The organism is Tolypothrix sp. PCC 7601 (assembly GCF_025677855.1).
Classification (GTDB): domain Bacteria; phylum Cyanobacteriota; class Cyanobacteriia; order Cyanobacteriales; family Nostocaceae; genus Aulosira; species Aulosira diplosiphon.
The window spans coordinates 115,343-173,013 of the sequence record NZ_CP064882.1 but is presented as its reverse complement, the minus strand read 5'-3'; the positions used below and the strand labels follow the sequence as shown (position 1 = coordinate 173,013).

Here is a 57,671-nt window from a genome sequence, read left to right as displayed (position 1 = left end):
CTCGCGATTCTGTAACTTGAGCTAAAGCCTGTTGTAAGCTAAGTTGAAATTGATGGCGATAAAACTGTAAAAAATTCGGTTTGTTCGTCGTTTTCTTCTAAACTATTATTAGTTTCAGTCGCCGGGATTTCTTCTATCAAAGAATTATACTTGCTTCCATACACAGCGTCTAGAGAACTTGTCTGTACAGAACCACCCCGAACATAAATTCGGTACTCGCGCAATTGAGCAGCCAGCTTTTGCAGTTTCTGACTCAAAACTTCAATCTCAAAAATTTGACCTGTATGCTTTTGAATATCTTGGGCAATATCTTGTAATTGTTGAGTATCAGGTGCAATACATTTACTCCTGAGACCTTTTCTCCGTTGTTGCAGTCTTTGCAAGCGGTAGATAGTATGATAGCTTTCTAAAATAGATTGCGCTTCTTTAATTGCTGCGTCGCTAAAACCACCCTGGCTAAAAATATGAAAATCTTTGAAAATGCGTTCTAATTGTTTAGGTTGAGTATCATTTAAAATCGCCCAATTACTAATTAAATAAACACCACATTCTAATAAAACTTTATTCAATTCAGGCTGTTGCTTTAATTTCATTATCGCCCAAGTAGTCAGACTACTTTGCTGCGGATCAAAACTCTGGAGAATTTTTTTGCGAGAAGCATTGATATACACGGGCTGTTGATAATTTACCATCATCATCTAGGACATAAGGGAACAAATCGCTAGCAGTAAAATTATGCTTTTGACCAAATTTCCTTTCTAATTGCAGACATCCTTGCTCAAGAATCCAAGATAGAAAACACAGCAAACAACGTTCTGCTAGTAAAGCAGTCTCGCCAGAACTATGGCGATATAAATCTAGCAATTTACCCTGGATGTCTGCATCTGGTGTCAAACGCTCAAATACTTGTGAGTAAAACGACTTCGCCGCAGGTATCTGTTGAATTCTCCGGTTCCCTCCCGCATCAATCCTCACCAATTGCCAATATCTTGAAGCCTCGCTCATAAGTATTTGTATTTATTGGTCATTGTTAATTGTCACATTGCCGATGCTTTTCAACGCAAGTCCAACCATTTTTTGAGATTCCATACTGAGTCCCTAATTTAACAGTTATTGGGAAAGGCAGAGGGCAGGAGGCAGAAGGCAGAAGGCAGAAGGGAATTTTGCTTCCTGCCACGGCAGTTGCTCCTAACCCTGCGTACCTGTCCCCTCTGCCAGCAACCTTAGGGAACGAGGGTTTAAGACTTCCAACAGGAGGGGTGTTACTCCGACTCCGATCTGAATAAAACCTTCTGCCCTCTGCCTTCTGCCTTTTTAAACTTGAGCTTTCATTTTTTTAGTACTTCTGAGAAAATCGACCTTATGCAATTTTGCGCCAACCTCTGCTGCTGAGAAATTGCATATCCTCCAAATCATCAGAAATACACATATCTGGCAAAATTAATTCCCAGTTCGCACTTATGAGACGTTTAATTTCCAGTCTGATTTTGGCAGGTTGTTTTTTTTCAGTGCTACCAGCTTTTCTCTGCTTCCTCAGCAACACCGTGAGTTCGCGCAGGCACAAACAGCAGATGAATTGTTTTATACATTTTACGGACAAAAAATTCCTTTGAATTTGCGCCGTGATACGGTGGCTGTGAGCTTTAAACCCAAGAATACACGCTCTCGCTCTATCCAACCTTTATACTTACAGTTGCAACAAGATTTACGACGTGGTGGCGGTAATACTCGTAGCATTGGTAGTAATCATCGCTCTGATGTAGATGTTAAACCTTTGGGAGAAAACATCGCTCTAGTTAACCTACCTTCTGGCACTCGTGCTTCCTTAAATACAGTTCAACAGCAGATTCAAAAACAGCCTTACGTGCAAGAAATATTACCTATCTTATCCCGTAAATCACAGTCAGCATCTCCAGAAACAAAATCTGAGCCAGTTATTGTACTACCCAACGAGATTGTCATTAGTTTTGAGGGCGAGATGTCCGAGAGCCAAAGGCAAATTATCCTACTGCGCCACAATTTAGAAGTACTTCGTCCCTTGAGATTTAGTAAAAACCGCTACTTAGTACGTTCTAAGTCAGTATCTGGGACTGAAATTTTACATGTGGCTAATCAACTAACTCAAGTACCAGGAGTGCAATCAGCAACACCGAATTTTATTCAAGCGACTTCCGATCATATGTCGCAATTGCTGGCAACAGCAGCCAATTTACCAGAAACTCCTCACGCCGCCGAACGCTTACAACAGCAGTTGGCACAGTTACCCCAACCAAAAGATACTCCGATTTCTTCCAACTTACTACCTTTGCAATGGCATTTAAATAGTACTCCTCGCCGGGGTCAGCTGTTAGCTCGGACTGATATTCGCGCTACGGAAGCCTGGCGCAACAGCAATGGCGGACGTGGGGTTGTCGTGGCGGTAATTGATAGCTTGATTCAATGGGATCATCCCGACTTGGTGAAGAAGACATACAAATCTGGCGATCGCTCTGATAAATTACCTGGTGAGGAATATGGCTGGGACTTTTCTAGCCCAGGTGAAGGTGACGCTGATACACGCTTGAGTTCCCAAGAAATGTCACAGATTCAAGCAGAATTTCAAGACACTTTTAAATTACCATCTGACCAATTATTAAAGAAATATCAACAACTGTCGGGCATCTTAAAACAGCGTTACCCTAAAGCTTCAGACAGTGAAATTGCTCATCGCATTCGCAATCTGATTCGTGCTGAAATTGGGAGTGAGTTTCACGGTACTTGGGCTGCGGGTGTGATTGCTGCTAATTCGGAAGATAAAGCAGGTATTCTGGGAGTTGCGCCTCATACCCAAATCCTGCCAATTAGGGTTTTTGGCTTACGTGGTGCGATTAATATGGCAAGTTTATCCGAAGCTATTGGTTATGCTGCCAGTAGAAATGTTGATGTGATCAATATGAGTTTGGGTGGTTTGCTTCCTGATGAGGGATTAACCGAGCAAATTTTTGATGTGTTGGATGCTCATCGTCATTTAGTAATAGTTGCTTCTGCTGGTAATGAAAATTTAGATGGGGTCGGATTCCCGGCTGGTATTCCTGGGGTTGTATCAGTAGGTGCTACAAATATGACGGGAAATCGCACCTTCTACAGCAGTTATGGGGGCGGATTAGATTTAGTCGCACCCGGCGGCGAAATCCAAAATAGTCTCAGTGGTGGAATTTTAACGACAGGTGGTACTTGGTTGGATGGTTTTTGGCAGGGAATGTCTGTACCAGATTACGCTTGGGGTTTAGCGTTAGACCCCTTAGGTAAGTATGTCCAGGTACAGGGGACTTCTTTTTCGGCTCCCATTGTTTCAGGAGTAGTGGCCCTGATGAAGGGAGAAGACCCAAAACGGCGTTTGAGCCGCCATGAAATTGTCTCAATTCTCAATCAGACTGCTACCTATGATGGACTCAATCTTTCTAAAGCGGATGCTAATCGCTATAGGTTGCAGAAGGAAGTGGGTTTTGGAACTGTTGTAGATGCTCCGGTTTCGCGACCTTCTGGTATTTTCCCTAAGGCGAAACCTGTTTCCGCCCAAGAGTATTTCTTCGGTCGTGGTTTAGTTAATGCTGATGCTGCGGTGCAGGCTGTGAAGAACAGGTAGAGGTAAGGGCGCTTATACTTGCGCCCCTATGAGATCAACAATCTCAATACCCACACATCATCTACTTGTTGCGATCGCCCATCTTCCTTAAAGGAAATGCTTGTTCTGACTTTGACCGTTATCTTTTTGGCGGAGCGATCGCTATTTCTGCCAAGAATATTAACCCAACGGTTCTCAATACTTGTCGGTTAAGGGCAAAAGGGGCAAGATAAAACCTTTAACCCAAACCCAGTCACCTTTTCCCCAAACCAAATTCCGAGTTAAAAATCCTTAACCGAGAAGTATTGGGGGGGTATGCAACTTGGCGAATAACTGAAAATTCGGAAGCTGCTATTCTTCCTATAAGTACGTCAGAATGCAACACTGTTGGCTGAAGTTGGAAAAACAGTCTGTGTGATTGGCTGATATTCCAAGCAGCTATGAACGTTCCATTTAAAGTTTCTGTAAACTTGCATACCCCCATACCGCCGAGAACTATATTGATTTGTAGCAAAAATCAGTATAAATCCTAATGACAAAGCATAAAAAACTTCCTGCGCTGGCTTCTCGCGCTGTTGCTTTATTTTTCGGACTGCTTTTATTATCCGAGTCAACAGCCGCTAGTTTGGGGAGTCATCAGGTAAAAATTGCCCAGCAACCAGCGTCTACGCCATCAGTTCCCTTGAATGCAGAACAACAAAAGTTATACCAACAGGGTGTAAAGCTGTTTCAAGAAGCACAGGAATTACAGAAGAAGGGAACTAAAGAAGGATATCAACAGGCAATAAATAAATATCAACAAGCGTTGAAAATAGTTGAAGAGATAGGGTTAAAAGCAGATCAAGCTTTAATAAACCAGTCTATTGGTTTTATTTACTTTACGCTTTCAGACAATTTCAATGCACTCAATTATTTAAGTAAATCTTTAGGGATTTGGCAAGAACTAAAGCAACCTATACGTCAAGGTGAATTACTCTCTATGATTGGGGATGTTTATGCCAGCACAGGTAATCCCAAAAAAGCAATTGAATATTTGAATCAAGCGAAGTCAATTTTTCTATCGAATAAGAAATTTGAAAATTTAGCTACAACTTTTTACTCAACAGCAGGTGCATATATAAGATTAGGAGATATGAAAAAAGCCATTGATTCTTTAAATGAAGGGCTAAAAATTTATCGTGATATATTAAAAGACCTGTCACAAGAAGCTAACACCCTTAATCACATTGCCTCGATGTATTCTCTTATAGGTGAAACGAAGCAAGCTTTAAAAGCTTATAATGAAGCTTTGGAAATTCAGCGTAAAAATAATGACTTATCTGCTCAAGCGATTACTTTGAGTCAAATTGCTCCTATTTATGCTAAGTTAGGGGAACGCCAAAAAGTTATTTCTTATATTAAAGAAATATCTAAATTACAACAAGAAATTAAAATAGGGTTTACTGATCAGGGCATTATTTATCGAAACATTGCCAATAGTTATTTTTTGCTTGGAGATTACCAAGATGCACTGAGTTTTTATACACAATCAAAAGATGCTTTTGAACAAGCAGGCAATTCTATTCTGAAATCACAAGTCATAGGATTAATTGTCAGTATTTATAAAAATTTCTTAGGTGATAATCAAAAAGCACTTGAATATATTGGTCAAGCGATTAAATTTCAGGAGGAAAATGGTTTTAAGGGAGACGAAGCTTCAAGCCTTAACCAACAAGCTGATATCTATGCTTTACAAGGAGACTATCAAAAAGCATTAGATTCTTACAATAAAGCCTTAGAAATTGAGCGTATAATAACAGATACCAATTCGCAAGCTCGAACTCTTGCCAACATAGCAAGACTATATAGTTTACTAGGTGACTACAATTCAAGTATCAATGCTTATAATCAGTCACTTGATATATACAAAAAATTACAACACATACCTAACCAAGCTGGGATTCTTCTTAATATTGGTAATCTTGAATTTGTATATGGTAATTTTGAACAAGCTTTGATAGCTTATGACCAGGCATTATCATTACATCGAAAGCAGCAAGATTATATATCAGAAGTTCTTGCACTTTGGGGTATAGCAAAAACCTACCGTGACAAGAATGATTACATTAAAGCTTTTGAGGCAGTTAAACATGCATTAGCATTATCACAAAAGCATAACTATTCATTTCTAGAAATAGCTTCCAATGGAATGATTGGTAGTATATACCTTACAAAAAGTGATTATAAAAATGCTTTAGATACATATAAAAAAACTTTAGTAAGCTTTCGTAAAATTGGCTCACTAAATAAAGAAGCTGAAACATTAAACTCAATAAGTATTGTTTATGAGTTTCAAACAGAACATCAACAAGCCATAAATACACTCAATGAAGAAATAAAATTACGACGAACTTTAAAAGATGATACGGGTGAAGCTCAAGCACTTTACCTAATCGCCATCAATCAACGCAAACTAGGAAATCTCAACGCCGCACTTCCCAACATCGAAGCAGCAATTAAAATCATCGAAAATATCCGCAGCAACGTCAAAAACTCAGATTTGCGTACTTCCTACTTCGCCACAGTCCAAAGTTACTATAAATTCAAAATCGACCTATTGATGGAACTGCACAAACAAGACCCATCAAAAGGATACAATGCCCAAGCACTGGAAACAAGCGATCGCTCTCGCGCTAGAGGATTGGTAGAACTGTTAACCGAAGCCCGCGCCAATATCCGCAAAGGTGCAAACCCCGAACTCTTAGCCGAAGAACGCCGTATACAAGCTTTAATTGATGGTAAGGAGAAAGTCAGGTTTGAAATAGTTAACAGCGATAAAATTAAAAACCCCATTTTTAAAGCCAACGCCGAAAAGTTACAAACAGAAATTGATCAACTCCTCAGCCAACAAAAGCAACTAGAAACCGAAATTCGTCAAACTAGCTCAAAATACGCTAACCTCAAGTATCCCCAACCCCTGAATTTACCGCAAATTCAGCAACAACTTGATAAAGATACGCTGTTATTACAATATTCCTTAGGTTCCGAACGCAGTTTTCTGTGGGTGGTTTCTCCCAATTCTCTCGACACTTACGAACTTCCCAAAAAAGCCGAGATAGACAAAAGCGCTATCAATTTATTTTGCCTGATTAGCCGAAATAGTTCTAAACCGCCTTCTCTTACCCATCAAGACAATCCCTGTAAAAACATCAAAAATCAACGCATTGATGTCGCTGCAAAGGAACTGAGTCAACTGATTCTCTCACCCGCGAAAGATAAATTAGCTACAAAACGCTTAGTCATTGTTGCTGATGGTGCATTGCAATATATTCCCTTTGCGGCGTTAGCTGATGTCAATTCTCAACCGAATTCTACACCACAGGAAGAGAAAGAAAAACCCAAAGATGTTGTTTGTTCTACTGCCGGTGGTATTCGTGTTTGTTCGCCAGTACAGCCGCAGAGTTTGAATTACCAGCCTTTATTAGTTAACCACGAAATTGTTAGCTTACCTTCTGCAAGTGCGATCGCAATTCAACGCCAAGAACTCGCCACACGTCCACCCGCACCCAAAGCCTTAGCTATCCTCGCAGACCCAGTATACAACGCTACTGATACGCGAGTTACGAACGCCCAAAATAAACAACTCCAAAAGCAAGATTACCTCAACCTAGAGCTAGAACAGTCTGCCCTCAAGCGTTCTGCTGATATTCTCAATCGCCAAGGTTGGACGCGACTTTCAGGTACACGCACAGAAGCAGAGACAATTTTTAACCTAGTACCGAAATCTCAAGGCGTGCAACTCTTAGATTTTGCCGCAAATTACACCCAAGCTACTAGCAGTAATCTCAATCAATTCCGGATTTTACACTTTGCTACCCACGGCTTTGTGAATGATGCTAACCCAGAGTTATCAGGTCTTGTGCTGTCTCTGGTAAACGAACAAGGTAAAGACATTCGTGGATATCTGCGGTTAGCAGATTTATTTAACCTCGATTATCCAGCTGATTTAATTGTTTTCAGCGCTTGCGAAACCGGATTAGGTAAAGAAATTCAAGGCGAAGGCTTGGTAGGCTTGACAAGAGGATTAATGTATGCAGGGGCAGAAAGATTAGTTGTGTCCTTATGGCAAGTTGATGACAAAGGGACATCTGAGTTTATGCAAGAATTTTATCAGCAAATGTGGCAGCAAAATAAATCGCCAAATCAGGCGTTACGGGCGGCGCAGTTAAAAATGTGGCAACAGGAGAAATGGCGTAATCCCAATTACTGGGCGGCTTTCACCTTTTTGGGCGAATGGAGATAATTGGTCATTGGACGAAACCCAACACCTCAAAACTTGTGGATGTTGGGTTTCAGGTTCTCAAACTGCGATCGCTTTCTCATTTCCCAGATTGGAGAGCGATTTTTTTCGGGGGAGATGGGACTGGCAATGCGGTAAGATGACCCAATGAGCGATTCTGACCAACTTGTTATCTACCAGCTTCATATTTTTATCTTGGGCATCAGCCCCATGATTTGGCGTAGAGTCAAAATCCGCAGCGACAGCACAATCGCCGATTTACACTACATCATCCAGATAGCAATGGGATGGACAGATTCCCACTTACATCGTTTCATAATCAGTGTTTGTCAATATTCACAGCATAGGTGTTGGAAACACTGTGGCGATCGCACTGTGAAAACTCAAGCCAACAAAAACACTTTAACAATTATTGGATTTCCAAACATTCATATCATTTAACGCTTGTGGAAAATTTTCCTTAAGCGTGTAATGTATACGAAAATATCTTGCCAAAACGTTTATCCAAAAAATTATTGATAACTGGCGCTGAAACTCAATCGTCAATATTTTTGGGTGTAAAGATTGTGAGCTAGGCTGGAAGTCTTGGAAAATCGAGGTTAATGTCACCTTCCCAATGTGAAAGTCGTGGGTTCGAGTCCCATCAGTTGCTTCTCTTATTTAGCTTTATTGAAGAGATTTGGGCTTGTTCTCATAGTAAAGCAATTCATACATTCTTCCATGTATTCGCGCTATATTCAATCTGTACACCAAGCAATTGTCAAGTCAGGTGTGAAATTTATCCCGAATAATTGGTCACACAAAATTTCAACCACCTTTAACCCGTAAAGGTAATCGAGGACGGGTTAAACGACGAGTTGGTAATAACTTGTTATTGCGTTTTCAAAATTACAAACGGGATGTTTTACGGTTTCTCACAGAACCGGATGTTCCATTTACTAATAACCAAGCTGAACGTGACTTGCGAAGATGAAATGTAAGCAGAAAATTTCGGGTGGTTTTCGCTCATTCGATTTTGCGGTTTCATTCGCCAACATCCGTTCTTTTCTTTCCACTGCATCTAAGCGTGGTCTTAATCTCTTGGAAGTGATTACTGACGCATTACAAGGCAATCTCTCTGTTTTCTTTTCTTCCAATCCCACTACCTAAGCAGTTACGATTTGGTGGTTTTCTCCCTCATAGAGACGCACTCGCGTTCAATTAGTGGCGGGTCTGAATCCCCCACTAATTGATTCTGGCTTCTGGATTCTTCTTCAAATTCAGTTTGGTTTATAACGTCCACACAAGTATTTTCGCTTGGCAAGCGTTCCGTTCGGTTTACTCTGCCATTACCCAAATATCCCATTTATTATAAAAATCTCCACGCTGTTCCAACGTAAAGCCACCGAGCAACAATCCCAACCATACTTCTACTAAAGGCATTTTCAAAGCACGTTGCAGCTGAGGAAGCGAAATTTCATCTTGAATATTTCCAAGGTAATAAGCGATCGCACTTTGCCACTTCTGGACATCTTCATCACCCGCCAGCTTGTGAACATCTTCTACAGTCCTGACTTCCTCCAACATTTCTAAAACTTTCTCTTTCTCCACAGGTGCTACCACTGAATCACCTTGAGAACTAGTATTTGAAAACTGATGCGGGCCATGTGGTCTGAAAGTCTGCGGTATTGGAGATTCAATCAAATCATCCAAATCCAGTTGCATTGTCGTTCGCACCAACCCAGCAAAGATATCAGTGCTGACAATCGGCCCGTCTGGACTATTGCGCTCGCGCACATCTTGCAACAGCATTACCGCACGAGATTTAAGAATATCTGCAATTTGATTAAACGCAACAGCAGCAGTTTCTAACTGTGCTTCCACAGATAAATCTTGGAGTTCTGTATCCAAACAATCCCACACCGGAGCAAGTGAAGAGTTTGGTGGAGCAACTGATATCTCATCCAGCACATCCCAAATCGTTAATTGTCGATATGCAGTCATCTTTACGACTCCGGATGTAGCGGACAGGGGCGCACTGGACAGTGATCTGGACTAATCTCAAACATATCCTTATATTGATACAGCGAGACACCATATTCTTTGGCAAAAGCCTGCAACACCTTATCTGTATAAGCTCGTATCTTGCCAGCCGTTAGCCCAAAACAGTGAATTGATTCCAAGCGACAAATCGGTTGTTGCCCCAACCACAGTTCAGCACCCAATGAATGTAATGGCTTATCTCCCGGTTCCTTGTATAAGTACAGCACAGCAAAATACGTTGCTGGTGGTTCGACCGCTATCGAATCAATCCCCGAATTATCTTTAGTTCGGCTGCGGTAAAATGAGCGGCGATTATGGCAGACCTTTGGATTCCAGCATCCATCCCCTTGGGTTCCATGTAACACCTTTGCTTTAGCAGTTGGTAACTTGGCACATAACTGACATTTAGGATTTAACGGTTTGGGCATCTCCTACTCCACTTCCTCTTCGCCGATAGCTCGATAGTAAGCAGAGATTGCGGCTTCTTGTTCACTACGAAGCGTATACCGTCGAAATGCTTTCTCGCTAGTATGTCCTGTGAGTTTCCGGGCATGAGTCGGGTCTACACCTAGTAACAACAAATCAGTAGCATAAGTATGACGGAATTGATGAGGATGCAAGTCTTCAATGCTTGCTAATTCCCCAATTTTCTCCACAGCAAAGTAAATACCGTGATAAGAAAGGCGTTCTCCAAGATATGATGGATGGTGCGAAATCATCAGTGGACTGAGGCTAGTTAAAACTTCCCCCTGCGCCTCTCGCCATTGCAAATACTCTACCAGTACCTCTCTACTTTCTTTTCTTAAAGGTACCAAGCGAGGTTGGGCGGTCTTTGTGTCAGGTAAAAACAGCAACTTACCATCAAATGACCCGACATTTAAATTCACCACTTCCCCAGCGCGGAGTCCATGACTGAGAATATGAACCAGTGCAGTATCCCGAACCTTTGTTTCGCCTAAATATTCCAAAGCTGACCACACTGATTCCATCTGTTCTGCTGTTAAACTTTGAGCAGGTGGCAGAGGTACTTTTTCCAACTTTACCCCCTGTGTGGGATTTGTAGTCATCATCTCTGGGTAGGTGAGACTCAACCACTTGAAGAAACTCTTGATAGCTGCCAATCCAGCATTAATACTGCTTTTGGAAAGTGGTTTACCTGCGTCTGTAAACACTTCTTCCATCAAATACTGTTTATACAGCCCTATGTGACGCGATCGCATCTCATGATAGTGCAACTGCGTCCATCCCAAAAACCTTTTGAGTTCGCGTTCATATAGCTTGCGGCTGTTGGGCGCAAGATTGTTACTGCGTAAAAATTCCAATACTTTCACCCACCTAATATCAGTTGGTGGGGTTTTTAAAGTAGTCCTTTTACTACCTCCTGCCTCTCTATTAACTCTGGCATCTTCAATCGGAATTAATTTAATCGGTGGTAAAGATTCTGCGCTCTCTATCATTTTTTATTCAATTAATTAAAAGAATAGTGTTAGTTGTTAACTCTGAATAATGTTGTAACTTGACTGAAAATAATGCTCTCTATAAATTAGCTTTACTCAATGCTCTATTGCAACAACAATTAATTAAATCTCAATTTACTACTCAATCAAGTATGCAATCAATACTTACGGATATTGTTGTTGGCTCATTAATACTTGCCTTTGCAGCACACGATTGGGAATATTGAACTGAAGTAATTTTGCAGTAGCTTTTCCAATCTGAGTTCTTCCCTCAATTCTCGCTTTATCAAAATAGAAATGTTCATCCCAAGTTTGACGACGTGGGTTAAATAATGGGACAATTTCTCCTGTAGCTACATCGATAGTAGCGAAATCAGAACCTTTATGACGATTGCATGATAGGCATGAAAGCGCTAAATTTTCAGCCGCAGTTTCTCCTCCATGTTTCACAGCAATAATATGATCTACTTCATGAGTATAAATTGAATAATCCTGATGAATTAAACAATATTCACAGCGTCCTGAAGCTCTACTTATGACCAGCTTCCTAAGTTCTGTAGAAATTGAATTAGATGTCATCTTATTTGATTACTTTTCCCTAGCTCGCGCCTTGAGTAAAATCATCAGATGTTCTAATTGCTCGTAAACATCTAATTCTGCTATTTCTATTGGAGTGAGTGAACCAGAACGGTTCTTTTCTAATAATACTTGCAGCCGCATTTGTGCATGGGGCGAAACTTTAAACTCAACAATTTCTTCTGGCGTTGGACGCTTAATTAAGAAATCCAGCACTTCCAGATAAACTTTGGCAATTTCTACAGTTCCTATATTAACTTTTGACTGCTCAGTTGTTTGTTTGGGATCGCTATCCAACAATCGCCAAAGCAATTCAGGTAAACGACTTTGCAAAGGTTCTAAACGCCTGACTAGTTCATCTGGTATTTCAATGGTGAGTTTTGCCACGCTGGAAACCATAATGTGAGATGTTTGCTCACATTATGGTTTAGATTACGTTGTAATACAAGACTACAACACAAAATAAGTAACTCTTATCTTTTGTACGACAAAAACTCCGATTAATACTTGATTTTTTTGATGTATGTGACTGTAACCATAAGTTTTGTGACTGTAACCATAAGTTTGCCGGAGCGGCAGGTTTATGGTTTCAAACCCCGGAGCAGGTAAGGATGGAAAATTAGTTCTCATTTATGGGTGGCAGGAAATCAGAGGGCGTATTGGCAGCCAAATCATCGACATCATCAAACCACATACACTGCCAGACAAGCTTGTTGCTTTGATGAGAGTGCATAGGAGTAATCAAAAGCTGTCGCCAAAAATCAACGCTGTGAGTTTGTTCATTGGCTAGTTGGTTGAGTTTCTGGCTACCTAACCACAGATGACAGATTGAGCAATACCCTGGACGAGAATACCTGGATAATGGTGGAAATTTTTCGTGACAGTGAGGGCATTCCTCAATCAAGGGCTGATGGTCATGCTCAGGGCATTCCTCAATTGTGTTAACTAACCATAACAGTGGATTGTAGATGACTCGATTGTTGACAAACCAGTGGTCATAACATACGGGACACCAAGCTTGATGCAAACGCAAAATGCTAAACTCGAAAAAAATGCTGGCCCCATTTTAATGGCCATAAACAAGATAAATCTTGACGCCAGGTCAATTCTTTTAGAGCTTGAATTAGAGTGGTAGCAATGTCAATTCTTTTTTTCGTTGGTAGAGGTGAAAAAATCTTGATCTCTAAATAAATGATTAATGATGTTTATAGAACTAACACTGCTTCTTTTATGCCTCATCAATGGAATAACTTTTGATAAAACTAGTTCTCCGGTAGTTATCGTGTGACAGTCGGCAAGGCGAGCAATATATCCACTCAAGCTTTCGACATAGAGCGTACCGACACCGATTGGTTCGAGTGGGAATAATTGAGAGCGTTCTGGAATTGTTGGTTTTTCTAGAGCCCAAAACTCATCTTCGGTATAATAATTAACTGACATCAAGATTAATTCCTACGGTATCTCTTTTAGCCTGACGTTTTCCCACACGACCTTTCGCTTGAGATGGTTGCTTCACATCTTCATTGGTCAAACTAAGTGCTACGGGAGCAACATCGTTGCGCCATCGCTTCTCTCCAGCTTGTGCTTCCTGTTCTATTTGCTGCCGCCGTGCTTTTGAGTATTCATTTTGTTGAATATACTTTATGTTGAGGGTTGTTGCATTCTCTGCCAAAGCATTTCGTAAAGCTTTTTGTTAACCAAGTTTTAAGAAGACCAACACTACCAGATGAATAATCCAACAGATATTCATATTGTTCTACCAAGCAGGGCTCTTCAAGCAAAGGTAAATGCGCCTGAAATGTTCTGATAATCCGCATAAACTCAGCTATATCTTCTTTGTTATCTGTTGAGTAACGAGGTAAATGTATATCATCGCTGCGTCGGCTAACTTGACCACTGAGGTGACAACAGTTAAGTAAATCATAAGTACCAAATAAAATATGTACAACACCAGTGATGTTGGCAAGAGATTTTATCCAATTCATCTGATGTAACATTTGCTTTCCCCCAGCAACCATCAGCAAATGTTGGGCTTCGTCTATCATCAATGCTGTTAATTTATGGTGCCGCATAGATTTTTCTAAAGCACGACGCACCGTATCGGAACTTTTAGAAGCAAAGTATGTAGTAGAAAGAAACCCTGAATAATTTTGATAATTTAATGAACTATTTGTAGCAATTGAATCAAAAGAAATTTTTTCTAAACATTCTAAAACGCGGAGGTAGTAATCTTTATAATTAAATTTTCCTCCTTCATTAGCAATTGCCTCAATACCTGCAACTGGAATTTGATAAATATGATTTTTTCATAGATGCTAATGCACCTTCCATCAACAGTTTTTCAGCCCTTAGTCGTAAAGTGGTCTTACCTACTCCTGCTGGGCCAACAACAAAGAAAACACAAATATCTGTTGGTTGTTGAAGGTTGAGCAATAAAGTCTCTAAAGCTTGTTTTAATCGTAAGTGTCCAATTGTAATTCCTTGAAAATAGTTCAACCGTTCGGTTAATGATTGTTTCAGGAGTTCTTGTGGAAATGGACGGTTATGTTTTACTGCCATAACTCCTCTTGAGAGTAAGCTTGAATTTTTCCTAATTCTATTGCTGAAGTATTTAATTGATGTGTTTGTGATACTTCTTCTGTACTAATAGCTTCATCACTATCAACTGGACACTGAGTAAGAGTAGAGGATGTTTGTTTCCTACCATTTTTATATATTAAGTCTCGCAAATCAGTTGCAGCTAAATCATGAAGTCTTTGTGTCTGTAAAACTTCTTGAGCTTCTGCTGATTCTAAATACTGTGCAAGTTCTTTAGCTCTAATTGCTATTTTTTGATTATACTGATTTTTTTGCTGTCGTAATTCAATACTTATCAGTCGAATTTCTTTTTCAGAATGACCTTGTAAGGATGAATAATATTCAGATATACAGCGTACCCAATTACCTTTGACATACGCATAAGCAGTTCCTACATCAAATGGATCATATCTAACTTGTACTTGAGTACTTTCAACTTCAGGGTTAAGAAATGAATCATCAATTGACCAATAATAGATATAATTAATTTTTATCCCGAGTCTTGGTATTACTTTTGCACTTCCCTTTGCAGTTGAGGGCAAAGTAAAAATTTTAAAGTTTTCATCATCTAAAATTTTTTGTCCATAGCGCATCCCACTCTGATTCACACCTTTTGTAAATGCAGCATTGGGAGACATTCCCAGTGCCGGATGCTCTCTACTGTCATAAATTACATAAGCATATTTACAAAAATATTCATATAATTCTGGCAATGTCCAGACAGCTTGTACTTTTGGGTTATTTGTTTTATTTACCAAGCGTACTTGTTTAGTAATTTGAGTATTGCCTTTAAGGTTGTAAAAAAATTCTGTGTTACTTGTGCCGAAAAATCTTTCAATGAGTGAACCAAATCTAGGACTAGCAGATGGTCTTTGTTTTTTTGTGCAACTAAAGGCAGCTAGAAGTGTTTCAAAGTAAATACTGCCAAACTCTACACCATTATCCATTACTAATGTTTCTGGAAAGCGGCCAAATCTCTGCACACAAATTCGCAATACCATCATGCAGGAACGATACGATGGCGGGTCAAATGTTAAATAGATTGCGAAAATACGACGTGAGAAAGCATCAATGAGAATAGTTGCCCAAGGTCGGCCTAAAGGGCGCCCAGTGCGCGAACAAACTAACTCGATATCTAATTCTGTATGATCAATGTGGCAGATTTCAAATGGCCGACTCCCGTGAATAGGGGTGGAGAGCGTTAATTCGTGATAAAAAGGACTCTTTTGGTAAGCGGCTCTTGACCCTTGCCTATGGCGAGTTTGTCCTACTTTCTCTCGTTGATTAATGCGTTTACAGAAAGTGATCCGGCTAGGGCAAGGGTCTGTTTTTTCCAGCTTTTTCCCATTCTCTAACCAGAATACCGTAAGTTGCTAGTTTTCCTCGCTGTTTGAGGTTCTCATAGTGCTGTTCAATAATTTGGTCAATAAACTCCCAAGTATCGGGTGAAAAGCGATCTACCCTGTTCCCTTTCTTGCCACGATTGGGTAGTAAGCCAATATAGCCCCAGCCATAATTATTCAGAGCCTGATGATATTTGGATTTCCAGCTACGAACTGTCCGCTCAGGTACAGAACTATTAATTGGCGGACTGCCATGTAAATATGGTTCAATAACTTTATAGCGGTAATTAGCTACTGCTAAATCCTCAGAACTAGCGCATTTGATCTGTTCCCAAATGTCTGTTGTTTTTGCAGATAATGGTTGAATATGAATGATTTCTTTTTGTGCAATTAGTGCATCAAAGTTTGCATGAGTTAACCCAATCAGTTCATTTTCGCTTTGAAGCGCAATCTTTGTGTCTCCGATTTGAATTACACACCAACTTTTACCATCCCAAACCAGCGTTGAACCAATTGCCACATCAATTCGTTGTCCACTGGCGATACGAGCAGAAGTCTTTTGAGCAATGATTAGATCATAAGTTGATGCCATTTCTTGGCTACTGAAAAGATGAACTTTTTCTGGCTCATTCAAAGCTACTGCTTTCAGGTCTACATATATTTGCTTTGTTCCAATCAAGGCATAGATATCATCTGCCCAATCGGTATTTGTTGATTCTAGTAGTTCTTTGAGGGTTACTCCAGGATTGGCATTAATACACTCAACAACTGTTTTTCTTACCTCTTTTTTAACTGTATTTTCTTGGTTGAAATAACCTTGAAGAAACTGATAGTTCTGGTAAGCAATCCAGTTGATTTCAAGATCTGTACGTAAATAATAGTACAGTCCCATTGCTTGAACTTTCATTTCTGCTGGTGGCGCGTGCCAACGACCTTCTTCGCTTTGCTGATAGCGTGTAGGTTGTTTTCTGGCTAGTATTTTGAGCCGCTCACTAGCTTTCCATTCTTCAAATCCCGCACTATTACGCCTCATTACCCAAAAATCCGGAGTATGAGATGTCACCACACAACGTCCGCTCAGGGAATGAAAAGATAAACTTAGACGAATTGGCTGGTCATAGTACTCTAATACATCTTCATCATTTTCGTACTCTACGATCGCTTGCAGTTCTACTTTATGAGATTCAAACTGAATCGTTTTCCCCATTTTGCGACTTGGATAACTGCCGCAAACATTTTTCGCTCCGCCACCTACCTTCCTCACAGGTTCTGAATTCCGGATTTTTTGCACTAGCTCTTTTGTCGTCTCTGGTAAACAAAGGCGGCGACACCAGTCTTCAAACTCTCGGTCGCTGAGCATAGGAAATACCGTAACTTTCGGCAGGTTTATGCTTGATTTTTATACTTTCGGCAAGCTTATCATTTCAAAACTCAACTTTTTCTATTTGGCTACTAAACGTAATAATCTACTTTTGGGCTATGTCTGCGGCAAGGTTATGGTTTCAAAAACGGCAAACTTTTGCTTACAGTGACAAATGCAGCCACAGACAAAATACAGTTTTGTCAGGAATATGGCATTAATATTTCCCCTACAGAATGGCCTTGTCACCATCTACCAGATGCAATTTTGGGCGACCGGGGGGAACTTGCAGGAATGGCAGTAGAGACATTAATTCCGAATCTGAATGTCCGGATTGAAAATGCTGCGCCTTACCGTGCAGATTGGAAGGGTTTAGTAGAGAGATACTTCCGTACCATTCATGGTCATGTCAAACCATTTTTACCTGGTTATATAGACACAGATTTTAGACAAAGAGGTGGGCGAGACTATCGTCTTGATAGCAGGGTTGACATAGACCAGTTTACTGAAATTATTATTCATTTAATTCGCTATCACAATAATCATCACTACTTGAGCAGTTATGATAGGGAAGAAATGATGATTACTGATAATGTCAATCCCATACCTATAGAATTATGGAATTGGGGCATAGAAAATCGTTCTGGTAGACTCAGGACTTTTCCTGAAGATATCGTCAAGCTAAATTTGATGCCAAGTAATAAAGCGACCATCACCGCTCGCGGTATCAAATTTAAGGGAATGTACTACAGTTGTGATAAAGCATTAAAAGAGTTCTGGTTTGAGAAAGCTAGAAGTAATTTGCTTTCTAAGTCAGAGAAATTATTAGATATTTCTTATGACTATCGCCAACCAAATTTTATCTATGTTCGTTCTCCTGATGGTAGAGATTTTGAGAAGTGCTTTCTTTTAGAGCCATCAGAACGTTATTCTCAAAAAAATATACATGACATTGAATATTTGCAGGCTTATGAAAAGTGGCTTTATCAGAAAAGTCAAAGCAATGAACTTCAAGCTGGTGTTGACTTAATTTCTGACATTGAAAGTGTAGTCAACAGAGCTAATGTTTTAGCCTCCGTAACTGTTGATGAGCACCTAAGCAATACTCAAAAAGTTTCTGGTATTAAAGAAAACAGAGCTTCCGAGAAGGCTAAACGACGCGACGACGAAGGGTTCGAGTTAGCTAAGACAGAAACTTCTATTCTGACAACAGTTCTACCGACTACAAATTCTGACTCTCCAGAAAATAAATCATTACAACCTGACCATTTGGAACTTCTAAAGAAGAAACGTCAGGAGCGCTTTAATGAACATAGAGAATGAGTGGTCATGGGTGAAAATTCCCAACGGTGAATGGGCTGCTGTTGCTAAATACAGAGACCACTTGTTACCTGAATATAATACAAATCCAATAATTCGCTCTCTTCCTCCTATCCTGTCTCGAGACAAATTTGTTGAGTATGTGACACGACTACCTGCGTGCAAATCTTCAGAAAGAGAACTAGAGCCGCAGTACAGATTTCATTGTATTGAACGGTTATCGAGATATTTTGACCCACTGAATAAAACAGTCGATTTACAGCGAGTAGTTTGCGTATTAATTATGCAAGGTTATCTGAGGCGAAATCCTTTGCAACCAGAATATGCATTGCGTAGCGGTCAAATTTATCAGGCGGTGCTTTCTGGGGGAGGTTTTAACTTAGAGGAATATGTAGATGTTCCCACCTCGGCATCTGGGTTGACAATTATTGGTCCGTCCGGAATAGGTAAGACAACCAATCTCTTAAATATCCTTTCTTTATATCCCCAAGTGATTGTTCATCCGGCTCACAGTGTTTACCAAATTGTTTGGTTGAAAGTTGACTGTCCCCATGCAGGTTCTTTGAAAGGTTTGTGTATCGACTTCTTCAGAGCAGTTGACAAATTGCTCGGCACTAATAACTTCCAAAAATTTGGGGTAAAACGCAACTCCGAAGATTATATGCTGGCTCAAGTTGCCCAAATTGCCCACACCCAACATTTAGGAGTTTTAGTTATCGATGAAATGCAAAATTTAGCGGCAGCCAGAAGAAATAGTGACGAAATGTTGAATTTTTTGGTGAAAATGGACAACATTATTGGAGTTCCAGTAATTCGCGTTGGTACAAATGAAGCTTTCCCAATTCTTCAAGGTAATTTTAGAAATGCTAGAAGAGGTGTGGGAGAAGGAGGAGTAATTTGGGACAGGATGGAAAACAATCGGGAATGGAACTTTTTTATCGAAGGAATGTGGGAATTTCAGTGGACAAAACAATATATCCCATTAACTACAAATATTAGCTCGGCTCTATATTATGAAAGTCAAGGGATTATTGATATCGTGATTAAACTCTATAAAATGGTGCAATGGAGAGCTATTGCTTTAGGAACGGAAGTAATTACTGTTGACTTGATTCACGCTTGTGCTGCTGACGGACTGCATCTAGTTAAACCAATGTTAGATGCTATTAGGTCAGGAGATGAAAAGTGGATGATGAAATACAAAGATATTGCTCCTTTAGACGTGAATTTATACCGCAATAAGTGCTTGAATTCCCTAGAAGAAAGAGATTTAGAGGCAGTGAGAAGATTAGCACGCTCATCACAGAGGATGGGGAATATATCAGCAACGCTACGCTATGTGATTATTGAACTGATTAACTTAGATGTGCTGCCTATTACTGCCAAGAGTTGTGCCGAAAAAATTGTCGCTTTTCATGGGGAAGATGCAGATAAAAAAATGTTGATTAAAGAGGCTTATAAACTAGCTTTACAATGCGATAATCTTTCAACAGAGCCAGGGGAGCATCGGGAAATTAAAAGAAAACTTCAACCGAAATATCAAGAGAATGATATTCGAGCTATTGTTAAAAATGCCAAGAAAAATCAAACTCCAGCTTGTGAGGAATTAAAAGCTTTGGGGATTATTAAAGACCCACTCACAGACTTTTTTACTAGTGGGTAGTATATGCTCAGTTTTTTCCCTACGCCTTACCCAGATGAGATTTTATATAGTGTGTTTGCACGTTATCATGCTCGAAGTGGTAATACAAAGCCTGATGAAACGTTGCAAGAATTATTCAATTCTCGGAATACTATAGTTAGGGCTGACTTACCTTACAACTTGGCTTTTTTAATTAAAAATCTCCCACTGCTATCTCCACATACAACAGAAAGTCTCATTCAAAAACATACACTTTATCCCATGTATGCAGTCTTTATGCCTGACAGAAAGTCAGCTATTTTGAAGTACATGAAAGGAGAGTTTGGGACACATATTTATCGGGGAATTGGCAGTTTGCTTCATCTGCCCAAATATTTTAGGTTTTGTCCAAAATGTCTTTTTGAAAATTTGCATACATTTGGACAAGCATATTGGCATCGACTTCACCAAACACCTGGTGTTCTTGTCTGCACTATTCATGATGTTGTCTTAAGCGACAGCATTGTACCTATTTGGAGTAATAATTGGCATCAAGTTGGTCTTGCAAGTTTGGAGAACTGTCCCATATCGAATGTAGCCAGAAATTACAGTGACTCCACTAAGGAGTTGTTACGCCTAATTGCATCTGATATTGAATGGTTAATGACCTGTGATTTCAAATCGCTTCCTTCTAAGGAATTAGATTGGTTTCATATCCAATATATAGTTTTATTGATGAAGAGGAATTTAGCGACTCTAGACCGTCAGGTATATGAGCCAGGTTTACGACAGAAGTTTTTGTCTTTTTATGGAAGTGAGTTTCTTGAGGCTCTTGGGATAAACTTCGGTTACAATAACATAAATTTATTTAACATTCTCCGATTGAATAGAGAAGTTTTTGACCCAGTAATGCATCTGTTGATGATGAGATTTTTGAAGAATTCACCCTCAACATTTTTTGCTCGTAAATCTAAATATAAGCCTTTTGGTAAAGGGCCTTGGCTTTGTCTAAATCCCGCTTGCGAAAACTATCTCCATTTTGTGGTTACAAAGTTAGTGATGCTTTTCAACCGTGAAGTATATTCGACATATTCTTATATAAAAAATCCTCAAGGGACTTTTGAGTGTGATTGCGGTTTTAAATATAGTAAAAGTGGTGTGAATTTGAATAAACTTGATAAGTTTCGATTTGAAAGAATCGTGACTTTTGGTCACTTGTGGGAACAAAAGTATTTGGAATTAAATGTTGTTGATAGACAACATTTTCAGCAAACTGCTCAAAGCCTCAGTTTCAATTATGGCAATAATCCGCTGAATATGTTGCGTAAGCTAGAAGCGTTGTGGAAATCTTTGAATGATAGTGTAGGCGCAGACTGCGGTTAATCAGTCCCTAATTGTTGAACTTTTTTATTCAAAAAATCGACCTGCACTCTTCTACATTGGTAAACTTAACTTACCCGTGGACAATAATTGTTCAACTTTATTTTTTCGGCATCTGTAATGGATCACCAAAAATTAAGGGTTGTAGCTCCTGAAATTGTTGAACTTTATTATTCTTCTACATTTGACTCGCCTCTTGTTCTAGCTTTTTATCTAAAATATAGTAGCTAGAACAAAGTGCTAATTATGCCTCAAAAGATATGTGGACTCGGCTTTGATTGTGCTTCAATGATGTTGCAGCCAGGCATCGACCCAGGAGAATGCCTAAATTATAAAACCTGTGGAGCAGTCACCAAGCTGACTCCAGATGAAGAAATCGAACTAATTCGCGTGCGGCAGATTGCGGCTCAAGAAAGGCAACAAGAGTGGGAACGCATCCAGGAAACCTTTAGAACTACGCGCCGCGAAGCGGCAGTGATGATGCTGATGTCGAGAGGATGCCCACAAAGTGCTGAATTACTGGGTCTTACTGCACAAATGGCAGCGATCGCCGCATCTGTTGCACAATTGCATCAAAATTTAAATAATCTAGAAGGATGCTACATTGCTCCCCCTGGCTGTGAAGTACATCATTATAATGTGAAGCGCCCAAGTGGAGTTTACGGATACAATAAACTCACAGCGGATGAGCCAATATTTGAACCGTCCGCAAAACAGCAGAAAGTGAGAGTTATTCATTTAAGCCATGATGACGATCCGCGCAACACCGAAGCAAGACTGGGTATTGCGCGCCGAAATCAGTTAAGTTGTGTACGTACGCTCCTGGTAAAGGCTGTGGAATTGCTACAAGAAGCAGCCAATACTCTTAGTGAACAGTCTTCTGATGAAGAGCGCTCAGTTTGAGGTGTCTTCTTTTTATTTGGCAAACGCTAATACCCGTAACCTAAGTTATGTAATGTAATGTAATGTAATGAGTAGATACTGTAAAATGTTAGTTTTCGTATCAAATGGTATATGAAGCTATCACCTCGCTTTGAGTGGGGACTGCATTGTATTATTAAGAGGCAGTACTCATTGAGAGTCAAGTATGATTGATTTACTCAAGGAAGATTTAAAGCACTCTGAAGAATATAAAGATTGCATTATCAAAGTGTGGCATGATAATCGCCGCAAATGCTACCTTGCCGAACTATATGTGCCGGGGCAACAAGCAGCTGCGCGCCCCGATCTCTTGGTACTTGTACAACGCCACCCTTATCCTGATATCCCAACAGCGATCACCACAATGAAAGAGCAAGTTGACAAACACTACACAGGCGAAAAAATTTGGTGGGATCAGATGACATGACTAAATCTAAGGGGATGAACCCTGAAACATTACAGCTATTGCGTCAAGAATTTAAAAATAATTGGTTGAGGTTTTTTGAGGTAATTTCAATTGAGCCTGGATATTTCCAAAACTTTGAAGAGGTAGTCTTTGCTGTGGAGCAAGAAAGTAGTATACCATATAGGGACTTAGCATATTATGAAAAGAACTTTCTTCGTGGTTGGGATGAAATTTATGGCAAAGCTTGTACTGAGGCTGACCGACGAAAACATGGGGCAACTCCTAACTTAAACTGGTTTGAGCAGTAGTAGATATACTCATGTATGAGTTAGCAAACCTGATAGAAGTAAGGCTTTGGGAACTAGAGAAAAATCTAGAATTAACTAATGAAGATATATTTGAAATTATCTGTCAAGAATACCAGTTAAATGCTGATTCTATAGAGACAAAACTAAGTTGTAAATGTCCATTTGTATTAACTGGCTTATTGAAAGAATTGGAGAATTCAGAAATAAGTAAATATTTGAATTAGTGAGGAATATAAAAGATATAAATCTCCTTAAAATCAACACTTTAATCTGGCTTTATAACTTGTCAGATAGCAACAATTAGTAAACAAAAATAAATGAACAATACACTGCCTAAATATCAAATAAAAGGCAGGAAAATTAAAAATGAATATTAACAGTGAAAATCATGCCGGGTTTAAAAATTGGTCAAAGCTGGTTGAATCTTGGCCATGTATTTCTCCAATAATTTCGATTGATATTGATCGAGAGCGTAATTGCGTGTGGTTTAATGTAGGTGGTGAAAATCTTCCTCTTGTTCGGTACAATATTTTTTCTAACATGGGTGGTTGGGAAAGTGGCCATCAGGCGAATGCTGCTGCCAATCTATCAGCTTTTTCACTAGAAGAGGCAACATATTTATATAAGCAACTGATTAATGGCAAGATGGATAATGAAGTCAAGTCAATTTTGACTCTTGTTGCACTTGCTAAAAAATGTGAAAACAGTTCTCATAATAGAATAGTATACCAGAAATAGGGCAGTTTTTTGGCAATAAAGTTTACTGGTGTGTTGCTGTGGATATTAGGTTTTATATTCTATTCTTGTTGAAGATTTTATGTGGTTTTATTATTTATATATAAAAACGCTTTTAACAGATATTTTGATATCTTTAAGTAATATTGATGCAGAGGAATATTATCAAATATGAAAGATGCCTTAATGGAAAAACTGTTTAATCAAGCAGTAGATCCAATCTTCCAAGCCAACAATTTAACTAAATATTCAGCACTCAAACAAAGAGAAGATGAATTTAAATTGTTGTTTAATATTGAATTAGCAGAATATATTGACTCAAAGAGAGGATTTAACTTCTCTCTATTTATCCGTGACTTTTTGGGTGAAGATAGCTTGCCATATAAAGATGCTGTTACTAAAAAATATGGAGAGCGAGCAGCAGCTTTAATTGGGGAATTAATTTGTATTTGAAAGCTAAAGCTATGAACAAAAGTAGGCAATCGCATATATGGCTTACTCAACAGTTATTATGGATGTCCTGACAAAAGGGATGTACTCATAGATAATCTTTCAAACGGGATAGGAAACTTTGTCTTTCACCAATGTCATAGCCATAATGCCCCAGAAACATGCTCCGCGCTCAGGCTCAACATACTATTGCGGGTTCGGTTTTAACTGTCAGGATAATTCTAATGTACCCGTTCATTAGTCGCCTCAAAATAGTTTCTTTCGTTCATAGCGGGTGGCAGTGCAGCCTGTGCAGTTGCACCTAAGAAACCGTATTTGCTTCGGGCTGAGGAACAAGCAGAAACTGCTGGAAGTTTCGGAAAAGCTTGAGCTTTTCTTAGTGCCATTCGTATCAGGCATAGATTTAAATCAATCTCTATATTCTATTTATGATAACTTTATTTATCGAATTCAAACCGTTCATTTACGCCATACTGTAGTAGGCATCACCGTGCCAAAACGGGAAAATCGTACGCTAAGGATGAAAGCTTTATACAGCAATACTTTCAGCCATGTATCTCTGAAGTGATATTTCATTAGATAGAGACATAACTTGAAATTCCGTTTAAGAAACGTTGATAGCTGCGTTTCTTACTTTGTAGCTGAAAGCCAGTTGTAGAGGGCATTTATCAAGCCTCAACCGCGCAACAAATCTGCTCGGTCGCGGCTGTGCAATCTTCTTAGCGTACGATTTTCCTTTTTAGGCACGGTGACCCTTAGTAGTAAAATTTTTTATTCTCTCTCATAGTAATTGTTCAGAATTAAAACATAGTTTCTTTGTAAGAACTTTACAAAGTTCATAAATATCCTAGTTGTATTTACGTAAAACAATGTATTAAGATTTATCAAAATCTAATCGAACAAAGCCTGCCTACCCTAAACTACGGTTTCTTCTGTGGAGTAAGGGAAGTCTTCTGGTGCGTCCTAAGCATAGGGGTACAACGAATACAGGCTGAAAATTTGGTGCATCTTCATCAAGAAACGTTATCAATGTTTAGCCTTTTTTAAGCTTTGTCTTAATCAAGCTAATTTTTCCTGGCTTTGATTTCTGTTATTAGCTTGATTGAAATTGTTTGCAAAAATTCTTTTAAATATATCAGTCTGAGGGAACTGTATATGTCGTTCTCCCAGAGGCATATTGTAATTTTTTAATATTTATTATTATTGAAATTTATATCAGATGAACAACTTTGAGAATATTCTAAATCAAAACCTTAATCCTCCTGGTGCTGAGATTACCTTAATTGACCAACAGTCACTCAATCCGCTCACGGGTCTATTAGATAAGCTTGGGGGAAAAGCAGAAATCGGTTCTCAAACTCTTTTGTTACCAAATAATCTTGAAGATATTGAAGTCACACAAAAGCTTAACGATAATAGTGTAATTCCCTTATCACAACTATACTATGTCCAAAATCAGCAAGATAATTCTAATTTATTAACTTATGAGCAATACCAAGAACAACCACTAGTTGGAGAATTAGATAGTGTCAAACTAGCATCTGTTGCTGACAATAATATTAATGCATTGACCACTTCATCACCTTCTTTAGTTCAAACAATCAGTCAAATTTCTCCAGTTGAGCAATTACCAGGCTATACTTTTGTTGTGCCAGGAAAAACTTCAGAATCTACCACACTCAGTTTTAAATGGACACAACGAGATGCAACTTTTAATAATGAAATTGGTGTATTTGTTATAGATGAATTAGGGCGAGTCAACAGCATTGCACCAGGGGAAACAAATTATGCCCAAGCTGCTCTACAAAGTACAACAAGACAAGTCATATTTTCCAGAGGTCAAAGTGCTGGTACACATAAAGAATTTACTTTTAAAGCAGGCGAACGTCTCGCTTTTTATTTAATTCAAAACAGCACCACAGAGCAATGGCTGGCATCAAATCCACAGAATCAAATAGGCAAAGGGCCTGTAGCATTCTTTTCAATCAGTAATGCCAACCCAGACCAGATTGACCATATTTTGACGCAGACATTGCACAATGGTTCAATGCAATTGAACTGGGAAGATATAACCGGAGGAGGCGATCGCGATTTTAATGATGTAGTCTTTACTATTGCAGAATCGCGGAAAGCTATAACTGTTCCCGGACAAAGAGGACAAAAAGTCGCCACAAAATTTACCTGGACACAACGGGAAGCAGCCTTCAATAATGAATTAGGGTTATTTATTGTTGATGATCCCACAGGCAGAATTAGCAATCTTTTGCCTCAAGACCCAGGATACGCGCAAGCTGCTTTAACTAGTAAATCTCGCCAAGTTATGTTTGCTAGCGGTCAAACTCAAGGATATGCAAAAAATTTAGAACTGCCATCTCAAGCATATATTGGCTTTTATCTCATCCAAAATTCTACAAGTGAGCAGTTTTTAAGCCAGAATCCCCAAAATCAAATTCATCAAGGGCCTTCAGCCTTTTTCTTTTTCCCTAGCGCCAACCCAAATCAATTTGACCATATTATAGAACTATCATCCAATCAGCTGGCGTGGGAGGATCAGACTAACGGAGGCGATCGCGATTTTAATGACCTAGTTTTTCATTATGAATTTGGTTCGCCTGTTAATACCGAACTGCTGTCACCCACCTTAGATTTAGCCTCAGAAAGCGATAGTGGTGTTAGCAACAGTGACAATATTACCAGTGATAATACTCCAACAATTACAGGTAATGCAGAAGTAGGAGCCAAGGTGCAATTGTATAGTGGTTCTGTACTGTTGGGTCAAACCACAGCAGACACCGCAGGTATTTGGCAAATTACTACCAATGAGTTAAATCATGGCACGCAGAATTTCAGCGCGATCGCTACTGATATTGCTGGTAATATTAGTCCTGCATCCTCACCATTAAATATCTTCATCGATACGATTAACCCCATCATCAATCTGACGAACCCGATTGATATTGCTCCCTTACAAAAAGGCGCTAGACTGACAGGTAAAATTGATGGTACAGGTTCAGGAATTGCCTCACTAAGTTATCGATTTGATAATTATCCAGAAATACCTCTAGCGTTTAATGCTGATGGCACATTTGACCAAGAAATTGATTTTACTAATATTCCAAATAGTGGATATAAATTATCAATTATTGCTATTGATATAGCTGGCAACACCACAAACATCCAGTTTAATATCAATGTTGCTAATAGCGATATAGTAGGAAACAGCGCTCCCGAAATTATTAGTCAGCCAGAAACTGATTACATTATTCTGCGTAACAGTAACACCCAAATTCAAGGAATTGCATTAGACACAACTCAAGCGGGTTTAGCAGAAATCCAAGGTCAGGTATTTTTAGACTTTGATCGGAATGGTATCAAAAATCTAGAAGCCGGTTTAGATGGCTTTGTGGTTGAGTTAGTTAACCCAGCTACAGATGAAGTTGTCGGAATGCAAGTTACTCGCAGTGTTGATATCAATAACGATGGGAAGATTAACCCATTTACAGAACAGGGATTATATAAATTTAGCAACCTCCAAGCAGGAAACTATCAAGTTAGACAAGTTACTCAAGATGCTTGGAATTTAACTTCACCAGCATCACCTATATATAGTCTGACATTAAATAATGGTGAAAGCAAAGATGGATTAAACTTTGGTAATGCTCAGAATTATTTCTATCAACTTCAAGCCATAGATGGGGATGGCGATTCTCTTAGCTACAGTTTAATATCTGCACCCCAAGACGCAAAAATTGATGCCAATACTGGTAAATTAATTTGGACACCACCTGCAACAGGAGAATATACGTTCCAAGTGCAAGTTGTAGATGGTAAAGGTGGGGAAGATATTCAAGAATTTAAATTAAATATTATCGACCCCAATCGCTTACCTAGCATCTCTTCTAGTCCTAGTGCTAATGCAACTGTAGAAGAGAATTATACTTACCAAATCGTTGCTGATAATCCTGATTTGGATGGTTTAAACTTCCAATTAAATCAAGCACCCCAGGGAATGACAATTTCTCCTGATGGTTTAATTGAATGGACACCGCAAGCGAATCAAGTAGGCGCACAACAAGTAAAATTATTGGTTAAAGATGACCGGGGTGGTGAAGTTGAGCAGGTATTTACAATTTTGACTCAGGGACAATTAGCTAATCCTCAACCATCAGATAATTATGCACCTGTGATTACCAGTAAGCCCATTATCACAACAACCCGCCAACAGTATACTTATGATGTAGATGCTATTGATGGAGATAGTGATCAGCTGAAATATTCCCTGCTGACTGCACCACAAGGAATGACCATTGACGAAAATACAGGGTTAATTTCCTGGAATACTAACAGTCAAATTGCTGAAGATTACAACATTAATGTACAAGTTGCAGATGGTAAGGGTGGTGTTGATAATCAAACATTTACCCTCACATTATCAAATACCGTTCCGGGGAAAATTAGCGGTATTATTTGGGATGATTTCAATGGGAATGGAATCAGAGATACTAGCTTTGCTCAAGGTGCAAATCCTGATATTGTCTTTGTATTTGATGTTTCTTTAAGTGCAGCTTTTAGTTTCCAGGGTTCGCTGAATGGTAATCAAAGATTTACTACTATTCTCGAAGCAGAAAAAGCAGGTTTAAATGCACTCAATCAACAGCTAATTCGTCAAGGACTTGGGGAAACAGCGAGAGTTAGCATAATTAGTTTTGCTGGAGATGTCAGTTCTATAGATATGAATCCATCTCTTGATGGTACACAGTTAGTAACCAACCCCATTGCTGATAATGACAATAATGGTGTTTTAGATTTTGAACAAGTTATAGAAAGAACTAATACCCGCCTGGGAACTAATTTTGAAGTTGCATTACAAGAAGCTGAAAAAGTTTTCAAAACTATCGGTACTACTCCAGGTAATGGTACTTTAGTGTTTCTATCAGATGGTGAAAATCTTTTAGGGAGTTCCATCACCGACGAAGTTAATAACCTCAAAGCATTGGGAATTAAATTATATGCTTTTGGTGTTGGAGATGGTTCAACATTAAATGACGGAGATGCAGTTGATGATGATTTAGTGACAATTGACCCCAATGCCAAAATTTTTAAAACAACCGATGAATTATTAGGTACTTTTAATGATTTAGGTAGAGGGCAAGATGTGACGGAACCTTTTTTATCAGGAGTAAAAGTATATTTAGACTTAAACAATAATGGACTTTTCGACCCTGATGAACCTAGCCAGACAACCAATAATCAGAGTCAATTCCGCACAAATTCCATCACAGTTGCAGCTACAGATGCTATTTTCTTAGCTGGTCGAGATGATATTACAATTCCGCTTTTAGGTAGTAACGATCCATCCTTCCCACTGCAAAGAAGAAGAACTTTAAGACCAGGCTCAGTACCAGAAACATTTCCCCGATCAATTACCGTTCAACCAAACGAAATATTTAGCTTTACAGCCAGTGGTGAAGTCAATTTCTCTAACGGGTTTAGTCCGTTTAACCCAGATGGTTATAGTTTAAGAAATACTGTGCGTGGGTTAGAGGGAATTACTGCTTACAATGGCAGAATGGGTTCATTAGTTGGTGTATTTTTAGATGATGATAACCCTGTTAATCAAACTCCTCCCACCGAATTAAACTTTCAAAGAATTGGCAGTGAGTTTACATTTTTGACACCAAGTATCGGGCAAGTTTTCTTTATTGGTGATGGTAGAAACGAAGCTAGTCAAATTCAACAATTTGTCGCACCCCAAGGAGCCACACGCCTATTTGTGGGTATAGCTGATGGTAATAGTCTCAGCCCAGGTAATTATGAAGATAATGAAGGTAATTATCAAGTTACAATTCAAAGCGATCGCTTTGCTAACAACACAAATTACAGCTTTAGTAATTTGCTTCCAGATACTTATACAGTCCGTCAAGTTGTACCCAATGGTTATGCACAAACATTTCCTGGAGGTCAAGGAACTCAAAAAGGTGATGGCTATGCAGATGTAGTCTTAGAGTATTTCGCCAACGGTAAAAGTCCTAGCCCATTGCCAGAACCTTACGGTTCCAATAGCGCTCGTCCGCAAGGCACCTCTGTAAATGGTTTTTATACGATTGAACCTGTTAATCCAAATGTAGTTTTAGGTGCCCCTCCTCCCAGTCCCATTACTAGCTTTAATCCACAAGTCAACTGGCTAGCACTTCCAGAAGGCTCATATGTAACGGTTGGATTTACTGATGAAACTATCATTGATGGGCCTGGCAATGACATTTTCATTCGCAGTTTTGACCCAGAAGATTCAGCAGGTGAAAGTGCTGATGTGTTTGTCAGCAGCAATGGTAAAGACTTTCAGTTGCTTGGTCGTGTTAATCAGCTTGGGGTACAAGGACTTGACCTAGCCTCCATTAGCTTTACAGACCCTGTTCAGGCTGTCAGGATTGTTGGGGTTGATAACCTGGGTACTTCTCCTGGTTTTGACTTAGTAAGTGTTGAAGTTTTACCTAATAGTATTGGTTCTGTGCCTGGTTTTTATACAGTTAATTTAGGTGCAGGAGAAATTGCTGAAAATCGTAATTTTGGTAATCAAAATACTACCAAGCCGAACCAATTACCAAACTTTATTACTGCACCAATTACTAATGCCCAAACAGGTAAATTATTCCGCTATGAAGCTACAGCACAAGATCCGGATGGTGATATTCTCACTTACGAATTGCTAGAAAAACCAACAGGTATGGCTATAGACTCCGCAAGGGGTATATTAGTTTGGCAACCTGCTACTGAGCAAATCGGTAATTTTAATGTTGTCTTGCAAGTACAAGATACTAAAGGCGGTTCTGCTACCCAAACTTTTCAAATTAATGTCGATGACGGTGTAGATAGGGTTGTTCCTGTAGTTGAGTTAAGCTTTAGTAGCAATGTTGTGAACATCGGTGAAAGTGTCACCTTCAACATATCTGCTATAGATAATAATACAGTGGAAAATATTGCTCTCACCATCGATGGCAACCCGGTTACGCTCAATAACAGTTCTGCTACTATACAATTCAATCAAGCAGGTGTGTTCTCAGTAGTCGCAACTGCAACTGATAGCGCTGGAAATATAGTTAAAAAGGATTTATCTTTGCGCGTACTTGACCCCAGCGACACCACAGCACCAAATGTAGAAATTATTAGTCCACAAACCAATAAAACTATTACTAACCTTACAGATATTGTTGGTAGTGTGAGTGACGATAATCTCGAATTTTATCGAGTAGATTACGCATCTTTAGATTTAGTTGATATTAATAATCTAGCTGCTGCTGACCCCGACTTTATCACCATTGCTGAAGGTAAAACTAATGTTAATCAAGCGGTAATCGGTCAATTTGACCCCACTATATTATTTAATGGCAACTATGTACTGCGAGTCACAGCCCAAGATTTTAGCGGTAATATCAACTCACAAGGAGTTTTTCTTGGTGTTTCTGGTGACAATAAAGTTGGGAATTTCCGTCTAGAATTAACAGATTTATCTATACCTCTGGCTGGTATTCCCATTCAAGTTAACCGAGTTTATGACACACTCCAAAGTAGTTTTTCTAGTGACTTTGGTTTTGGTTGGAGTTTGGGAGTTAAAGATGCCAAAATTCAAGAATCAGTACCGTTAACAGCAGCAGAAAAACAAGGTGTACCCTCACTATTTGCTGCAAATCCTTTTACTGTAGGGACAAAAGTATATTTAACCAATCCTGAAGGTCGTCGTGTTGGTTTCACCTTTGACCCCGTGGTTTCTGGCGCTAGCTTATTAGGCACATTTTGGAAACCCCGATTTGTCGCTGACCCTGGAGTTTATGACAAATTAGAAGTTGATGATATTAATCTGCAACAAAGGTCAGATGGTAGCTTTGGTTTATTTTTAATTCCTTTTGCTTATAATCCTTCAGAATATAAACTCACTACTAAAGACGGTACAACTTACAAATATGACCAATTTAAAGGTCTGCAAGCAGTTCAAGACCGTAACAACAATACCTTAACTTTTCAAGATAATGGTATCTTCAGTTCTACAGGTGCTTCCATTGAATTTTTACGAGATACCCAAAAAAGAATTACCCAAATCAAAGACCCCACAGGGAAAGTGATTCTTTATGGTTATGATGCTAGGGGGAATTTGATTAGTGTTACTGACCAAGCAGGACTTGTTTCACAACATAAATATTTAACAAATCCCAATTATTTAGAGCAAATTATTGATCCACGAGGTAAAGCAATTATTCGCACCGAATATGATGCAAAAGGTCGGGTGAAAGCTACTAAAGATGCTCTCGGTAATACTATCTCTAGTAATTATGATGTAAGCGCAACTGGTTCCACTATCATCCAACTCGATGCACTGGGTAACACCACAACAACTATACGCGATAGTCGCGGTAACATTACTGCGATTATTAACCCGTTAGGTGCAGTCACTAGGTCAACTTATGATGCAAATAATAACCCAGTTAGTGTGACTGATCCTCGAGGCTTTACCACAACCCGGACATTTGATACTAGAGGAAATGTCACCAGTATTACTGATGCTTTGGGCAATACTAGCAGATTTAATTATGACCAATTTAATACCGTTACATCAGAAACTGATCAATTAGGACGCATAACTCGCTTTGTTTACAACGCTAATGGTAATTTAGTTGAGTTGATTGATGCTACTGGTCAACAAAATCGCTTTGCTTACGACAATATTGGTAGAGTTAGCAGTTTGATTGATGCTAATGGTAATACAACCACCTTTAGCTATGACGGTACAACCTTGGGTAAACCAACTCAAGTAACTTTCCCAGATGGTAGTACCCAACAAATTGCATACAATCAATTTGGTCAGATTAGTCGCTTAATTGACGAAAATGGCAATGCAACCGAGTATTTTACAGATGATATTGGGCGATTAATTGTTAAACGCGATGCTTTGGGTAATGAAACAAAATATATTTACGATGGTCAACTGATTAGCAGTGTGATTGACCCATTAGGCAATGTACTCAAATTTGAATACGACAATACAGGTCGTTTAATTCGGCAAATAGACCCATTTAATGGTGTAGCAGAGTTTGGTTATGATGCTCTTGGTAGACGCATTAGTGAAACTGACCCACTGGGACGCACAACCACTACAAATTACCGTCCCGATGGTTTAATTGCAGATATTATTGACCCTCAAAATCAGAAAACTTCGTTTGAGTATGATTTAGCTGGAAATCAAACTGCGGTAATTGATCCGTTAGGAAATCGAACCAGCTTTATTTATGATGCATTAGGCAGACAAATTCAGAAAATTGACCCATTGAGTAATATAGAAACCTACGCCTACGATGCGGTCAATAATTTAATCCAAATTACAGACCGTAATAATCGCCAGCGTAGCTTTACTTACGATGGAGTTAATCGTCTCATTCAAGAAAATTGGCTCAATAATAGCACCCCAGTTCGGACAATTAATTTCACTTACGATGCTGTAGGTAATTTGGTCAGAGCAACTGATATTGATAGTACATTTAGTTTCAGCTACGATAGGCGCGATAGAGTCACCCAAGTTAGCCAAACTGGTATATCTGGATTAGCACCTGTCAATTTAAATTATGCTTACGATGGGGCGGGGAATAGAACATCTGTCAGTGATAATTTTGGTGTTCGGGTTAATTCCACTTATGATGGGCGTAACTTACTAACCAGCCAAACTTGGCAAGGTACAGGTATTGATCCAGCACGCGTAAATTATTCCTATGATAGTAGAGGCGATCGCACTCAAATTCAGAGCTTCTCTAATTTAGCGGGTACCCAGCTTGTTGGTAGTAGCACTTTCAATTATGATGCACTACAACGGTTAACTGATATAACTCACTCTAATAGTGCAGGTTCTACCTTAGCTAACTACAGCTATAACTACAATTTGGCAAGCTTCTTAAACAGCGAAACCTACAAAGGAGAAACCACTAATTACACTTACGATAAAGCTAACCAGTTAAGTAATGCTGACAGGTCTTTACTTCCTGACAAAAATTATACCTACGATGCCAATGGAAACCCGGCGGATACTGGTTTTACAGTAGGCGAAAATAACCAAATATTATCCGATGGTCAGTTTAACTATACTTACGACAAAGAAGGTAATTTAGCAACCAAAACTAACATTTCTACAGGTACGGTAACTATATATAACTATGATTTCCGCAATCGCTTAGTGGGAGTTATAGACACAGACACAAGTGGAAATACAACCCAATCTGTAGAATTTAAATATGATGCCTTTAACCGCCGCATTGCTAAAACAGTTAACGGTCAAACCACATATTTTGTGAATGATGGTGATAATTTATGGGCAGAATTAAATCCCGTAGGAGAAATTATTAACCGCTATTTACAAGGTGCAAATGTTGATGAATTAATAGCTCGTTATCGTCCAGGTGAAGGTACTTCTTGGTATTTAACTGACAGGTTAGGAACTATCGGAGATATGGTGAATGCGGTGGGTAATTTGGTTAACAGTATTGACTATGATAGTTTTGGGGAAATTCTTAGTCAAACAAATCCCAGTGCAGCAGATAGATTTACCTTCGCAGGTAGAGAATTTGATAGTGAAACTGGTTTATATTACAACCGCGCTCGTTATTATGATGCGAATTTGGGACGATTTATCAGTCAAGATCCAATAGGTTTTGCAGGAGAAGATTTCAACCTATATCGGTATGTCGGGAATGATCCAGTAAATGCAACCGATGCCTTTGGCTTGACTGCTGCTCTGGAATACCAATCCATATTAAGTCAAACTGTAACTGGACGTACCGGTTCAGTCATAGGTTCATTGATTGGTTTCCTTCATGGTTTCAGTGCAACCAATATAGTTTTTATTGGCAATATTCTAGATATAGTCAATGCCGGTGGAGATCCTATTGCAGAATGGGGTACTGCTATTGCTCGTACTCAAGCGAAAATGAAAGAGATTGAAGATAATCTCTCACGGTTTGAAAGTGTAGATAACAAAGAAGGCTTAGCTGAAGGATTTGTCTCTGGAGCTGGTTATGATATTGTCAAGCTAGAGTGGAATATCTTCCCAGATAAACTAGATAGAGTAGCCAAATTCTTCGACCCTGAGTTAAGTAGAAGTGCTGGATTTGAACCCGTTTCAGGAAAGTATGCTCCATATACTAAAAAACCAGTTAATCTCTCAATTAAAGGAGGAGGCTTTAAGCAGGGCTATGGAGCTGGTTTACTTTACTTACAAATAATAGCTGCGCCCAATTAAAACATTAATTCGGGCATTCGCTCACCTTCGATTTCTTTAATGAGAGCGATTTTTTTCGGGGGAGATGGGCATTAATCATCCCAAAGCCCATGAAATTTGGTAGATGCAAGTTCGGTGTAACGAACAGTATGCTGAATATTTTTATGCCCCAAGTAACTCTGAATTGTTCGGGTATCAATGCCTCGATTCGCCAGATAATAACCTGTTCCATACCGCAGCATATGAGCATGAACTCTGAAAGGCAAACCAGCTAATTCACCAGCCCGTTCAACAATGCCAGCGATCGTATCATGTGCCAACGGGCCAAGCCGAGAAGACTGGAAAATATAGGAACTAGCAGGATAATCTCTTTGAAGCTTGCGGAGAGAGCGAATTTCTTCAGAGTAAAGAGGATGAGTGGATGGAGTGCCTTTTTTAACTCGCTTCACGTAAATTGTACCACCGTTCCAGTCTATTTGTTCCCAGCGCAGAGATGCCACCTCTGCCACTCGCAATCCGTGACGGTAGCAAAGCAAAATTATGGTTGAATCTCGGTGAGCGTGGCGACCCTTGGATTTTTTGATAGCTGACCGCATCAACTCAACTTCTTCTGGTAACAAATGCTCCCTAGTCCTGACAAAGGAGTACTTGCGAGAGTTAGGCGATTGACGCTCTGGTTTTTCGGTTTTACCAACTTTCGATGGTTGGACGGTTTGTGCTGCCATGACTCAACCCCCTGAAAACCTTGGGGTGTATAAGCTAATTTTACCAACTTTGGAGCATAAGTTGGTAAGCACATAGAAATAAAAAACAGTCCAGTATTTTACGGTGAATCGTCACTTCAATGTTATTTAACTTACTTTTGATACTGAGAACTTAAGCGACTTGGAGAGCGATCGCTACCTTTTTTCTCATTTTAGTATTTCTGTACTATATTTAGATGCGTTCGCCCTGGTATTGGCTCGACACCTCTCTGGGCAGTTACGATGAGCTTTATGGAGATTGCTCTATTTCAATAGTTACTCTAACCAGTAGATTGGTTAAGGTTCTGACTACTTTACTATCTTCTAGATTAAGCAAAATTTTAATTTCAACTACTCTCGTATCATTGTCACTACCGGGTTGGGGATCAAGAATATTATTTTTACCTATCTTTAAACCAATTTGCTCTACTTTTCCTCCAAGTTGTTCAGTTAAACCAGCATATTCACTAACAATTAAAGCTTTTTGACCGATTTTCACTTGGTTAATATCTCCTTCATATATTTCTGCTACAACATACATATTTTTTGTTTGACCCATTTCTATTAAACCTTTTGTACCAATTATCTCTCCAGGAAAGGTATGAATTTTTAAAACTTGCCCCTCTATTGGTGATTTCACTAAACCTAATTCTAAATCAGTTTCAGCCTTAACAATTGCTGCTTTTGCATTTCTTAACTCCGCTTCGGCTATAGCTATATTTACTGGAGGTACTTCCTTAATTTGTTCAAGTTTAAACTTAGCTTGTTGAATTTCGTAATCACCTGTTTTAAGCATTTGTGCTAAGGTTGCCTTAGCTCTTTCTACTTGTTCACGAAAAATTTTAACCCTTAAATTTTTATTATCAAATTCAGAGGTAGTAATAACTCCTTCTTGATAAAGTTTTTCATACCGTTTATATTCGGAAATAGCAAGTTCCAGTTGGGCTTCTAATTCTGTAATATTTGTTTTTTGAGTTTTAATATTACCCTGTAAATTAGCTTTTAATCTTTCAATTGTGGCAATTTGAGCATTAATTTCGCTAATTTGAGAACCAGCTTTTATTTTATCTAAATTAGCTTGATAGATAGCCATTTGAGTTTGTGCTTGTAATAAAACAGCTTTTAAACGATTATAGTTTTCTAGAATAGCAATAATTTGTCCCGACTCTATCCAATCTCCTTCTTTAACTAAGATTTTTTTTACTTGTATTCCTTGAATTGCAGAAGTTGGTGAAACTGTAATTACTCCTCCTTGAGGTTCAATTTTTCCTAACCCACTAATATGAAATATTTTTTGTTTATAATTCGATTCTAAACCAACACTAGGTTTTTTCTCGACCGATATTAATACTTTTTTAAAAATTAAAATAATACTAATACCTAAAATAGATAAAAATGCGACAAGTATGAAGAGCCACTTCTTATGTTGTATCCGCTTCATTGATTTCATAAACTGATAATATTCTCTTTAAAACCAGATTCAGCAGGTAAAAGCGGAAAGGAATAATAAAGTCCAGTACTCTCAGTCCTAGCAGAAAAAGAGACTGATGGTCATGCCGCTTGGGCAATTCCCTTGTCTGGAGAAAGGGTGTCGCTTCATCAAAGTGGTGTTGACGTTGCAAGTGAGCAAATTCAATCTATTATGTGCGATTCATCACTGCCTTGGCATGAGAAATTGTGCGTACTAGTAGCAGATAGCGTCTATAGCCAACGTTCATTTCTGTTTGAGCAGTCCAAACACAAAAATTTGGTGGTGATAGCCAGAGTCCGTAGTAATCGTATTTTCTATCAGTCTCCACCTATAACTGAGTCAAATAAAAAACGTGGTTGCCCCAAAAAATACGGTGAGCGGTTTGATTTGGCTGATACTGAAACTTGGCATCAGCCAGACGAAACAACACAAATTCAACAGACAACTCGTAAAGGTCGTCTTTTAAACGTAACCATACTTGCAAGGCATGAAATGTTGATGAGGGGAACCAAGAAGCAAAAAATGTACCGTCATCCCTTCACGCTTATCAGCGGCAACAAACGCTTGAATTTAAACAGCAGTACGCAAAACGATCTGGTGTTGAAGGGACTATTTCTCAAGCCACAAGAGTGTTTGGATTGCGTCGATGCCGTTATCGAGGCTTTGAAAAAACTAGACTACAGCTGCTGCTATGAATCTGGTTAGGGTTTGGCAGTGGTGGACAGAAGCTAATAACTTTGGTAAGAGTCTTTCTCGCTTCGCCGCTTTAGCCGCATAAATTTGACCTTACAGAATTCGCCAACAAAGTCAGATGCAGTAACGCTACAACAGAGGACTTACGAACATAGTGGCACATCCATAGCAGGAAATAAACCGATTACCATTGGTCAAGGATATAGGACAATTGCCTGGATACCAGAAAAATCAGGTAGTTGGGCATTACCTTTGAGACATGAACGGATCACAAGTAGCGAAAGTCCAATTGGGAAAGCGGTTTGGCAACTTAAACAGGTGTGTAAGCATTTACCCATTAGACCGATTTCAGTTTGGGACAGTGAGTATGGTTGTGCCCCTTTTTTGTTAAAAACTGCCAGCATTCCAGCAGATATACTGGTACGATTTTCCATAGCTTAGTCTAAACTCCAGATATATTTTATTCTTCGGAAATTTCTAGGTTGTCATATTGACATGCCGTAATCGAATAAATTGCCCTAAGAGAAAATTCTTTGTTAGTAAAAAAACTAAAATGAGTTATAAATTCAAATATATTTTTATAGGTGGGTTACATAATAGTGGTGCTAGTTTTTTAGAAAAATTACTAACTCAGCATCCTCAAATATCAGCCTTGTATCAAGATAATTATGGTCAAACTCACAAAAATAAAAAGTACTGGCAAGATATCAAAGTTGGTATTGATATAACTGAAACTGAAGGTCAGCTTGTTCAAAATGTTTATTTACCTGATGAATTTTTTGGTGGTGTTGGCTTCTGGGCTTTTAATCCCCATGCTCATTTAACAGCCTCTTCGTCTCTTGTCACAGAAGAGAATCGCTTACAACTTTTGAAACAATGGGGTCAATATTGGAGTGGTTCAAAACCAATTAAACTAGAAAGGTCTGCATCAAACATACTCAGAAGCAGATTTATAAACGCAATGCTTCCCCAAAGTTATCAAATTTTTATATTAAGACATCCTATTGCTAATGCCTATGCCACTGATAAAATATTAGACGATACAGAAATTGAAATTGAAAATTTAATTCGTCATTGGATTTATGCTCATCAAGTTTGGCAAAATGATTGTCAATATATTTCCAATTATAAAATTATTTATTGGGAAGAATTACTGCAAAATCCTCAAATCATTTTAAATGAAATTTGTCAAGACTTAGAGTTAGATTCTCATTCTATAGATTTTCAATACTATAATTTACCAATTAATAAGCAAGAATGGGAAAATTGGGAATTAGAAAATGAAGAAATTAAAAAAGCTATTTTAAAATGGGAAAATTTAATTCGGCGTTTTAATTATTCTTTGTATTCAAAAGAACCTTTAAATTTAAAATCTCACTCAGTCAAAGTAACCCTAGCACATAATAATGAATCTTTAAACCTCATTCCAAGTTTTATTAAAAAGCAAAATTATATCTGTTCACAGTTAAACAAAGGAAAAATTCCTAAAAACTTATTATTTATATCCTTTGGTACTAGAGGAGATATTCAACCTTGTATTGCTTTAGGACTAGGTTTTCAGAAATCAGGATACAATGTGTGGATTTGTTCTACAGAAGAACACCGAACTTTAGTAGAATCCAATCACCTTAGTTTTGTTAGTCTAGGCGTAGACCATACTTCAATTGTATGGGAAATGAACCAGGTTGAAGAACCAGAATTATCTGGTGATAGTATTTATAAGTTCTATCAAGATATTGAAAAAATAATTAATACACTAATAAATTGCTGTCAAATTAATTCCATTGACTGTTTAATGATTGGGATTGGTTTTTTACTGTATAATTTTGTTTCTGATTATTTAAAAATACCATATATTCAATTAAAATGGTGGCCGTTTTCTATCAAACAAAATACTCAATGTAGTCCTTTTGAAGGATATATAAAATATTATGCCAATGTTTGTTATGTACATAGTAATTGGAAATGCTATCAAATAATACAAGAGGTTTATAATAAATTATCCATTCCTCTTAAAGCTACTGATAACCTTAGTTTTAATCAACAAAAACAAACTCTTGTTTTGAATGGTTATACACCCCTGTTTCCTACTCAAGAGTTACCTGGTTTAAAATCGCATACAACAGGCTTCTGGCTATTGAAGCCTTCAAAGAGTTTATTTATTCCTGAAGAATTAGAGAACTATCTCAATGCAGGTTCACCCCCAATTTGTTTAAATTTTGGCAGCATGGATGTTTATAGCCAAAAAACATGGATAGAACCACTATTAAATGCAATTAGAGCTACTGGAAGGCGATGTATTTCTATTGGAAAATATGTCCCAAAAACAGTGAAAGAGCGGACATATTGGGTTGATTATGTTCCCCATACACTCTTATTTTCTAAGTGTTGTTATGTTATTCATCATGGAGGGTCAGGAACTACTGCCCAATGTTTACTTTCTGGTGTTCCTTCAGTAGTTATTCCAGTAATTTTATGGGCTGACCAAGGTATGTGGGGTAAATGGATAGACCAAGAAAAAGCAGGTATTTATTTGGGTAGCTTAAAAAACTATTCTGCAAATGAGCTAAATCAAAAATTTACTAATATTTTGAATGAAATTGAATCACCAATCTATCGACAAAATGCAGAACGATTAGGGATGCAGTTAGAAAAAGAAGATGGTGTTAACCAAGCAATTAACATATTTGAGAATTATTTTAAAGATTTATCATCGATTCAATATTTAAGTATTGAAATGATGAAAAAAATTGAAAATTTACAGTGTTCTCACAGAAGAAAACTAGAATTATCTATTTTTGTTTTATTATACGAATCTGAAACCTTACCAAAACAAACTCTTCAGAATCGTCAACAGATGGTCAATGAGATTTTAGAAACTACTAAAAAATATTGTATTTATCAAGAAGAATGGCCAGCTAAGAACAAAAAATTAGATGTACAAAAACACGACTTACCCCATATCAGTTCAAAAGCAGAATTTTGGTCTTTTTATATTCATTTGGTTTCTCAAAAAAATAATAAAAAATTTGTAATTACAACTACTTTATTTCAGATTTTAGTAAGGAATATTCAGCTACATCATATTCATTGTTCTTTTTTAGATGTTCCAAATCAGCAATACCACACTTTTTCTAAAGGAGATTCTCAAGGTTTAAAAGTAATTGCTGAATATCTACAACCACGCTATAAGAGTGACTATATGCAACGGGCTTTACAGGAAATATTGAAAAAAGGAGAATATCCATTACCAGATCAAAAATGTAAGTCTATACCTCAAATAAACCAGGAATTAATGGATTATTCTATAGATGAAATCAATATATATAAAGATGAATTAAATAACTATCATGTTGATGGTAAATTTGAAAATTATAGTTTTAATTTGCAACTTCAGCCTATAAAAGAACCTATTTTTAATGGCAAATATGGAGTTATTCATAATCTGCAAATGTTTTATTATTCCCTTCCGCGTTTGCAAGCAACAGGAACAGTACAAATAGGTCAGGAAGTTTATTCTGTAGAAGGTTTAGGTTGGTATGATCGTAAATTTGGTGGTGTTCAAGAAAATTCAAGATTTAAAGAACATAAATACCAGTGGGTTTGGATTGCTATTCAGTTAGAAAATAATGCCGAAATTGTTTATAATCCTAATTTAATTGATTTTCAAAATAGTCAAGACAACTCAGAACTAAATATACTTTTTGTTTCTCCTGAAGGAGAAACAAAATATTATCAAGGTAATTTAAGAACTACAGAATTTTGGACAAGTTCACAGACTTTTATTGAATATGGTATTTCTTGGGTCTTATCTATTGAATCACTTAAGATCAAACTATACTTAAAAGCAGAAATACCTAATCAAGAAATTATTTCTATTATTGCTCAACCTGCTTATTGGAAAGGAAGTGTTCAAATAGAAGGCACTTATGAAAACCACCATATCAAAGGAATCGGTTTTGTTGAACAAGTCGGCTTCGGGTGTCAATATTCTAATTATAAAAACTATTTGCGAGCAGTTAGTAAAAAAGCATTAAATGCCGTAGATAGATGTTATCCTCTTAATCCAAGTTTTGAAGATATCCGTCGCTTAATTGCTGATGAAGGTTTTGAATTATTTCTAGAAGGAGTATCCCAAAAAAGTTTTATCGAGAACTTGATTCAACCTGTTCGGACAATGACAGATCGTGGTGGAAAAGCTTGGCGCTCTTTAGGTTTGCTTTTGTGTATTGCCGCAGTGGGGGGTGATCCTCACAAATTTGAAGATTTTCTAGCCTTTCCCGAACTCATTCATACGGGTAGCCTTATTGTGGATGATGTAGAAGATAACTCCTCAATGCGTCGTGGAGGAGAAACCTGCCACTCGATCTATGGTATTCCTACAGCTATTAATGCAGGTACAGCAGCTTATTTTGCTCCAGAAACTTTACTTAAACGATCATCTATTTCTGACAAAACTCTCTTAGAAATTTATCAACTTTATTTTTTGTTTTTAAGAGGTGGTCATGTGGGACAAGGTTTAGATATTCAAGGTTTACAAGCTCTTGTAACCGAATGTTTAGCTACAGGATATTTTCAAAAAGTTTGGCATTCTATGTTAGCTATTCATCGCCTTAAAAGTGGACTTCCTGCCAGTATTGCTGCTCGTATAGGTGTTTTACTTGGCGAAGGAACCTCTAAACAAAAAGAGATTTTAGGAGAATATTTTTTAGCGATCGGAGTTGCTTTTCAAATTATGGATGATGTAATTAATTTACGGGGGTTTTGCTCAGGTTTAAAAACTAAAGGAGAGGATTTAATTGAGGGAAAAATTACTGCTCCTGTAATACAAGGATTTTTAACTCTTAATCCCCAAAAAATACTAAAATTATGGCAAGGGCTTGAAAAGGGAGCATCTGCTGAGGATTTACCCATGTTAATTGAGTTATTAGAGGAATGTGGAGCTATGGATAATTGTATTAATTATGCTAAGAATTTAGTGGAAAATGCCTGGCTAAAAGTCGATCAAATTATTCCTGAAAGTTATGCTAAATTGCAATTAAGGATGTTTGGCTGGTTTGTAGTCGAAATAAGAGATTATTAAATTTTTGGCTCTTCATTACCTATTATGCAAAATTATTAGCAGAAGTCATTAAATTATCTTAAAAAATATATTAAAAATTGACTGAAAGCCTTATAAGTATTGACATATAAACAATATATATTGTTAACTATAAAAACAATTTACCGTATTTTTAGATAAAGTTAAAGTTATGAAGGGCAAAAGAGATATTAAAATTCTCACAGAACCAGGGTAAGCGCATATAATTTTGTAGCTTAAAATACAGAATATTTGACCAAAAGATGCAGAAAGAATCAAATTTGAGTAAGTAGTACGCTAAAAAGTAAAGCGTCTATTTTACATCAGGGTCAGTATTATGGCATCGGGTTTCAACTCTTCTAATCATCCTCCTGCTCCCAAGTCAAAGGCTTTAAGTGTAGCGAATGCCAACGCTTTAACATCGAAGATTTCATCAATGTTTAGTGAAATAGAAGACCCCCGTGCAGAAAGAAATCGTGTGCATTTATTAACTGATATTTTAATCATCGCCATACTATCAGTAATTGCAGGAGCCAAGGGCTGGGAAGATATGGAAAATTATGGTTTAAGTAAATACGAGTGGTTGTCACAGTTTTTAAAGTTGCCAGAAGGTATCCCTTGTGCGGATACGTTTCGCCGAGTTTTTGAGCGTATAAATGCATTGGTATTTGAGCAATGTTTTAGGCGTTGGGTTGAATCAATAGTTGAGAACACGGGAGCGCAAGTAATCCCAATTGATGGTAAAACCCTCAAAGGCTCCTACGACAGAGCGCTGGGAAAAAAAAACACCTTTACATATGGTTAGCGCATAGCCATGCTCCACAAAATCTGTCACTGTTGCGTCGAATTGCGCTTAACGCTTTGAATTTGGAGCAATCGTTCCAGCGAAGTAATCGTCAAAAATCAAATCGATCTGCTATGGATAACAATTATATGTTGACGATTTTAGCTGCCAGTCTTACTCATCATGATCATGCTTTAAAAACCTCTTGTCAATAGGGTTTGAAATGCGCTTACCCTGCGAAAGAATGCTCTCCTGAAGAAATAAAAGCAGAGATTTTAGCACAAATAAAAGAATTTATTGCTAAAGCTTATAGTCAAGTTTTCCAAGATTATGAAAAAATCATGAATGAAATTACTTTAGCATGGTTACAATTAACTAAAAATAAATTTCGTTTGGTAGGTATATTAAGTGGAATATCAATTTTGGTGGCAACAGTATTAACTAATCTGGGGTTGCAAGATGCTCTTTATGAGAGTAATACTAGAATACATCAAAATTTTAAAGGAGAGTTGGTTCTCATTCATAAAAAAACTAACGTTTTACATGAATCTTTACCTTTTTCTACAACTTATTTATATAGATTAGAAGGATTAGCAGAAGTAACTAATATTAGTTCTTTATATTTAAACTTTTCAAGACTACAAATACCAAATATTACCAACGAAACTTTTGTTTTAGTATTTGGAGTCAATATTAATAATTCTCCTTTTAAGGTTGAAAATCTTAATGAAAAACTTGATAAAGCAAAAATTCCTAACGTGGTATTAATTGATAGAAATTCGCGTCCTGAATATAGTATTTTAATTAAGGAATATGATTCAGGAATAATTCCTATAATTAAACTGGATGGAAAAAAGGTAAGAATTGAAGATGTAGTACAATTTAATACAGCTTCTTTTGTTTCCGATGTTTCTTTTATTACTAGCAGTTTTAATTTTATAGAAATCTTTCCTTATCTCAACCCTAATAATATTAATATCGGCGTGATTCAACTTAAACAAAATGTTAATCCAAAAAGTTTTATAAAAAAACTTGAAGATAAGAAATATTTACCTGTAAACCTCAAACTTTTAACGCGTCAAGAATTTATAGACTCAGAAAAGCAATATTGGGCAATTAGATCTCCAATTGGCTTTGTATTCAGTTTAGTTGTATTTATGACAGTTATAGTACAGGTTATAGTAGTGTATCAAATTATGTCTACTGAAATAGCTTCTCATCTTCCAGAATATGCTTTATTAAAAGCCAGAGGTTATACAAACAGTTACTTTGTAATAGTCATATTACAAGAATCTATATTTTTAGCGATTTTAGCTTATCTTCAGGGCTTAATAATTTCTCTATTTATATATGAGCTTGCCAAAGATGCTACATCTTTACCCATAACAATGGATTTTAGAAGAGCTATCATCGTGTTATTATTAACGATGGGAGTATGTTTAGCAGCAAGTTTAATTGCCACAAATAAATTAAAAGAAGCTGATCCTATCAATCTACTTTAAACTTTTTATTCTCTTTGCAGATAAATAATATTTTGGTCACAAAAATGTTGAATTCAACAATAGTAAATATAAGAAATCTCAATTATTACTATGAAACCAAAAGAAGTAAAATTCAAGTTTTATTTGATATTAATCTTGAAATAAAAACTGGAGAATTTGTGTTCCTTACTGGTCCTTCTGGTTCAGGTAAGAGTACATTGTTGAGTTTAATCGGCGGTTTACGTTCTGTACAAGAAGGAAGTATTGAAGTTTTTGGATATGAATTGAAAAAAATGAATCAACGACAAGGAAAAAAAGTTAGACGATTGATTGGCTATATTTTTCAAGCTAGTAATCTTGTTAATTGTTTAACTGTTCAACAAAATTTGCAAATGTCTTTGAAGCTTAATCCCATTAAATATAGCAGAAAAGAAATGATTGAACTATCAAATACTACTTTAGAAATGGTAGGTTTAGACCATAGAATTAATTATTACCCCGATGATTTATCAGGTGGCGAAAAACAAAGAGCCGCTATTGCCTGTGCTTTAGTAAATAAACCTAAATTAATCCTTGCGGATGAACCTACAGCAGCTTTAGATGGTAAATCTGCCCAAAATATTATTAACTTAATGCATCATTTGGTGAAACAAGAAGAAACTTCTATTTTAATGATTACCCATGACAATAGGTTTTTGAATATTGCTGATCATATTATTCATATTCAAGATGGTAAAAGCTTCTTCAAAAGCCAAATTTAAATAGTGTTCAATTTGTAAAGGAGTAGTCAGTAGCTCTGCTAAAAATTCAATCGCCTCATCAGTAGCCAAATCAGATGGTTGATATTCATCATCAGTAAACCAAAAAGTTTTTCTCGAAAGAGCGATCGTTAAAATACTTATATTTTTTGATACTTATTGATACACAATTCTCTGTGGTGTGGGTTCGCGCATAAGATGTGTGGGTTCGCGCATAAGATGAAATTTAAACTACGAATTTATAACCCTGTTTTGTCACTCTGGCAGTAGTATAATAAGGTAAAAATGCTAGAACCAAGACACAGAGCATGGTACAGCCCCGTCCAGCCGCACCAACAGTCAAATTTGTGGACGAATATTGCCAGTGGTATAAAAGTCTGTTTCCAGATGTTAGGAGTTTCGAGGCTTTTAAATATCTCCATGTAGGCTGCATTTCTGATCTAAAACGTAAAACATTGCCAGAAATAGCAAAAATCGTAGGATTAGATAACCAGCAAGGGTTGCATCATTTTCTAACTACATCACCTTGGGATATAGAAAAGTTAAGAACCTTAAGGTTAGAGTTAATTTTACAAGTGCTAAAAGGTAGACCAATCATTTTAATTATTGATGAGACAGGGGATAAAAAGAAAGGGAGCAAGACAGATTATGTGAAACGGCAGTATATAGGAAATTTGGGAAAAACAGATAATGGAATTGTGGCAGTGACAGTATATGGTGTTTTCTGTGGGATGACATTTCCATTACTGTTTGAAGTGTATAAACCCAGGGAAAGATTACAGGCAGGAGATAAGTACCGCACTAAACCAGAAATAGCAGCAATACTGATAAAAAAGCTACAATCAATGGGTTTTAAATTCAACTTAGTACTTGCAGATAGCTTATATGGAGAGAGTGGTAAGAATTTCATATCTGTATTAGATGAACTAAACTTGAACTATATAGTAGCGATTCGGTCAAATCATTATGTAGAAATACTTCCACGACAACATATTCAATATTTAAAGTGGCAGAAGTTTCAAAGGGTATTCTCTGACTTGAGTCGGGAAAATCGATTTATTAGAGAAATTATTCCGGGAAAACGTGGAGAACTTAGATATTGGCAAATTACTACAGATCCAGAAAATTTGCCTGATAACACTACTTGGTATGTGATGAGTAAATATCCAGACATTACGCCAAGAGAAGTTGGAAATTTTTACGGTTTAAGAACTTGGGTCGAGTACGGGTTAAAACAAAGTAAGAATGAATTAGGTTGGTCAGATTTTCGCCTGACTCACTACCCAGATATTGAGCGATGGTGGGAAATTATTTGCAGTGCTTATTTAATGGTTAGTCTGCATTCGGAGCAACTGTTTCAGTCTCCATCACAACGAGAGTCAAAATTTGTTTCACATCCTTGGTGGGATAATGGAAATGGCTGGAAGAACATTCTTAACAATCTTCGTTTGATTATTCAACCTTTTACTTTATTTAATCTGATATATCCCTGGTTAACGGTTTTTCCTATTCCTCAATTAGCTTTGGGTTTTTTTAAACTTCAATCTATTATTTATAGCCTCACCAGTTCAATTTTTATATCCCTGATTCACCCTGATTTCTACTTTTCCTCTGCCTAGAGTGACAAAAGAGGGATAAGGATTCCAGCCTCTCTAATTCGCGCATAACCCTGTTTTGTCACTCTCGCGGTAGTATAAGAATGTATAAACGCTAGAACAAAGACACAGAGCATGGTACAGCCTCGTCCAGCCGCACCAACAGTGAAATTTGTGGACGAATATTGTCAGTGGTATAAAAGCCTGTTTTCAGATGTTAGAAGCTTCGAGGCTTTTAAGTACCTACATGTAGGATGTATTTCGGAATTAAAACGTAAAACTTTACCAGAAATAGCGAAAATTGTAGGATTAGATAACCATCAAGGACTACATCATTTTTTAACTTCATCTCCTTGGCAAGTAGAACAGTTCAGAATCTTGCGGTTAGAACTAATTTTACAGATGCTTCAAGGTAAACCAATCATTTTAATTATTGATGAAACAGGAGATAAAAAGAAAGGGAACAAGACAGATTATGTCAAAAGGCAGTACATAGGAAACTTGGGAAAAACTGAGAATGGAATTGTAGTAGTAACAGTGTATGGTGTTTTCTGTGGAATGACATTTCCATTGCTATTTGAAGTTTATAAACCTCGAGAAAGATTAAAGGCAGGGGATAAATATCGTACTAAGCCAGAAATAGCAGCCATTTTAATGAGAAAGCTACAGTTGATGGGCTTTAAATTCAACTTAGTATTGGCAGACAGCTTATATGGAGAAAGTGAGACAAATTTCATCTCCGTATTAGATGAACTGAACTTGAAATATATAGTTGCAATTAGGTCAAATCATTATGTAGAGCTACTTCCACGACAAAGAATTCAATACCTAAAATGGCATAGATTTAAACGAGTATTCTCAAATCTCAACAGCGAGAATCGCTTTATTAGAGAAATAATCCCAGGAAAACGTGGACGACTTAGATATTGGCAAATTACAACAGATGCAGAAGAATTGCCTGAGAGTTCTACTTGGTATGTGATGAGTAAATATCCAGACATTACGCCAAGAGATGTTGGCAATTTTTATGGGTTAAGAACTTGGGTTGAGTATGGATTAAAACAAAGTAAGAATGAACTAGGTTGGGCAGATTATCGTTTGACTCATTATCCTGATATCGAAAAATGGTGGGAGATTGTTTGCAGTGCTTACCTCATGGTTAGCTTGCACTCAGAACAAATATTTCAGATGCCAATACAATCCAACTTCAAGTTTGCTTCACACCCCTGGTGGGATGATGGAAAAGGTTGGAAGAATATACTTAACAATCTCCGGTTGATTATTCAACCTTTTACCTTATTTAATTTAATCTCCCCCTGGTTAACAGTTTTTCCTATTCCTCAATTATCTTTGGGGTTTTCTAAGCTCCAATCTATTGTTTATAGGCTTACCTCTCCAATTTTTATATTCCTTGGTCACCCAGATTTCTACTTTTCCTCTGCCTAGAGTGACAAAACAGGGATAAAGTGAAATCGACTGTGTGATTTGAACGATATTTTTGCCAAAGGGTCACGAAATGCTTCAAAACTCATTAGGACAAGATATACTTCATAATTTAGTTGTGAGTTGTAAGAATGATAATCGTATAGTTGGGGGGAGACAGGGTTGAGCAAAGCTCAACCCTGTCTCATTAATAAAGAGAATGGGAAGAAGCTGCCGTCGGCAGCTTCTTCCCCCACCCAATGATTATCATTATTATGTTGTTGACGGCGATTCATGCCCAACAGTGTCTCGCTTGGGTTTGCGTTGTCCAACCCGTGTGCCTGACTTTTTCTGGGGACTCTTATCTGTTTGCTGTTGCGTGTCCTGGGTTATCGCCTGAAGGTCAGTACTAGGATTACTAAGTGGCGTTTCAGTAATTTCAAGCGTTTGAGTAGATGTAGTTTTCTTACGAGTCTGCTTTTTCTTCAAGGCTGGCTCTACGGGGATCTCGTTTGCTGTTGTGGTCGTAAATTCTTGTGGTGCAGGTACGTTTGGCTTTTTCCGAGTCGATGTAGTTTTAGGTGGTGACTCTGTTTTCGATGAAGTGATTTCACTACCGACCAACGGAGTTTCAGGAGGGACTGCACTAGTCGGTACATCCGTTGAACCCATTCCTATTTGTAGCAAATGCCATAAGTGTTCGCGGCGGCTCTCCATATAGCTCAGTTTTTCTTCGCCTTCAGTCGCTTCTATTGCCATACGTTCGCACTGCGCTAGCGTTAGGGTATGTTCGTGTAATTGTTTTAAAGTTAAAGCTTTATTTCCATCATCTAATGCCGCCGCCACAGTTCTGATGAGCCAGTCTTTTAGGACTCCAAGACAGCCAATAGAATGTTCATAGAAGTAAAGCCAATGCTGCATTAATTCAGGAATATTAGTATCAAGAGGTACTTGCTTGAGGAGTGCCAATAACGCTGCTTGAAAATCCAAACGGTCTTGTTCATTTTGGTACAAATAGCGCGGAAAGTGGATATCCAGACCGCGCCGGGATGCTTGACCACTTAAATTGCGGAAATTTAACAGTTCGTAAGTACCAATCAGGATGTGTAAAACACCCGTAACATTCGTCATGGATTTAATCCAATCCAACTGGTCTAAAAGCTTGCCAGCATTACTTCCAGTCCCAATCTTCATTAAATGTTGCGCTTCATCCAGGATAACCGCACGTACACCACGTTTGGTTATCGCTTCTTCTAATGCGTGGCGCAGTTCTGGAGAATCATTAAACTGGGAAGTTTTGCTAGTACGTCCACGCCCTTTTTTCTCCCATGCCTCCGACGTATCAATGTCTACAATGCTACGACGCTCGTAGAATGGCTCATTCAAAAGCTTCAGCGCAGTCCGGTAATAGTCAGTTCGATTAAACACCCCACTGTCAGGTGGACGTGTCTCTATCAGTAACAGAGGTAATTGAGGTACATAACCGTTGCGGTAGCTTGAGTCATTTGATACATAATCCTCAGTTTGAGGCGCATTTAAACGTCGGGCAATTTGCCGTATCATCGTCGTCTTGCCCACACCGCTTGGCCCATACACCAACACATGAGCAAATCCGGCAGGTTCTCGAATCGCACGCATGAGCAGCATATCTACCCGTGCTAACTGTGGATGTAAAACTGCATACTCCTTAAATTGAGTAAGTAAGTTTATGTCATCGCTCCTGTTCCTGTTTAAATCCATCTATTTGTATTCCGCTAATATTGGCAGTGAACTTAGATCCAACGGTTCAACGTTTCGAGATGGTACGTGCTGCGATGCAACATCTTCACTCTGTTGTGCCAATACAGCAAATGTTGAATGAACTTGGTTTACTGATGGAACAGAAGAATTACTAGACGTTAAATTGTCTAGTAAGCGTTTACTTTCCAAATCACGCAATCTTTGCAGCAACAAGGCTTCATGTTCTTGGACATTGGCAATGAAGTCAGCTAAATGTTTGGCATTCAAATTCGTCGCCGTGGCGCTACGTTTGTTCAATTGCCTAATTTCTTGTGCCGCTAACAACACTTCTTTTTCAGTGCGTCCCACGAAAGTACTGTAATACTGAGAGATACATCTCACCCAGCGCCCATCAACATAGGCGTAAGCAACTCCCATATCAAAAGGATCGTAGCGTACTGGTACTAATGTTTTTTCTACATTGGGATTGCGGAAAGCATCACTCCAATAGTAGAGATAATTGACTTTAATCCCTTGTCCCGGCTGAACTTTCGCCTGACCTTTGGGCGTGGAAGGACGTGTTGCCATGAGGAACTCTTCGTTATAAGCAATACTTCGGTGTAAGCGTTCTCCGGCGATTGACAACCCTTCGGTATAAACAACGCCTGGAGACGCACCTAATGAGTCATGATAATTTGAGTCGTAAATCGAGTAAGCCCACTGGGTCAGGTAAGTATATAAATCTCCCAAATTCCAAACAGCTAACTGTTTTGGGTCAACAGTTTTGGTGAGTTGACGCGGCTGTTTACTTGCTTGAGTATTACCTAATAGGTTATAGATAAACTCAGTATTTGTCGTCCCAAATAATCGTTCAATTACCGACCCAAAGCGGGGTTTACCACCAGGTCGTGTTTTCTTGGTGCAGTGGTAGCGTGCTAGCAAGGTGTCAAAGTATATACTGTGGAATTCTTTGCCACCATCTACAACTAATGTTGAGGGAAAACGACCTTGGCGCTGGACTAAAATACGTAGCCCCATCATGCAAGACCTGTAAGAAGGTGCATCAAAAGTCAGATAAACTGCCAATATTCGCCGAGAATAAGCATCGGTCAGTAATGTTAGCCAAGGTCGTCCCAGTAACCGACCTGTAGCTTGTGAGCGTAATTCAATATCGAGTTCGGTATGGTCGATATGGACTATCTCCAGTGGACGGTTTCCGTGAGGACGTGTATTTAAAGCTAGTTCCCAGACAAAAGGCTCTGTTGCGTATGCGGCTTTTGCTCCCTGACGCTTTAATGTCTGCTCATGGGTTGGGCGTTTTTTTAAACGCTGGTAGAAGGTGCGGTTACTAAGGGGTTGTATATTTAATGCTGTACAGGCTCTGACATACGCCCGATATACTGAAGCGCCTGTCGCTTGTCTTGGTGTTTCAAAATGCTCCTTAATAAATTTATCTAATAATTCACTTGAATCTGTTGGCGATTTTGGTTGACGATTCCCTTGCTGATGTGTGCGTGGTAGCAACCCGACATAACCGCAACCTAAACTTGCTTCTGCTTCACGGAACTGTTGTACCCATCTACGCAAGGTACGTGGGTTGATGTCTTGATAGATATCTGTATGGCGTTGGAAATATGCTTGTACTATATTAAATTTTCGATTCGCTTCTTTTAAGTGAGATGGAGAAGCGGCCTCCATTAAAGTCCGTACAGTTTCATTTCTTGTTACATCTGTAACTCCGTTGTGGATTTTAATGGTGCCACTGTCGAATAACTGGAGAAAAAATGCTGTGGGCAACTGTATTGGGAAGCCTGACTCTGGTAATAGCGTGGTTGTGGTCTCGCCATAGTTAACTAAAGTCCATAGCGCCGAATCCCACTCAAGGGCTGTGTTAGGTAGCAGTGTTGTGGGACTACTGGGAGTATTCTTTGTAGTTACTCCTACAACAGATGCGTGTGTATAAGCGTCATGATTTTGTTGACTTACCCATAATCGTGTCCTGTAATGTTCAACTAAGGGGACAGCAGACAAATCCACGTACAAAAGCTCAGTTGCAATCATGATGTATATGTCATTGGCACATACATCATTTAATTCTTGTAGCAATGCCGCAATCGTTATTCCTGGATTTGCTTCCAGGTAAGCCAGAACTGTCGAGTGTACATCTGTTGTCAAATTTGATTTAAATCCCAGGTAATCTGACAAAAACATCAAGTTCTGGGTAAAGACGGGATTCAATTCGGCATCAGTACGAACGCAGTATTTTAGACCAAATTGTGATGCGTGTGCTTCTCCTGGTGGGCAACGCCAATGACCGGATGCTGTTTTTTGATAACGCCCAGGATATTTTTGTGCTAAGAACTCTAGTTCCTTAACTGTTTTCCACTCTTCCCAGCAAGCACCATCATGACGTAATACAAAAAAGTCAGGGGTATGATAGTGACCTATATTACGCCCTGCTTGATTTTTATACTGGATTTTGAATGGTGGGGGCTGGTCGTAGAACTCTAAAACTTTGGGGTCGTGTTCCATCAAGTAAATCGCCCACAATTCCACTGTATGGCTCTCGAATTGAATTGTGACCCCCATTTTAGAACTAGGGTACACGCCACAAACGTTCTTGGTTCGTCCTTGTACCCGACGTGAGGGTGGGGATTTCCTGATTTGTGTAATCAAATCAATGGTGTTGGTTGCTAGTTGCTGTTGCCTACACCAATCTTCAAACTCGAATTCGTTCATTTGAGCTTCACCTCCGGGAGCGTGACCTATGTGATACAAGGACGGCTTTGTTGCTTCACTACAGTCTCCTAAAAATACTTATCAACGCGAATTGAATCATATTTTAGTCAGTTTGAACCATATTTTGTCATCTAAGTTGTACATAGGAGTGATTTTTAGAGAATTATTCGGGAGAAGTTTTTTCTTTTTCGTTATGACAACTCTAGGATTTATTATGATTCACAATTAGGACACGCGGCCATAATTTTATGCAAACTTTTATGTGATGTTTAGGCTGTAACCCTTGAAATGTCGTTAATTTTTGGTCAGGGTATGATTCACAATTTGGTCATCCAGGGGGTAAAAGCACAGACTGTAAGGTAAGGGTTTAAGCTATCTAGCCAATTCGCGCATAAAGTGAAATTTTACATTTAAACAGGGTAATTCCTAGTGTTTATAGCAATATAAGTGGCAATTTATACTTTAATTTTCGATGTTATGTGGGAAAACTGCTTGATTATGGCAAGAAGTGGGCGATCGCTCGAATGCTAGAGAGTAAGCTCATCGCACTTTAAAAATACGCTTTTAAAAGCATTTGGGCTGTCGTTAAATCAAAGTCGGAAAATTTCAATTTATCTGCGAATTCGCTACCTGTCTCAAACCGTCACGCCACAAGCAATTTCACTTTATGCGCGAATCTCGTTGTCTCAAACCCCTATAACTTCGTTGTTCACATTTCATCTTATCTGCGAACCCACATAAAATGCAGCATTATTTAGGTCATTTTCAAAAATACAGCATTTTCCGATCGCACCTGCGGAATGTGGGTTTTAATTTCTTTGTGACGCTTGCTCGCGCAATTCAACAGTGATTGTAACTGTTCCTAACTAATCACTAAAATTTGTTTTGTCCGGTGGGGATATTTCTGGATATAATCAAAAACCATAAGTAATATCGAAAAATGATAGACGCGCAATTTAATGTTTTACCATTTTTCTTTTCCTAAGTTAATATTTCGGACAAGTCTATTAAACCTTGGCGTTCTAAATAGTACAGCACTTGGTTAACACATTCTTCAACTGTAAAATTATCAGTTTGACAGATAATATCTGCATTAATTGGTGCTTCGTAGGGGTCAGAAATGCCAGTAAAATGCTTGATTTCCCCCGCCCTGGCTTTGACGTAAAGCCCTTTGATATCACGGGATTCACAAACTGCTAGTGGTGCTTGGACATAAATTTCGATAAAGTTGGTAGTCGTCTGTTTTAGTTCGGAGCGAACTTCACGATAGGGGCTGATAGCAGCAACGATCGCAATTATGCCATTACGACTAAGTAAGTTAGCCACAAAGCCAATCCGACGCACATTTATATCTCGGTCTTGTTTGCTAAAGCCTAACCCTTGTGAAAGATGGATGCGAACGATATCACCATCTAGCAACTCTACTAAGTAATTTCGTTTTTGTAGTTCTTGGGCTACACCGTGAGCAATAGTTGTTTTCCCCGCACCACTTAACCCTGTAAGCCAGAGAATTGCACCTTGTTGTTTCATGTTTAATTTAATACATGCTAATACTAGTATAATGAATGAGATCAAGCGCTCGCACTTGAAGTTGTCTCAAAGGGCGATCACCCCATTTGCAATTAAACAATTGCTAAGGAGCATCAAATTATATAGTGACGTAGCAATTGCCACTATGGAAACAATTCAATCAGTATTTCATTTACCAGGGTGGCAAACAGAAGGGTTTTTGGAATGCTCATGGGAATTGAGCTAGCAGACGAGATAGCACAGCCGCATCCTAGAGATGAAAACCTGCACTACTGTAACCAAGTGGGACGTAAGCAGGGCTTTGTTGCATGAACCCTCTTTCAAGAAACACATTCGGTGGGGTGGGAAATAGGAATGAGTTCTAAGCCAAGAGCCTGAGCTTTTTGCTTGAGGTTTTTGAGCATCAGTTCTTGGTATTTTTGCTCATAGTAGTCCATACCAGGATCAGAATATTGCCCAGCAGTAATCCACATCTGGTAAAACAAACGAGCCAGTTTGTGTGCAGTAGCAGTGATAGCTTTAGGTGCGCCCAAGCGAGAACGTAACCGGCGATAAAACGCACCCAGAGCAGAGCGACTGTGAGTTAAAGAAAACGCCGCCATGCGAAAAGCATTGGCTGCCCGATTGACAACATTACGAGTTTTAGAGCTTTTGACCTTACCACCAGTCACTTTTTGACCAGGACATAAACCTAACCAAGATGTGAAGTGCTTAACTGTAGGAAAGCGTTTTGGGTTTAATCCCACCTCAGATAAAATGGTCTGAACAGTTAAGGCATCAAGACCATCAATGAATGTAAAGTCAACTCCTGCCATCCGATAAAGATACTTATGCAAATCAAAATCGGGGTGATTTGCAGTCGGTTTTTTTCTGCGTTTTCTTGGTGATGTTGGCGGTTCATCTAAAGTTTTAGGTTCAAAAGATGCTAAACATTTTTCAATTTCAGTGTCAACAGCAATAATCTGTTGTTGGTAAACCTCATACAGTGTTAATTCTTGCTGGAGGACAAATAAATGTTCACGGCGGTAATCACCAGTTAAAGATGCAGCAATATCTGCTGTGCTGCTTTTGATATGTGGGTCTTTGAGGGCTGCTAAAACTTGTGGGTCTTGTTCACCAGCAACGATTGCTTTTATAATTTTCATTCCGGTCAAACCAGTCACATCGCTGATGACTTTGTGGAGATGTAAATTCATCTGGATGAGTGCCTTTTGCATCCGTTGTATATGGGCACTAGCACTCTTGATTAAGGTATCTCGCTGACGGATATAACTGCGTAGTACACAAACTTGGTCTTCTGGGCGAAAAGAACCAGACAGTAGTCCATAGGTATGTAACTTTTGTAACCACTGGCAATCTAACACATCTGTTTTGCGCCCAGGGACTGTTTTAACGCTCCGGAGCATTGACTAATTTGACCTCAAAACCCTTGGTTTCTAATATCTGAAACACTGGAATCCAATAAACTCCTGTGGCTTCCATTGCCACGGTATTTATTCGGCATTCCTTTAACCAATCGGCCATTGCAATTAAATCAGGGGTAAAACACCCAAATCGGCGAACATTTTTATCTGCTCTATCAGTGGGGACACAAACCCAATGTTCTCCACTACCAAGGTCTATTCCGGCTGCGTTCTGGTTAATTTCTTCTAGAGTGGATGAAGGTTTTACCACAGGTACAGGCTGGTTCTTCTGTTGATTTGCTGGCAATTTCATTGCTGCAACCCTGTTCTAGTTATTATGGATAGTCCTGACAAAAGGGATGTATTCATAGATAATCTTTCAAACGGGATAGGAAACTTTATCCTTCACCAATGTCATAGCCATAATGCCCCAGAACCATGCTCCTAATCAGGCTCAACACACTATTGTGGGTTCGGTTTTAACTGTCAGGATAATTATTAATATACTCGTTCATTAGTCCTCACCGTTCGCGTAATAGAATTTGACTAAGAGGAATTATCTACAAGATTGCTATAAATATCCGAAGGAAGACCAAGCAAACTCATAATTTCCTGTTGTAGAGGGTTTAAAGGAGGAACA

41 protein-coding genes, 1 tRNA gene and 4 pseudogenes (1 of these 46 cut by a window edge) are annotated in these 57,671 nt (G+C 38.4%); 24 read left to right on the top strand and 22 right to left on the bottom strand.

Features of this window, described 5'->3' with window-relative positions; all coding sequences use genetic code 11:
• Window positions 1-38: 38 nt before the first annotated feature.
• A complete protein-coding gene (locus tag HG267_RS39145) occupies window positions 39-593 on the bottom strand; it encodes a hypothetical protein (protein WP_263420102.1) in 555 nt (184 codons plus the stop codon).
• 34 nt (window positions 594-627) lie between these two features.
• Window positions 628-1,005, bottom strand: a complete 378-nt coding sequence (locus HG267_RS39140; protein WP_263420101.1) for a hypothetical protein — start codon at window positions 1,003-1,005, stop codon at window positions 628-630.
• Between the two features lie 490 nt (window positions 1,006-1,495).
• Here HG267_RS39140 and HG267_RS39135 point away from each other — a divergent pair, with 490 nt between their 5' ends.
• The 5 genes from HG267_RS39135 to HG267_RS39115 all read left to right on the top strand — a co-directional run bounded on the left by HG267_RS39135 (window position 1,496) and on the right by HG267_RS39115 (window position 8,856).
• Window positions 1,496-3,625, top strand: a complete 2,130-nt coding sequence (locus HG267_RS39135) for a S8 family peptidase (RefSeq protein ID WP_263420100.1) — start codon at window positions 1,496-1,498, stop codon at window positions 3,623-3,625.
• 511 nt (window positions 3,626-4,136) lie between these two features.
• A complete protein-coding gene (locus HG267_RS39130; protein ID WP_045874810.1) occupies window positions 4,137-7,886 on the top strand; it encodes a CHAT domain-containing tetratricopeptide repeat protein in 3,750 nt (1,249 codons plus the stop codon).
• 144 nt (window positions 7,887-8,030) lie between these two features.
• Window positions 8,031-8,324, top strand: a complete 294-nt coding sequence (locus HG267_RS39125) for a plasmid pRiA4b ORF-3 family protein (protein WP_045874811.1) — start codon at window positions 8,031-8,033, stop codon at window positions 8,322-8,324.
• A 119-nt stretch (window positions 8,325-8,443) separates the two neighbouring features.
• Window positions 8,444-8,532: transfer RNA gene (locus tag HG267_RS39120), tRNA-OTHER, on the top strand.
• 219 nt (window positions 8,533-8,751) lie between these two features.
• Window positions 8,752-8,856, top strand: a complete 105-nt coding sequence (locus HG267_RS39115; protein ID WP_228045761.1) for an IS66 family transposase — start codon at window positions 8,752-8,754, stop codon at window positions 8,854-8,856.
• 344 nt (window positions 8,857-9,200) lie between these two features.
• Here HG267_RS39115 and HG267_RS39110 read toward each other — a convergent pair whose 3' ends face one another.
• The 12 genes from HG267_RS39110 to HG267_RS39055 form a co-directional block, all read right to left on the bottom strand.
• Window positions 9,201-9,866, bottom strand: a complete 666-nt coding sequence (locus tag HG267_RS39110) for a hypothetical protein (RefSeq protein WP_045874812.1) — start codon at window positions 9,864-9,866, stop codon at window positions 9,201-9,203.
• Window positions 9,867-9,868: 2 nt separating this feature from the next.
• Window positions 9,869-10,333, bottom strand: coding sequence for a hypothetical protein (locus HG267_RS39105; RefSeq protein ID WP_045874813.1), 465 nt, complete (start codon window positions 10,331-10,333; stop codon window positions 9,869-9,871).
• 3 nt (window positions 10,334-10,336) lie between these two features.
• Window positions 10,337-11,362 (bottom strand): tyrosine-type recombinase/integrase, encoded by a 1,026-nt coding sequence (locus HG267_RS39100; protein ID WP_045874814.1) that lies wholly within the window; start codon window positions 11,360-11,362, stop codon window positions 10,337-10,339.
• A 165-nt stretch (window positions 11,363-11,527) separates the two neighbouring features.
• Window positions 11,528-11,941 (bottom strand): HNH endonuclease, encoded by a 414-nt coding sequence (locus tag HG267_RS39095; RefSeq protein WP_045874815.1) that lies wholly within the window; start codon window positions 11,939-11,941, stop codon window positions 11,528-11,530.
• A 9-nt stretch (window positions 11,942-11,950) separates the two neighbouring features.
• Window positions 11,951-12,337 carry a hypothetical protein gene (locus HG267_RS39090; protein WP_228045762.1) on the bottom strand — a complete coding sequence of 129 codons (387 nt, stop codon included), beginning with the start codon at window positions 12,335-12,337 and terminating at the stop codon, window positions 11,951-11,953.
• 220 nt (window positions 12,338-12,557) lie between these two features.
• On the bottom strand, window positions 12,558-12,971 hold the full coding sequence (locus tag HG267_RS39085) for an anaerobic ribonucleoside-triphosphate reductase (protein ID WP_263420099.1): 414 nt from the start codon (window positions 12,969-12,971) through the stop codon (window positions 12,558-12,560).
• 107 nt (window positions 12,972-13,078) lie between these two features.
• On the bottom strand, window positions 13,079-13,378 hold the full coding sequence (locus tag HG267_RS39080) for a TniQ family protein (protein ID WP_263420098.1): 300 nt from the start codon (window positions 13,376-13,378) through the stop codon (window positions 13,079-13,081).
• Window positions 13,368-13,610 (bottom strand): hypothetical protein, encoded by a 243-nt coding sequence (locus HG267_RS39075; protein ID WP_263420097.1) that lies wholly within the window; start codon window positions 13,608-13,610, stop codon window positions 13,368-13,370. Before HG267_RS39075 ends, HG267_RS39080 begins: the two co-directional genes overlap by 11 nt.
• A complete protein-coding gene (locus HG267_RS39070) occupies window positions 13,561-14,034 on the bottom strand; it encodes a TniB family NTP-binding protein (protein WP_263420096.1) in 474 nt (157 codons plus the stop codon). The genes HG267_RS39075 and HG267_RS39070 overlap by 50 nt, the downstream gene beginning before the upstream one ends.
• 172 nt (window positions 14,035-14,206) lie before the next feature.
• Window positions 14,207-14,497 (bottom strand): hypothetical protein, encoded by a 291-nt coding sequence (locus HG267_RS39065; RefSeq protein ID WP_263420095.1) that lies wholly within the window; start codon window positions 14,495-14,497, stop codon window positions 14,207-14,209.
• Complete coding sequence (locus tag HG267_RS39060) at window positions 14,488-15,498, bottom strand: Mu transposase C-terminal domain-containing protein (RefSeq protein WP_411863279.1); 1,011 nt, start codon at window positions 15,496-15,498, stop codon at window positions 14,488-14,490. The genes HG267_RS39065 and HG267_RS39060 overlap by 10 nt, the downstream gene beginning before the upstream one ends.
• Window positions 15,499-15,826: 328 nt before the next feature.
• Window positions 15,827-17,218, bottom strand: a complete 1,392-nt coding sequence (locus tag HG267_RS39055) for a heteromeric transposase endonuclease subunit TnsA (RefSeq protein WP_263420094.1) — start codon at window positions 17,216-17,218, stop codon at window positions 15,827-15,829.
• A gap of 168 nt (window positions 17,219-17,386) precedes the next feature.
• On the opposite strand from HG267_RS39055, the gene HG267_RS39050 reads away from it, so the two are divergent.
• From HG267_RS39050 to HG267_RS39010, 9 genes are all read left to right on the top strand, one after another.
• Window positions 17,387-18,541: a Mu transposase C-terminal domain-containing protein gene (locus HG267_RS39050; protein ID WP_052335438.1), complete on the top strand. Its 1,155-nt coding sequence runs from the start codon at window positions 17,387-17,389 to the stop codon at window positions 18,539-18,541.
• Window positions 18,525-20,201 (top strand): ATP-binding protein, encoded by a 1,677-nt coding sequence (locus HG267_RS39045; RefSeq protein ID WP_045874312.1) that lies wholly within the window; start codon window positions 18,525-18,527, stop codon window positions 20,199-20,201. The genes HG267_RS39050 and HG267_RS39045 overlap by 17 nt, the downstream gene beginning before the upstream one ends.
• Before the next feature lie 3 nt (window positions 20,202-20,204).
• A complete protein-coding gene (locus tag HG267_RS39040) occupies window positions 20,205-21,542 on the top strand; it encodes a TnsD family Tn7-like transposition protein (RefSeq protein WP_052335437.1) in 1,338 nt (445 codons plus the stop codon).
• Between the two features lie 243 nt (window positions 21,543-21,785).
• Window positions 21,786-22,442, top strand: coding sequence for a hypothetical protein (locus tag HG267_RS39035; RefSeq protein ID WP_045874311.1), 657 nt, complete (start codon window positions 21,786-21,788; stop codon window positions 22,440-22,442).
• Window positions 22,443-22,626: 184 nt separating this feature from the next.
• On the top strand, window positions 22,627-22,887 hold the full coding sequence (locus HG267_RS39030) for a hypothetical protein (protein ID WP_045874310.1): 261 nt from the start codon (window positions 22,627-22,629) through the stop codon (window positions 22,885-22,887).
• Window positions 22,884-23,174, top strand: coding sequence for a hypothetical protein (locus HG267_RS39025; protein WP_228045558.1), 291 nt, complete (start codon window positions 22,884-22,886; stop codon window positions 23,172-23,174). The genes HG267_RS39030 and HG267_RS39025 overlap by 4 nt, the downstream gene beginning before the upstream one ends.
• Before the next feature lie 11 nt (window positions 23,175-23,185).
• The gene (locus tag HG267_RS39020) at window positions 23,186-23,398 is read left to right on the top strand and encodes a hypothetical protein (protein WP_045874309.1); all 213 of its coding nucleotides are present in this window, start codon (window positions 23,186-23,188) and stop codon (window positions 23,396-23,398) included.
• 142 nt (window positions 23,399-23,540) lie between these two features.
• Entirely contained in the window at window positions 23,541-23,912 is a 372-nt protein-coding gene (locus tag HG267_RS39015; RefSeq protein ID WP_045874308.1) for a hypothetical protein, read from the top strand.
• Between the two features lie 168 nt (window positions 23,913-24,080).
• Window positions 24,081-24,362 (top strand): hypothetical protein, encoded by a 282-nt coding sequence (locus HG267_RS39010; protein WP_045874307.1) that lies wholly within the window; start codon window positions 24,081-24,083, stop codon window positions 24,360-24,362.
• A gap of 218 nt (window positions 24,363-24,580) precedes the next feature.
• Here HG267_RS39010 and HG267_RS39005 read toward each other — a convergent pair whose 3' ends face one another.
• Window positions 24,581-24,745, bottom strand: a complete 165-nt coding sequence (locus tag HG267_RS39005; protein WP_155539644.1) for a hypothetical protein — start codon at window positions 24,743-24,745, stop codon at window positions 24,581-24,583.
• A gap of 833 nt (window positions 24,746-25,578) precedes the next feature.
• Between HG267_RS39005 and HG267_RS39000 the strand changes: the two genes are divergently transcribed.
• Entirely contained in the window at window positions 25,579-35,634 is a 10,056-nt protein-coding gene (locus HG267_RS39000) for a DUF4114 domain-containing protein (RefSeq protein ID WP_045874306.1), read from the top strand.
• Between the two features lie 71 nt (window positions 35,635-35,705).
• Here HG267_RS39000 and HG267_RS38995 read toward each other — a convergent pair whose 3' ends face one another.
• Together HG267_RS38995 and HG267_RS38990 are read right to left on the bottom strand one after the other, a co-directional pair.
• Window positions 35,706-36,338 carry a tyrosine-type recombinase/integrase gene (locus tag HG267_RS38995; RefSeq protein WP_063749853.1) on the bottom strand — a complete coding sequence of 211 codons (633 nt, stop codon included), beginning with the start codon at window positions 36,336-36,338 and terminating at the stop codon, window positions 35,706-35,708.
• Window positions 36,339-36,606: 268 nt separating this feature from the next.
• Window positions 36,607-37,797 carry an ABC exporter membrane fusion protein gene (locus HG267_RS38990; protein WP_045874305.1) on the bottom strand — a complete coding sequence of 397 codons (1,191 nt, stop codon included), beginning with the start codon at window positions 37,795-37,797 and terminating at the stop codon, window positions 36,607-36,609.
• Between the two features lie 201 nt (window positions 37,798-37,998).
• On the opposite strand from HG267_RS38990, the pseudogene HG267_RS38985 reads away from it, so the two are divergent.
• From HG267_RS38985 to HG267_RS38945, 9 genes and pseudogenes are all read left to right on the top strand, one after another.
• Window positions 37,999-38,262 (top strand): annotated as a pseudogene (locus HG267_RS38985) (transposase); the annotation flags it as partial.
• Between the two features lie 164 nt (window positions 38,263-38,426).
• Window positions 38,427-38,522, top strand: a pseudogene (locus tag HG267_RS38980) (transposase); the annotation flags it as partial.
• Window positions 38,523-38,631: 109 nt separating this feature from the next.
• Window positions 38,632-38,946: pseudogene (locus tag HG267_RS38975) on the top strand (transposase); the annotation flags it as partial.
• A gap of 127 nt (window positions 38,947-39,073) precedes the next feature.
• Window positions 39,074-43,603 carry a polyprenyl synthetase family protein gene (locus HG267_RS38970; protein ID WP_096622351.1) on the top strand — a complete coding sequence of 1,510 codons (4,530 nt, stop codon included), beginning with the start codon at window positions 39,074-39,076 and terminating at the stop codon, window positions 43,601-43,603.
• 334 nt (window positions 43,604-43,937) lie between these two features.
• A complete protein-coding gene (locus tag HG267_RS38965) occupies window positions 43,938-44,405 on the top strand; it encodes an ISAs1 family transposase (protein ID WP_052335435.1) in 468 nt (155 codons plus the stop codon).
• A gap of 197 nt (window positions 44,406-44,602) precedes the next feature.
• Window positions 44,603-45,886: an ABC transporter permease DevC gene (gene devC / locus HG267_RS38960; RefSeq protein WP_052335434.1), complete on the top strand. Its 1,284-nt coding sequence runs from the start codon at window positions 44,603-44,605 to the stop codon at window positions 45,884-45,886.
• Between the two features lie 44 nt (window positions 45,887-45,930).
• Entirely contained in the window at window positions 45,931-46,626 is a 696-nt protein-coding gene (locus HG267_RS38955; RefSeq protein WP_045874303.1) for an ATP-binding cassette domain-containing protein, read from the top strand.
• A gap of 305 nt (window positions 46,627-46,931) precedes the next feature.
• Window positions 46,932-48,242: an IS701 family transposase gene (locus tag HG267_RS38950; protein WP_096621593.1), complete on the top strand. Its 1,311-nt coding sequence runs from the start codon at window positions 46,932-46,934 to the stop codon at window positions 48,240-48,242.
• Between the two features lie 111 nt (window positions 48,243-48,353).
• The gene (locus tag HG267_RS38945; protein ID WP_045874302.1) at window positions 48,354-49,664 is read left to right on the top strand and encodes an IS701 family transposase; all 1,311 of its coding nucleotides are present in this window, start codon (window positions 48,354-48,356) and stop codon (window positions 49,662-49,664) included.
• A gap of 249 nt (window positions 49,665-49,913) precedes the next feature.
• On the opposite strand, the gene HG267_RS38940 is transcribed toward HG267_RS38945, so the two are convergent.
• From HG267_RS38940 to HG267_RS38920, 5 genes and pseudogenes are all read right to left on the bottom strand, one after another.
• The gene (locus tag HG267_RS38940) at window positions 49,914-51,380 is read right to left on the bottom strand and encodes an ATP-binding protein (RefSeq protein WP_045874301.1); all 1,467 of its coding nucleotides are present in this window, start codon (window positions 51,378-51,380) and stop codon (window positions 49,914-49,916) included.
• Window positions 51,381-54,098, bottom strand: coding sequence for a TnsA endonuclease N-terminal domain-containing protein (locus HG267_RS38935; RefSeq protein ID WP_045874300.1), 2,718 nt, complete (start codon window positions 54,096-54,098; stop codon window positions 51,381-51,383).
• Window positions 54,099-55,079: 981 nt separating this feature from the next.
• Window positions 55,080-55,628 (bottom strand): adenylyl-sulfate kinase, encoded by a 549-nt coding sequence (cysC, locus tag HG267_RS38930; protein ID WP_045874955.1) that lies wholly within the window; start codon window positions 55,626-55,628, stop codon window positions 55,080-55,082.
• Between the two features lie 320 nt (window positions 55,629-55,948).
• Window positions 55,949-57,302: pseudogene (locus HG267_RS38925) on the bottom strand (IS110 family transposase).
• Between the two features lie 275 nt (window positions 57,303-57,577).
• Window positions 57,578-57,671, bottom strand: the end of a protein-coding gene (locus HG267_RS38920; RefSeq protein ID WP_045873139.1) for a hypothetical protein. Its footprint extends 1,673 nt past the window's final position; only the last 94 of its 1,767 coding nucleotides appear in the window; the start codon falls outside the window, past its right edge; its stop codon occupies window positions 57,578-57,580.

What these genes read in the sequence shown, in the direction of transcription:
- HG267_RS39110 (WP_045874812.1), bottom strand. Translation starts at nt 9,866, where the DNA reads ATGACTGCATATCGACAATTAACGATTTGGGATGTGCTGGATGAGATA.
- HG267_RS39015 (WP_045874308.1), top strand. Translation starts at nt 23,541, where the DNA reads ATGAATATTAACAGTGAAAATCATGCCGGGTTTAAAAATTGGTCAAAG.
- HG267_RS39020 (WP_045874309.1), top strand. Translation starts at nt 23,186, where the DNA reads ATGTATGAGTTAGCAAACCTGATAGAAGTAAGGCTTTGGGAACTAGAG.
- HG267_RS39095 (WP_045874815.1), bottom strand. Translation starts at nt 11,941, where the DNA reads ATGACATCTAATTCAATTTCTACAGAACTTAGGAAGCTGGTCATAAGT.
- HG267_RS39080 (WP_263420098.1), bottom strand. Translation starts at nt 13,378, where the DNA reads ATGTCAGTTAATTATTATACCGAAGATGAGTTTTGGGCTCTAGAAAAA.
- HG267_RS39035 (WP_045874311.1), top strand. Translation starts at nt 21,786, where the DNA reads ATGCCTCAAAAGATATGTGGACTCGGCTTTGATTGTGCTTCAATGATG.
- HG267_RS39130 (WP_045874810.1), top strand. Translation starts at nt 4,137, where the DNA reads ATGACAAAGCATAAAAAACTTCCTGCGCTGGCTTCTCGCGCTGTTGCT.
- HG267_RS38935 (WP_045874300.1), bottom strand. Translation starts at nt 54,098, where the DNA reads ATGAACGAATTCGAGTTTGAAGATTGGTGTAGGCAACAGCAACTAGCA.
- HG267_RS39100 (WP_045874814.1), bottom strand. Translation starts at nt 11,362, where the DNA reads ATGATAGAGAGCGCAGAATCTTTACCACCGATTAAATTAATTCCGATT.
- HG267_RS38940 (WP_045874301.1), bottom strand. Translation starts at nt 51,380, where the DNA reads ATGGATTTAAACAGGAACAGGAGCGATGACATAAACTTACTTACTCAA.
- HG267_RS38950 (WP_096621593.1), top strand. Translation starts at nt 46,932, where the DNA reads ATGGTACAGCCCCGTCCAGCCGCACCAACAGTCAAATTTGTGGACGAA.
- HG267_RS39065 (WP_263420095.1), bottom strand. Translation starts at nt 14,497, where the DNA reads ATGGCAGTAAAACATAACCGTCCATTTCCACAAGAACTCCTGAAACAA.
- HG267_RS39140 (WP_263420101.1), bottom strand. Translation starts at nt 1,005, where the DNA reads ATGAGCGAGGCTTCAAGATATTGGCAATTGGTGAGGATTGATGCGGGA.
- cysC (WP_045874955.1), bottom strand. Translation starts at nt 55,628, where the DNA reads ATGAAACAACAAGGTGCAATTCTCTGGCTTACAGGGTTAAGTGGTGCG.
- HG267_RS38945 (WP_045874302.1), top strand. Translation starts at nt 48,354, where the DNA reads ATGGTACAGCCTCGTCCAGCCGCACCAACAGTGAAATTTGTGGACGAA.
- HG267_RS39090 (WP_228045762.1), bottom strand. Translation starts at nt 12,337, where the DNA reads ATGGTTTCCAGCGTGGCAAAACTCACCATTGAAATACCAGATGAACTA.
- HG267_RS39030 (WP_045874310.1), top strand. Translation starts at nt 22,627, where the DNA reads ATGATTGATTTACTCAAGGAAGATTTAAAGCACTCTGAAGAATATAAA.
- HG267_RS39055 (WP_263420094.1), bottom strand. Translation starts at nt 17,218, where the DNA reads ATGCTCAGCGACCGAGAGTTTGAAGACTGGTGTCGCCGCCTTTGTTTA.
- HG267_RS39145 (WP_263420102.1), bottom strand. Translation starts at nt 593, where the DNA reads ATGAAATTAAAGCAACAGCCTGAATTGAATAAAGTTTTATTAGAATGT.
- HG267_RS39010 (WP_045874307.1), top strand. Translation starts at nt 24,081, where the DNA reads ATGAAAGATGCCTTAATGGAAAAACTGTTTAATCAAGCAGTAGATCCA.
- HG267_RS38995 (WP_063749853.1), bottom strand. Translation starts at nt 36,338, where the DNA reads ATGGCAGCACAAACCGTCCAACCATCGAAAGTTGGTAAAACCGAAAAA.
- HG267_RS38990 (WP_045874305.1), bottom strand. Translation starts at nt 37,797, where the DNA reads ATGAAGCGGATACAACATAAGAAGTGGCTCTTCATACTTGTCGCATTT.
- HG267_RS38965 (WP_052335435.1), top strand. Translation starts at nt 43,938, where the DNA reads ATGGCATCGGGTTTCAACTCTTCTAATCATCCTCCTGCTCCCAAGTCA.
- HG267_RS39040 (WP_052335437.1), top strand. Translation starts at nt 20,205, where the DNA reads ATGCTCAGTTTTTTCCCTACGCCTTACCCAGATGAGATTTTATATAGT.
- HG267_RS39105 (WP_045874813.1), bottom strand. Translation starts at nt 10,333, where the DNA reads ATGCCCAAACCGTTAAATCCTAAATGTCAGTTATGTGCCAAGTTACCA.
- HG267_RS39005 (WP_155539644.1), bottom strand. Translation starts at nt 24,745, where the DNA reads ATGGCACTAAGAAAAGCTCAAGCTTTTCCGAAACTTCCAGCAGTTTCT.
- HG267_RS39125 (WP_045874811.1), top strand. Translation starts at nt 8,031, where the DNA reads ATGAGCGATTCTGACCAACTTGTTATCTACCAGCTTCATATTTTTATC.
- HG267_RS39045 (WP_045874312.1), top strand. Translation starts at nt 18,525, where the DNA reads ATGAACATAGAGAATGAGTGGTCATGGGTGAAAATTCCCAACGGTGAA.
- HG267_RS39000 (WP_045874306.1), top strand. Translation starts at nt 25,579, where the DNA reads ATGAACAACTTTGAGAATATTCTAAATCAAAACCTTAATCCTCCTGGT.
- HG267_RS38955 (WP_045874303.1), top strand. Translation starts at nt 45,931, where the DNA reads ATGTTGAATTCAACAATAGTAAATATAAGAAATCTCAATTATTACTAT.
- HG267_RS38970 (WP_096622351.1), top strand. Translation starts at nt 39,074, where the DNA reads ATGAGTTATAAATTCAAATATATTTTTATAGGTGGGTTACATAATAGT.
- HG267_RS39025 (WP_228045558.1), top strand. Translation starts at nt 22,884, where the DNA reads ATGACTAAATCTAAGGGGATGAACCCTGAAACATTACAGCTATTGCGT.